The sequence below is a fragment of the Streptomyces sp. NBC_01244 genome (genome assembly GCF_035987325.1).
GTDB lineage: Bacteria > Actinomycetota > Actinomycetes > Streptomycetales > Streptomycetaceae > Streptomyces.
The window spans coordinates 8,682,100-8,738,729 of the sequence record NZ_CP108488.1 but is presented as its reverse complement, the minus strand read 5'-3'; the positions used below and the strand labels follow the sequence as shown (position 1 = coordinate 8,738,729).

Annotated in this window: 51 protein-coding genes (2 of these 51 only partly in view); 24 read left to right on the top strand and 27 right to left on the bottom strand. The window is 72.5% G+C overall.

Going from position 1 to position 56,630, the window contains the following annotated elements; translation table 11 throughout:
* The 3 genes from OG247_RS38870 to pdxR all read right to left on the bottom strand — a co-directional run.
* Window positions 1-621: the 5' portion of a SigE family RNA polymerase sigma factor gene (locus OG247_RS38870; protein WP_442813691.1), read on the bottom strand. The gene continues 21 nt to the left of window position 1, outside the view; the window shows 621 of its 642 coding nt (coding positions 1-621); the start codon lies at window positions 619-621; the stop codon falls past the left edge of the window.
* Window positions 622-650: 29 nt separating this feature from the next.
* Complete coding sequence (locus OG247_RS38865; protein ID WP_327256665.1) at window positions 651-1,106, bottom strand: LPXTG cell wall anchor domain-containing protein; 456 nt, start codon at window positions 1,104-1,106, stop codon at window positions 651-653.
* Between the two features lie 124 nt (window positions 1,107-1,230).
* Window positions 1,231-2,802 (bottom strand): MocR-like pyridoxine biosynthesis transcription factor PdxR, encoded by a 1,572-nt coding sequence (gene pdxR / locus OG247_RS38860; protein WP_327256664.1) that lies wholly within the window; start codon window positions 2,800-2,802, stop codon window positions 1,231-1,233.
* Window positions 2,803-2,831: 29 nt separating this feature from the next.
* Here pdxR and OG247_RS38855 point away from each other — a divergent pair, with 29 nt between their 5' ends.
* Window positions 2,832-3,845, top strand: coding sequence for a DMT family transporter (locus OG247_RS38855; RefSeq protein WP_327256663.1), 1,014 nt, complete (start codon window positions 2,832-2,834; stop codon window positions 3,843-3,845).
* A gap of 32 nt (window positions 3,846-3,877) precedes the next feature.
* The gene (locus OG247_RS38850; protein WP_327256662.1) at window positions 3,878-4,825 is read left to right on the top strand and encodes a helix-turn-helix domain-containing protein; all 948 of its coding nucleotides are present in this window, start codon (window positions 3,878-3,880) and stop codon (window positions 4,823-4,825) included.
* On the opposite strand, the gene OG247_RS38845 is transcribed toward OG247_RS38850, so the two are convergent.
* The 3 genes from OG247_RS38845 to OG247_RS38835 all read right to left on the bottom strand — a co-directional run bounded on the left by OG247_RS38845 (window position 4,803) and on the right by OG247_RS38835 (window position 10,347).
* The gene (locus OG247_RS38845) at window positions 4,803-8,240 is read right to left on the bottom strand and encodes an endo-alpha-N-acetylgalactosaminidase family protein (protein WP_327256661.1); all 3,438 of its coding nucleotides are present in this window, start codon (window positions 8,238-8,240) and stop codon (window positions 4,803-4,805) included. The genes OG247_RS38850 and OG247_RS38845 overlap by 23 nt on opposite strands.
* 249 nt (window positions 8,241-8,489) lie before the next feature.
* Entirely contained in the window at window positions 8,490-9,815 is a 1,326-nt protein-coding gene (locus tag OG247_RS38840; RefSeq protein WP_327256660.1) for an MFS transporter, read from the bottom strand.
* Window positions 9,816-9,972: 157 nt separating this feature from the next.
* Entirely contained in the window at window positions 9,973-10,347 is a 375-nt protein-coding gene (locus tag OG247_RS38835) for a YbjQ family protein (RefSeq protein WP_243332358.1), read from the bottom strand.
* Between the two features lie 237 nt (window positions 10,348-10,584).
* Between OG247_RS38835 and OG247_RS38830 the strand changes: the two genes are divergently transcribed.
* Window positions 10,585-11,079, top strand: coding sequence for a hypothetical protein (locus OG247_RS38830; RefSeq protein ID WP_327256659.1), 495 nt, complete (start codon window positions 10,585-10,587; stop codon window positions 11,077-11,079).
* Window positions 11,080-11,110: 31 nt separating this feature from the next.
* On the opposite strand, the gene OG247_RS38825 is transcribed toward OG247_RS38830, so the two are convergent.
* From OG247_RS38825 to OG247_RS38805, 5 genes are all read right to left on the bottom strand, one after another.
* The gene (locus tag OG247_RS38825; RefSeq protein ID WP_327256658.1) at window positions 11,111-11,476 is read right to left on the bottom strand and encodes an NTP pyrophosphohydrolase; all 366 of its coding nucleotides are present in this window, start codon (window positions 11,474-11,476) and stop codon (window positions 11,111-11,113) included.
* A 60-nt stretch (window positions 11,477-11,536) separates the two neighbouring features.
* Window positions 11,537-12,505 (bottom strand): phosphatase domain-containing protein, encoded by a 969-nt coding sequence (locus OG247_RS38820; RefSeq protein ID WP_327256657.1) that lies wholly within the window; start codon window positions 12,503-12,505, stop codon window positions 11,537-11,539.
* A gap of 4 nt (window positions 12,506-12,509) precedes the next feature.
* Window positions 12,510-13,721, bottom strand: coding sequence for an RNA ligase (locus OG247_RS38815; RefSeq protein WP_327256656.1), 1,212 nt, complete (start codon window positions 13,719-13,721; stop codon window positions 12,510-12,512).
* A 72-nt stretch (window positions 13,722-13,793) separates the two neighbouring features.
* Entirely contained in the window at window positions 13,794-14,498 is a 705-nt protein-coding gene (locus OG247_RS38810) for an epimerase (protein ID WP_327256655.1), read from the bottom strand.
* A gap of 215 nt (window positions 14,499-14,713) precedes the next feature.
* The gene (locus OG247_RS38805) at window positions 14,714-15,148 is read right to left on the bottom strand and encodes a VOC family protein (protein ID WP_327256654.1); all 435 of its coding nucleotides are present in this window, start codon (window positions 15,146-15,148) and stop codon (window positions 14,714-14,716) included.
* Between the two features lie 254 nt (window positions 15,149-15,402).
* Here OG247_RS38805 and OG247_RS38800 point away from each other — a divergent pair, with 254 nt between their 5' ends.
* The gene (locus OG247_RS38800; RefSeq protein WP_327256653.1) at window positions 15,403-16,113 is read left to right on the top strand and encodes a YoaK family protein; all 711 of its coding nucleotides are present in this window, start codon (window positions 15,403-15,405) and stop codon (window positions 16,111-16,113) included.
* 215 nt (window positions 16,114-16,328) lie between these two features.
* Here the strand turns inward: OG247_RS38800 and OG247_RS38795 are convergent, their stop codons facing one another.
* The gene (locus OG247_RS38795) at window positions 16,329-17,273 is read right to left on the bottom strand and encodes a tellurite resistance/C4-dicarboxylate transporter family protein (RefSeq protein WP_327256652.1); all 945 of its coding nucleotides are present in this window, start codon (window positions 17,271-17,273) and stop codon (window positions 16,329-16,331) included.
* Between the two features lie 309 nt (window positions 17,274-17,582).
* Between OG247_RS38795 and OG247_RS38790 the strand changes: the two genes are divergently transcribed.
* From OG247_RS38790 to OG247_RS38745, 10 genes are all read left to right on the top strand, one after another.
* Entirely contained in the window at window positions 17,583-18,548 is a 966-nt protein-coding gene (locus OG247_RS38790; RefSeq protein WP_442813525.1) for an urea transporter, read from the top strand.
* 120 nt (window positions 18,549-18,668) lie between these two features.
* Entirely contained in the window at window positions 18,669-18,974 is a 306-nt protein-coding gene (locus tag OG247_RS38785) for an urease subunit gamma (protein WP_243332378.1), read from the top strand.
* 3 nt (window positions 18,975-18,977) lie between these two features.
* Window positions 18,978-19,862, top strand: a complete 885-nt coding sequence (locus OG247_RS38780) for a sirohydrochlorin chelatase (RefSeq protein ID WP_327256651.1) — start codon at window positions 18,978-18,980, stop codon at window positions 19,860-19,862.
* A 23-nt stretch (window positions 19,863-19,885) separates the two neighbouring features.
* Window positions 19,886-20,443: an urease subunit beta gene (locus OG247_RS38775; RefSeq protein WP_327256650.1), complete on the top strand. Its 558-nt coding sequence runs from the start codon at window positions 19,886-19,888 to the stop codon at window positions 20,441-20,443.
* 2 nt (window positions 20,444-20,445) lie between these two features.
* Entirely contained in the window at window positions 20,446-22,170 is a 1,725-nt protein-coding gene (ureC, locus tag OG247_RS38770; RefSeq protein WP_327256648.1) for an urease subunit alpha, read from the top strand.
* Window positions 22,167-22,898: an urease accessory protein UreF gene (locus OG247_RS38765; RefSeq protein ID WP_327256647.1), complete on the top strand. Its 732-nt coding sequence runs from the start codon at window positions 22,167-22,169 to the stop codon at window positions 22,896-22,898. The genes ureC and OG247_RS38765 overlap by 4 nt, the downstream gene beginning before the upstream one ends.
* Before the next feature lie 58 nt (window positions 22,899-22,956).
* Window positions 22,957-23,580: an urease accessory protein UreG gene (gene ureG, locus OG247_RS38760; protein ID WP_327256646.1), complete on the top strand. Its 624-nt coding sequence runs from the start codon at window positions 22,957-22,959 to the stop codon at window positions 23,578-23,580.
* Complete coding sequence (locus tag OG247_RS38755; RefSeq protein ID WP_327256645.1) at window positions 23,577-24,632, top strand: urease accessory protein UreD; 1,056 nt, start codon at window positions 23,577-23,579, stop codon at window positions 24,630-24,632. Before ureG ends, OG247_RS38755 begins: the two co-directional genes overlap by 4 nt.
* Before the next feature lie 47 nt (window positions 24,633-24,679).
* On the top strand, window positions 24,680-26,053 hold the full coding sequence (locus tag OG247_RS38750) for an ammonium transporter (protein ID WP_327256644.1): 1,374 nt from the start codon (window positions 24,680-24,682) through the stop codon (window positions 26,051-26,053).
* Window positions 26,050-27,492: an ammonium transporter gene (locus OG247_RS38745; RefSeq protein WP_327256643.1), complete on the top strand. Its 1,443-nt coding sequence runs from the start codon at window positions 26,050-26,052 to the stop codon at window positions 27,490-27,492. The genes OG247_RS38750 and OG247_RS38745 overlap by 4 nt, the downstream gene beginning before the upstream one ends.
* A gap of 113 nt (window positions 27,493-27,605) precedes the next feature.
* Here the strand turns inward: OG247_RS38745 and OG247_RS38740 are convergent, their stop codons facing one another.
* From OG247_RS38740 to OG247_RS38725, 4 genes are all read right to left on the bottom strand, one after another.
* Window positions 27,606-28,133, bottom strand: a complete 528-nt coding sequence (locus OG247_RS38740) for a universal stress protein (RefSeq protein WP_327256642.1) — start codon at window positions 28,131-28,133, stop codon at window positions 27,606-27,608.
* Window positions 28,134-28,289: 156 nt separating this feature from the next.
* The gene (locus OG247_RS38735; protein ID WP_327256641.1) at window positions 28,290-28,904 is read right to left on the bottom strand and encodes an RraA family protein; all 615 of its coding nucleotides are present in this window, start codon (window positions 28,902-28,904) and stop codon (window positions 28,290-28,292) included.
* Between the two features lie 99 nt (window positions 28,905-29,003).
* On the bottom strand, window positions 29,004-29,834 hold the full coding sequence (locus OG247_RS38730) for a cupredoxin domain-containing protein (RefSeq protein WP_327256640.1): 831 nt from the start codon (window positions 29,832-29,834) through the stop codon (window positions 29,004-29,006).
* A 168-nt stretch (window positions 29,835-30,002) separates the two neighbouring features.
* Window positions 30,003-30,506, bottom strand: a complete 504-nt coding sequence (locus OG247_RS38725; RefSeq protein WP_327256639.1) for a hypothetical protein — start codon at window positions 30,504-30,506, stop codon at window positions 30,003-30,005.
* A 253-nt stretch (window positions 30,507-30,759) separates the two neighbouring features.
* Here OG247_RS38725 and OG247_RS38720 point away from each other — a divergent pair, with 253 nt between their 5' ends.
* Complete coding sequence (locus OG247_RS38720) at window positions 30,760-31,206, top strand: hypothetical protein (RefSeq protein WP_327256638.1); 447 nt, start codon at window positions 30,760-30,762, stop codon at window positions 31,204-31,206.
* On the opposite strand, the gene OG247_RS38715 is transcribed toward OG247_RS38720, so the two are convergent.
* The 3 genes from OG247_RS38715 to katG all read right to left on the bottom strand — a co-directional run bounded on the left by OG247_RS38715 (window position 31,185) and on the right by katG (window position 36,034).
* Window positions 31,185-33,155 (bottom strand): potassium channel family protein, encoded by a 1,971-nt coding sequence (locus OG247_RS38715; protein WP_327257783.1) that lies wholly within the window; start codon window positions 33,153-33,155, stop codon window positions 31,185-31,187. The genes OG247_RS38720 and OG247_RS38715 overlap by 22 nt on opposite strands.
* A 103-nt stretch (window positions 33,156-33,258) precedes the next feature.
* Window positions 33,259-33,609, bottom strand: a complete 351-nt coding sequence (locus OG247_RS38710; RefSeq protein ID WP_327256637.1) for a hypothetical protein — start codon at window positions 33,607-33,609, stop codon at window positions 33,259-33,261.
* 193 nt (window positions 33,610-33,802) lie between these two features.
* The gene (gene katG, locus OG247_RS38705; RefSeq protein WP_327256636.1) at window positions 33,803-36,034 is read right to left on the bottom strand and encodes a catalase/peroxidase HPI; all 2,232 of its coding nucleotides are present in this window, start codon (window positions 36,032-36,034) and stop codon (window positions 33,803-33,805) included.
* A 332-nt stretch (window positions 36,035-36,366) separates the two neighbouring features.
* On the opposite strand from katG, the gene OG247_RS38700 reads away from it, so the two are divergent.
* Window positions 36,367-36,777: a Fur family transcriptional regulator gene (locus tag OG247_RS38700; protein ID WP_327256635.1), complete on the top strand. Its 411-nt coding sequence runs from the start codon at window positions 36,367-36,369 to the stop codon at window positions 36,775-36,777.
* Window positions 36,778-36,929: 152 nt separating this feature from the next.
* On the opposite strand, the gene OG247_RS38695 is transcribed toward OG247_RS38700, so the two are convergent.
* Window positions 36,930-37,385 carry a MarR family winged helix-turn-helix transcriptional regulator gene (locus OG247_RS38695; RefSeq protein WP_327256634.1) on the bottom strand — a complete coding sequence of 152 codons (456 nt, stop codon included), beginning with the start codon at window positions 37,383-37,385 and terminating at the stop codon, window positions 36,930-36,932.
* Window positions 37,386-37,478: 93 nt separating this feature from the next.
* Between OG247_RS38695 and OG247_RS38690 the strand changes: the two genes are divergently transcribed.
* Window positions 37,479-37,811 (top strand): rhodanese-like domain-containing protein, encoded by a 333-nt coding sequence (locus OG247_RS38690; RefSeq protein WP_327256633.1) that lies wholly within the window; start codon window positions 37,479-37,481, stop codon window positions 37,809-37,811.
* A 280-nt stretch (window positions 37,812-38,091) separates the two neighbouring features.
* Here OG247_RS38690 and OG247_RS38685 read toward each other — a convergent pair whose 3' ends face one another.
* The 3 genes from OG247_RS38685 to OG247_RS38675 form a co-directional block, all read right to left on the bottom strand.
* Window positions 38,092-38,988 (bottom strand): geranyl diphosphate 2-C-methyltransferase, encoded by an 897-nt coding sequence (locus OG247_RS38685; protein ID WP_327256632.1) that lies wholly within the window; start codon window positions 38,986-38,988, stop codon window positions 38,092-38,094.
* Between the two features lie 15 nt (window positions 38,989-39,003).
* Window positions 39,004-40,350: a family 2 encapsulin nanocompartment cargo protein terpene cyclase gene (locus tag OG247_RS38680; RefSeq protein WP_327256631.1), complete on the bottom strand. Its 1,347-nt coding sequence runs from the start codon at window positions 40,348-40,350 to the stop codon at window positions 39,004-39,006.
* Between the two features lie 100 nt (window positions 40,351-40,450).
* Window positions 40,451-41,863 (bottom strand): family 2B encapsulin nanocompartment shell protein, encoded by a 1,413-nt coding sequence (locus OG247_RS38675; protein ID WP_327256630.1) that lies wholly within the window; start codon window positions 41,861-41,863, stop codon window positions 40,451-40,453.
* A 339-nt stretch (window positions 41,864-42,202) separates the two neighbouring features.
* On the opposite strand from OG247_RS38675, the gene OG247_RS38670 reads away from it, so the two are divergent.
* The 5 genes from OG247_RS38670 (at window position 42,203) to xdhC (ending at window position 48,987) form a co-directional block, all read left to right on the top strand.
* On the top strand, window positions 42,203-42,421 hold the full coding sequence (locus tag OG247_RS38670) for a hypothetical protein (protein ID WP_327256629.1): 219 nt from the start codon (window positions 42,203-42,205) through the stop codon (window positions 42,419-42,421).
* Window positions 42,422-42,424: 3 nt separating this feature from the next.
* The gene (locus OG247_RS38665; RefSeq protein ID WP_327256628.1) at window positions 42,425-43,738 is read left to right on the top strand and encodes a cytochrome P450; all 1,314 of its coding nucleotides are present in this window, start codon (window positions 42,425-42,427) and stop codon (window positions 43,736-43,738) included.
* Window positions 43,739-44,187: 449 nt separating this feature from the next.
* Entirely contained in the window at window positions 44,188-45,663 is a 1,476-nt protein-coding gene (locus OG247_RS38660) for a xanthine dehydrogenase small subunit (RefSeq protein ID WP_327256627.1), read from the top strand.
* Window positions 45,660-48,059, top strand: coding sequence for a xanthine dehydrogenase molybdopterin binding subunit (gene xdhB, locus OG247_RS38655; RefSeq protein WP_327256626.1), 2,400 nt, complete (start codon window positions 45,660-45,662; stop codon window positions 48,057-48,059). Before OG247_RS38660 ends, xdhB begins: the two co-directional genes overlap by 4 nt.
* Before the next feature lies 1 nt (window position 48,060).
* On the top strand, window positions 48,061-48,987 hold the full coding sequence (gene xdhC, locus OG247_RS38650; protein WP_327257782.1) for a xanthine dehydrogenase accessory protein XdhC: 927 nt from the start codon (window positions 48,061-48,063) through the stop codon (window positions 48,985-48,987).
* Here xdhC and OG247_RS38645 read toward each other — a convergent pair.
* From OG247_RS38645 to OG247_RS38630, 4 genes are all read right to left on the bottom strand, one after another.
* The gene (locus OG247_RS38645) at window positions 48,956-50,149 is read right to left on the bottom strand and encodes an MFS transporter (RefSeq protein WP_327256625.1); all 1,194 of its coding nucleotides are present in this window, start codon (window positions 50,147-50,149) and stop codon (window positions 48,956-48,958) included. The genes xdhC and OG247_RS38645 overlap by 32 nt on opposite strands.
* Before the next feature lie 57 nt (window positions 50,150-50,206).
* Window positions 50,207-50,731 carry a hypothetical protein gene (locus OG247_RS38640; RefSeq protein WP_442813524.1) on the bottom strand — a complete coding sequence of 175 codons (525 nt, stop codon included), beginning with the start codon at window positions 50,729-50,731 and terminating at the stop codon, window positions 50,207-50,209.
* A gap of 112 nt (window positions 50,732-50,843) precedes the next feature.
* Window positions 50,844-52,037 carry a serine hydrolase domain-containing protein gene (locus tag OG247_RS38635; protein WP_327256624.1) on the bottom strand — a complete coding sequence of 398 codons (1,194 nt, stop codon included), beginning with the start codon at window positions 52,035-52,037 and terminating at the stop codon, window positions 50,844-50,846.
* Window positions 52,038-52,291: 254 nt separating this feature from the next.
* Window positions 52,292-54,121 carry a glycoside hydrolase family 35 protein gene (locus tag OG247_RS38630; RefSeq protein WP_327256623.1) on the bottom strand — a complete coding sequence of 610 codons (1,830 nt, stop codon included), beginning with the start codon at window positions 54,119-54,121 and terminating at the stop codon, window positions 52,292-52,294.
* A gap of 148 nt (window positions 54,122-54,269) precedes the next feature.
* Here OG247_RS38630 and OG247_RS38625 point away from each other — a divergent pair, with 148 nt between their 5' ends.
* Window positions 54,270-55,400: a LacI family DNA-binding transcriptional regulator gene (locus tag OG247_RS38625; protein ID WP_327256622.1), complete on the top strand. Its 1,131-nt coding sequence runs from the start codon at window positions 54,270-54,272 to the stop codon at window positions 55,398-55,400.
* A gap of 136 nt (window positions 55,401-55,536) precedes the next feature.
* On the top strand, window positions 55,537-56,630 hold the 5' portion of the coding sequence (locus tag OG247_RS38620; protein WP_327256621.1) for a polysaccharide lyase 8 family protein. The gene runs 1,327 nt beyond the window's last position; only the first 1,094 of its 2,421 coding nucleotides appear in the window; the start codon lies at window positions 55,537-55,539; its stop codon lies off the right edge, out of view.

Sequence of the window (56,630 nt, the reverse complement as noted above, 5' to 3'; positions counted from 1 at the left end):
CCGTTCCAGCGCGGCCAGCCCACGGCTCGCGTTCGACTTGACCGCCCCCCGGCTGATCCCCAGCGTCTCGGCTATCTCGGCCTCGCTGAGGTCGGCCCAGTAGCGCAGCACCAGCACCTGCCGCCGCCTCGGGGTCAGCCGCCCCAACGCGGCGAGGACCTCGCGGTGCGCCTCGTCGAGGACCACGGACGCTTCGGCGGAGGGTACGTCGGCGGGCGCCTGCGGGGTCCACGCGCGGGCGGTCCGGCGGCGGCGCAGCACGGACCGGGCCGTGTTGACGACGGCGGTGCGCAGGTAGCCCAGCGCGTTGTCCACCTCGGTGATCCGCTCGCCGTGGCGCCGGTACAGGGCGGTGAAGGCGTCTTGCACCACGTCTTCGGCGGTGCCGAGATCGTCCACCAGCAGCACCGCCAGCCGGACCATCTTCAGCCGGTGGGCGTGGTAGAGCTCGGTCACGGTGGGAGGCGGGCCGCCTCCCTCGGAGGGATGGCCGTACGTGTACCCGTGCCGGTACGGCTCCGACGGCGCGGGCGGGGCCGGCGCGGAGGAGCGCTCGCGGCGCAGCAGGAACGACCACAAGCCCCGCCGCGGCCGGTCGAAACCGGTCGCGGTGGGGCCCATGGACGGTACGAGGTGGAGCACGGGGGTCCTCAGCCGTTGGCGCGGCGCCGCACGGCGTACAGGGTCGCGGCCCCGGCGGTGATCAGCACGGCGGCCCCGGCGCCGAGCGCGGCGTTGGTGGCGGAGGAGCCAGTATGCGCGAGCTCGGGACCGCCGGGCGAGGCGGGGGCGGCGCTCGGGGCGGCGCTCGGGACCGCGGTCGGGGCGGCGCTGGGGGTCGCGGTCGGGGGCCGGCTGGGGGACGCGCTCGGCTTCGTGCCCGGAGGCAGGCTCGCCGAGGGCGCGGGGGCCGAGGGGACCACGCTCGGCGCGGTGCTCGGCGTGGCCGTCGACGGTGCGGGCGCGGGCGCGGCCACGGTGGGCGAGGCGGACGCCCCTTGCGCGGCGGAGGCCGGCCCGGCCAGCGCGACGGCCACCCCGGCGGCGGCGACGGCGAGACCCGCCGCCCTGCGGACGGACAGCGGGGCGCGCTTCAGGTTCTTCACGGTGGTTCTCCACGGTCGGCTGCGGGGGCGCGGGATCACGCCCTTCACCCCCGCACGACGCGCGAGTGCCCGGGAGGTTGCCGCCGTTCCGGAAAAACTTTTCGCGGCCCCTGGCGCCGCCCGCTCAGACCCGGCGCGACCCCCGCCGGCCCCGTGCCTCCCGCAGCCGCCGCAGGGCCGTACCGATGACGGCCACCCCCTCCTCGATCTCCCCCACCGTGCCCGACGCGTAGCCGAGCACCAGGCCCGCCGGGCCCGGGGTCATCCGGTGCCAGGACAGCGGGTGCGCCTTGACCCCGAGCTCCAGGGCCGCGGCGGCGAGGGCCGTGTCGTCGAAGGCTGGTGCCCCGGCGGCATCGCCGTCGAAGGTGACCATCAGGTGCAGCCCGGCCGCGGCCCCGTGCACGCGCGCGCCGGGCAGTTCGGCGGCGATCGCGCGGAGCATCGCGTCCCGGCGGGCCCGGTGGCGACGGCGTACGAAGCGCAGGTGACGCTCCAGTTCCCCCGAGGCCATCAGCCGGGCCAGCACCAGCTGGGCGAGGACGGGATTGCCGAGGTCGGCGTAGCGCTTGGCCTCGATCACGGCGTCCAGCCGGCGGGGCGGGACCAGCAGCCAGCCCAGTCGCAGGGCGGGGGCGAGGAGCTTGGAGACGCTGCCGGTGTAGCAGACGGCCTCCGGGAGCAGGGCCCGCAGGGCGGGGACGGGGGCGCGGTCGTAGCGGTGTTCGGCGTCGTAGTCGTCCTCGATGACGACTCCCCCGGCGGCCGCCCAGCCGAGGAGTTCGCGGCGCCGTTCTCCGTCGAGGACGACCCCGGTCGGGAACTGGTGCGCCGGGGTCAGCACCACCGCCTGGGCCGGGCCGGCCGCCAGGGCGGCGGTGTCGATGCCGCCCGCGTCCACCGGTACGGGCAGGATGCGCATGCCACCGTGTTCCAGTTGCCGGCGCGTCCCGAGCGAGCCGGGGTCCTCGACCCCCACCTGCCGTACGCCTTCCGCGCGCAGCACCTGTGCCAGCAGTCCGAGCGCCTGCGCCACGCCCGCCACCACGACCACCTCGCCGGGGTCCGCCCGGATCCCGCGGTTCAGGGCGAGCCAGCCGACGATGGCCTCGCGCAGCGCGGGAGTGCCCTGCGGGTTCCCGTAGCCGAAGTCGGCAGGGGTCAGCTCGGCGAGGACCCGGCGTTCCGCCTGGAGCCAGGCCGTGCGCGGGAACGCGGCCAGGTCCGGCGCCCCGGGCGAGAGGTCGATCCGGCCCGGGGCCGCGCGCAGCGCGTCGACGAGGGCGCCCCGCGCCCTCGTGCCGAACGGGCCGGCCGGGTCCGGGAGCGCGGAGCGCGCGGGCCCGGACGGGGGCTGCCCTCCGGTCACCGGTGCGGCCACCACGACCGTCCCCGCGCGGCCGCGGCCGGCCACCTGGCCGGTCTCCGCCAGCCGCTGGTACGCCTCGGTGACCAGCCCCCGCGAGACCCGCAGTTCGGCGGCGAGGACGCGGCTGGCCGGGAGGCGGCTGCCGACGGCGAGCGTGCCGTCGGCGATGGCCGTACGGAGCCGGTCGGCGAGCCAGTCGGTGCGGCCGCCGGCCGGGGCCCGGCCGATGTCCAACTGGAGGAAGTCCGACCCCGTCGCTTCGGACCGCGCCGCTTCGGCACGTGCCGTTACGGACCCCTGGATATCGCTCTCTTTGGACCTGTCCACCGGTCCATTGTGGCGCCAGGCTCGACGATATGAACACCTCACCCCCTTCGCACCCTTCGCACCCCTCACCCCCTTCGTCCCGGCAGCTGCGGGACCTCGCCCCCGGTGTCGCCGGCATGGCACTCGTCGGCAGCAGCGTCACCGTCTCCCGCTCCCTCGTGGACGCCCCGCTCTTCGGGGTGCAGGCCGTTCGCTACACGATGGCCGCGCTGCTCCTGTTCGGCCTGGCCCGCCTCGCCCGGGTGCGGATCACCGTGCCGCGCGGCCGGGAGTGGCTGTGGCTGGCCGGGGTCGCCGCGACCGGGCTGGTGCTGTTCAACGTGGCCGTCGTACGGGGCGTCGCGCACGCCGAGCCGGCCGTGATCGCCGTCGCCGTGGCCTGCGTCCCCGTCCTGTTCGGGGTGGTCGGCCCGCTGATGGAGGGCCGCACGCCCAGCCGCCGGGTACTGCTGGCCGCGCCGGTGGTGGTCGCCGGCGCCGTCCTGGTGGAGGGAACGGGCCGGACGGACGCGGCCGGTGTCGGATGGGCGGCGCTGGCGCTGGGCTGCGAGGCCGGCTTCACGCTGCTCGCGGTGCCGGTGCTGCGGCGCCACGGAGCGTGGGGGGTGTCGCTGCACGCGGTGTGGATGGGCGCGGTGATGCTGGCGGTGCTCACCGTCTGCGTCGAGGGGCCTTCGGAGCTCGTGACCGTGAGCCCGCGCCAGTGGGCGGCCACGGGCTACCTCGCCGTCATGGTGACAGCCGTGGCCTTCCTGCTCTGGTACCGCACGGTGGCCGCGGTGGGTTCCGGCCGGGCCGGGCTGCTGACCGGGGTGGCCCCGCTCGCGGCGGCGGGCGCGGGCGCCGCCACCGGCGGCGGAGTGCCCGGGCCTGCGGTGTGGCTGGGCCTGGCCGTGGTGGTCGCCGGGCTGGCGGTCGGACTCCGGGCGGAGCGGGCCCCGGGCGGGCCGACGGCCACAATGCCCGCGCCGGCCGCGCGAGCCACCCCGGCCGCGCCGGCCGCGCGAAAGCCTCGTAACGCCCATGAGCCCGCCGCCCCTTGAGCAGGCCCCGCGTTGTGGATCACAATCCGCAGATGGCAACGCCTCCGTACAGCAGCTGGATGCGGTACTTCTCGCCGACCGCCAACCACCGCCGGCTCGGGCTCGTGTGTCTCGGGGTGGGGGTGCAGCAGGGCGTGCTGCCGGTGGTCGGGCCGCGCGTGCTCGACCACCACGTCGCGGTGGTGGTCTGCGCCGGCCGGGGCTGGTTCAGCCACGGCGGGCGGGCCCCGCAGCCGGTGACGGCCCCGGCGCTGCTGTGGCTCGTGCCCGGGGTGGAGCACCACTACGGCCCCGATCCGCAGACGGGCTGGGACGAGTGCTTCGTGGATTTCGCCGGCCACAGCGTGGAGGCGTACACCGACCTCGGCTACGTCACCCCCGACCGCCCGCTGGTACCGCTCAGCGGCACGGCCGGGGTGCGGCACGTGGTCGACGGGATCGTACGGGCGGCCCGGCTGGGCGGCCCCCTGCTGGAGGTGGAGGCCGCCGCGGCCGTGCACGGGCTGCTCGTCGCGCTGCGCTACGCCCGGGCCGGGGTGTCGCGGCACGGGGACACCGTGATGGACACCCTCGCCCGGGACGCGCTGCTGCCGATATCGGTGGCCGAGCACGCCGCCCGGCTCGGGATGACCCTCCCCGAACTGCGCGGGGCCGTGCGGGGCAGTACCGGGGAGGGGGTCAAGGAGTACCTCCTCGGTATCCGCCTGAGCCGGGCGAAGGAGCTGCTGGCCCGCACCGACCTGCCGGTCGCCGGGGTCGCCCGGCGGGTCGGCTACGAGGACGCCGCCTACTTCAGCAGGCTGTTCAGCCGCCGGGTGGGCGTGGCGCCCGTCCGGTTCCGCCGACAGCAGGCGGTGCAGCAGCAGTCGGCGCGGTGGCACCCGCTGCCCCAGGAGCCTTCGCCCCCGGAGCTGCCGGAGCCGCCGCCGTCGTCGGCCCCGACACCGCACGAAGGCGTCACGGCAGGTAGCCGATGTTGAGTTCCGCGACCGCCGTCCACGGGTTGCCCGAAACCTCCCTCGTGGCCTTGAGCTTGACGTAGCGCGCTGTGCGCGCCGTGAAGGCGACGTCCTGCTGCGCGGTGGTGTTGGCGAAGGATCCCGAAGCGGCCGCCGTCCCCCAGGTGACCCCGTCCGTGGACGTGAGGACCTGGTAGTCGGCGATGCGCCCGTTGCTCTGCGTCTGCCGGGGCAGGTAGTGGAGGGCGGAGACGTTGTAGGAGGCGCCGAGGTCGAGGGTGATCTCGTGCGGCATCGGGGCGGTCGCCTGGTACCACTGGGTGTGCCAGATGGTGGCGCTGTCCCCGTCGAGCACGTTGGCCGCGGCGCCGTTCTCCCCGGCGGTCTCCTGGCTGTCGACGGCCTTGACGCTCATCTGCGTCTGCGGGACGAGGAGTTCGCCGCCGCTCCCGGTGCCCAGGTCGTCGACGGCGAGGTCGTCGAGGATGAAGTCGGCCTCGTTGTGGGAGCCTTCGCCGGTGACCTTCCGTACGCCGATCCAGGCGTCGGTCCCCGCGGTGAAGGTCTTGGTGAAGGTGGTGGCCGTCCGGGCCTGGTTCAGCGCGGTTGCCGTCTCGGTGCTGCCGGAGCCGGTGACGAACTGGTAGTCCCCGCTGAAGCCGTTCTCGTAGCTGAAGGTGACCTTGTACGAGCGGCCGGGCGCCAGCCGCAGCGTCTGCGGGAGGGTGCGGTAGACCAGGCCCTGCCGCTCCTCGTGCGATTTCAGCGAGTTCTGCCCGCTGATCACGTCGTCGACCAGCTTTCCGCTCCATCCGGCCTGGGTGTACGGGGCGTTGCGCTGGGCGATGTGCGTGCGCGGGTCGGTGGCCGAGCCGCCGGCGCCGCCGAAGGCGAAGGGGCCCCAGCCCGCGTCGACGTTCTCGAAGTCCTCGGTGAACCAGTGGCCGTTCAGCGGGGTGCGGGCGGAACGGACGACCCGTACGTCGTCCAGGTGGACGATGCCGGATCCGGCGACCGCGGACAGCTTGAGGGTGGCCGTGGACTGGCCGGACGGCACGTCGAAGAGCACCTTCATGCGCTGCATCTTGGTGCCGTTCTTCTCGCTGCCGCCGAGGTTGTTGGTCAGCGTCGAGGAGTCGGCGTAGACGGAGACGGCCGTGCCTCCGGCGGGGGTCACGGTGAGGGTGGCGGCGCGTCCGGCCGGGGTGGAGACCCAGACGGAGGCGGCGTGGGTGCCGGGGGTGAGCCCGGTGAGCTGCTGGGAGACGGCGGGCGCGGTGCTCGCGGCCATCGTGAGCTCGTTCTGTCCCTGGGCGTTGCGGGTGACGGCGGCGCCGGTCCCGGTGACGGACCAGGCGTTCAGGTTGCCGGAGAAGAAGGAGGGGTCCTTGACGGGGGCGCCCTCGCCCCAGTTCGGGTCGGCCTGGGCGGGGGCGGCGCCGTTGGTGACGACGTAGGCGGTCCTGGCGGCGGCGTTGATGGTGACCTGCCCGCCGGTGACGGCCAGGTCGCCGACCGGCTGACGGCCGGTGTCGGTCAGTTTGTACAGCTTGGGCGAGGACCAGCCGGCCGGCAGGGTCCAGGTGGTGGAGGCGGCCTTGTCGTTCCAGTGGTAGAGCTTGCCGTCGCGCGGGAGCAGGTAGGCGGAGCCGTCGAGGACGGTCCGCCCGGCCGTGGTGATCTTGCGGGTGTTCCCGGAGGTGGTGACGGTGGTGCCGTTGGCGAGGGTGACGGCGCCCGCGGTCCACTTCACGATCGGGGATTCCTGGAGGTACTTGGTCGGCAGGTTCGTCCCGAAGGTGGTGGTGAGGAAGGAGGTGAAGTCCCGCTTGCCCTGCCAGCCCTCGTAGGCGGTGATCTCCGCGCCGCCGAGCAGCGGGTTGGCGGCGATCCAGTCGTCCTTGGTGTGGTTGGCGATGAAGCGGGCGATGTTCGAGTTGATGCCCTTGAGGTCGGTGCCGCCGTAGTTGACGTCGGTGGCCCAGTGGTGCCAGAGGGACTGTCCGGTCATGGAGGCGGGGAACTCGGTGGCGAGCTGGTAGCCGAGGCCGCCGATCTCGCGTTCGAGCTTGCGCGAGAGGTAGCCGTCGCCGTACCAGACGTCCACGTAGAGGAAGTCCAGGCCGGGGGCGGCCACCTTGAGGTCCTGGAGCCTCTTGAGGCGCTCGCCGGACTGGCCGTCCTTGCGGGTGTCCACGTAGTACGACTGGTCGAGCCAGTCCCAGCCGAGGCCGCCGGTCTGGTGCGCCGGGTCGAAGGTGGCCGAGACCGGGTACTCCTCGGTGGCGTTGATGTGGACACCGAAGTCGGCGTTGTAGGTGTGGCCGACGGTGGTGAGGGTGTTGAGGTCGGTGGCGCCGCCGAGCTTGGAGCCGATGTTCTTGTAGTCCATGTGGGCCGAGTCGTGGCCCTCGGAGGCGTACCCCTTGAGCAGGACGAACTGGCCGAGGCCGTCGGTGGCGAGGTTGACCCGCTTGGTCTCGTCGAGGGTCTCGGCGAACGGGTGGGTGGCCGCGGAGGCGAAGTTGAAGGGGATGCGCTGCACGACCCGGTCGGCGGTCTGCTGCCAGCCCGTGGGCGCGGTCCAGATGTCGCGGTAGGCGACCGCCGCGTCCTGCCAGTCCACGGTGGAGTCGGCGTTGCGGTCGGCCGTGATCGCGACGCGGACGTAGGGCAGGGGCTCGGTGTCGGTGTCGGCGGCGCCCGAGGCCCGGTAGAGCCAGGATCCGCTCCACAAGCCGGCCCGGCGGTAGGTGCCCTTGTCGGTGACCTGCTTGCTGATCCGGCCGTTCTCGTTGGCGGTGGCGCCCGAGGGGGCGTCGTAGTACGAGTTGGAGTCGATGGCCGCGGCCAGCTTGCCGGTGTTGGCCAGGCCGTACATCACGGTCGTGGCGGAGGCGTCGACCGGGGTGTTCGCCGTGATCGGGGTGAAGGTGTCCCCGGTGCCGGTGGTGGCGGTGTGCATCTTCGCGGTGGAGAGCGCGGCGCCCGCCTGGCTGCTGCGGACGCTGACCAGGTTGTGGTGGGGGATGGCGAAGCTGCGTACGCGCAGGGCGGTCGTGTCCTCGATCGCGGTGACCTTGAACTCCACCACCGACCCGGCCACCGAGAGACGGGACCTGATGGTCACTCCGGAGAAGGCCAGCGCGTAGTCCACGCCGGAGGCGGAGGGGGTGGCGGTGACGGTGGGGTTGTAGGTGGTTCCGTTGACGACGATCGCGCCGATGGTGTCCTCGTTGCCGTTCAGCACGTCCCCGGTGGCGGTGCGGGTGTAGCTGATGACGCGGGGGAAGGCGCTGTCCACGCTCACGGACAGCTCGGGCGAGGTGATCGTCACGGGACCGGCCGCCACGGCGGGGGTGGCGGGCACGGCCACGACCAAGGTGGCCACGAGACCGGCCACCGCGGCTGCGGCCGGCCAGAGGGGGGTTCGCATCGGACCTCCGGGAGTCGGCGCTTCCTGGGCACAAGACCGCACACCGTGGAGGCCGGCGGTCCGCTCACTGACCTGACAGCCTGCGGACCGCGGCCCGGCAGGCCCATGGACAAAGCCGAACCCCGTCCTGGACTTATGTGACGGGTGGGTCGGGTGGGCGCACGCGCCGCGACCGCACCCGGCCCGCCCCGGCCCGCCCCGGGCCGAAGGCCGCACCCACCCGGCCCGAAGGACACCCCTACACCCGCCCTACACCCGCTCGACCCCCTCCGCCCCTCGGGGAGTCGGGTACGAGGCCGCGGGCTCGCCGCTCCGGATCCACAGCAGGGCGCCCGCCAGGAGCATCGCGCCCCCCGTCAGCCAGGGCAGCGGGCCCCGCGGCAGCAGGGCGACCAGAAGGCCGGTGAGCGCCCCGGTCAGTTGCAGGGCGAGGGACTGGACCGACAGCGCCGTGGCCCGTCCCGCGCTCGGCACCCGGCGGTGCAGGAGGTCGTTCTGGCTCGGTCCCGCCGCGCCGAGGCCCAGGTACACCAGGCCGTAGCCGAGGATCGCGAGCGCCAGGGCGAAGGGGCCCGCGGCCACCGCGGTGGCGCCGAGCAGGAGCAGTCCGCTCGCGCTGGCGCCCAGGCCCACCAGGACCGCGCGTTCGCCGCTGCCCGCGAGCCGGGCGGTCAGGGGCGCGAGGTGGTTGCCGAGCCCGGAGCAGAGGAAGCCGGCGCAGGCGAGGACGGCGAAGAGCATCGCGCCCGACTCGGGCGCCCCCGTGAACGACGCGGCGCGGCCCGGTGTCAGCAGTTCGAGCGCGGCGAGGGCGCCGCCCGCGGCCGCCGCGCTCAGCAGCACCCGGCGGATCAGCGGGTCGCGGCCGCCCAGCCGTACGCCCTCGGCGATGGTGGCCGGGATGCCGTGGAGTACGGAGCGCAGGGTGCTCGGCGGGCGGGGCGGCTCGGGGAGCGCGGCGAGGACGTACAGCACGAAGGCCGTCACCACCACCGCGCCCAGCAGCGGTGGCGTGGAGAGCGGGAGCACCAGCCCGGAGGTCGCCCGGCTCAGCCCTGCGGCGAGTCCGTCGCCCCGGGCGAGCAGCCAGGGCAGCGCGCCCCCGAGCAGGGTGCCCGCCGCGAGCGCGGCGGAGACCGCGGTGCCGCCGCGGGCCAGTCCGGTGCGCAGTTCGGCGTCGGGGCCGGAGTGGGCTTGGACCGTGTCCACGTACCAGGCCTCGGCGGGCCCGCTGGACAGCGCGCGCCCCGCACCCATGAGGGCCATCCCGAGGGCGAGGACCCAGGGCGCGGTGCCGAGGCCCTGGAGGACGAAGGCCGTCAGGTTGAGCAGGCCGGCGGCGGCCAGCACGGCGCGGCGGCCGAGCACGTCGGAGAGTCCGCCGGTGGGCAGTTCCAGTACGGCGGCGGTGACGGAGTGCGCGACGAAGAACGCGGCGACGGCGGCCAGGGACATGCCGCGCTCGGTGAAGAGCAGGATCAGCGGGCTGACGGCCAGGCCCACGGGGAACCAGTACAGGACGCAGGCGGTCACGTAGCGGCGTCCCGCGGTGCGCGGGTCGAGGGGGCCGGTCACGGCGCGGCCCCGGCGACCGTCCCGGCATCGGGTATGCGTTTGAATTCTTCGCGGATCACCACGGGAGGCTAGAGCCTCCTCCTGGTGATCGCCAAGAGTGCTCGTGCGGAACTTCCCGGCGGGCCGGGCAAGATCCGGAGGGCGGCTTGGACGGCCTCTAGGTGCTCGCCGGAACCAGGATGACGGCCGTCCCGTACGCGCACACCTCGGTGCCGACGTCGGCCGCGTCGGTCACGTCGAAGCGCATCATCAGCACGGCGTTCGCGCCGCGCGCCTTCGCCTGTTCGATGAGGCGTTCCATGGCCTGGTTGCGGGTCTCCACCAGGGTTTTGGTGAGGCCCTTCAGCTCGCCGCCGATCATCGATTTCAGGCCCGCGCCGATCTGGCTGCCCAGATGGCGGGAGCGCACGGTGAGGCCGAAGACCTCGCCGATGACCTGCTCGACCCGGTAGCCGGGGACGTCGTTCGTCGTCACCACCATGACGCCGGTCTGCTGTGCGCCGGGGCCGCCGCCGTAATCCTCGATACCCATGGCATCCACTCTGGCGGCCCCGCGCGGTGCCCGCATCCGGAGCAGGGGGCCGGGGCTTCGGGGCACCCGGGTTGCACACCCGGGCGGACTCGGCGTATTGGGCATATCGGGCGAAGTCACGGTGCGTCAGCGGGACCTCCCGGCCTTCCGTCGCCATAGTCGTCCCTGGCAACCGCCTGGTTGCCGCCCGCGCCGCGTGCCGCGGCCGGGCGGACGTATTTTCGGAGGAGCCGGCTCATGCTGAAGCCCACCAGGACCATCCTCGCCCTCACCGCCGGAAGCCTGGTACTCGGCCTGGTCGGAGCGGGCACGGCCGTCGCGGACGACCGATCGGAGCCCCGTGGCCCGGTCCTGACGACGCCCGTCGACGAGCACGACGAGCACGACGAGAACGGCTTCGGCGGGGACGACGAGTACGGGAAGCGCAAGCACGCCCGGGGCGTCGTCATCTCGCGCGGCCCGCTGACCGTCCGCAGCAAGCCGACCACCCACTCCCACAAGGTGGGCCGGCTGCACCCGCACGAGAAGGTCGTCATCGAGTGCAAGACGCGCGGCGAGCGGGTCGACGGCAACAACATCTGGTACCTGCTCAAGGACCGTGACCAGGAGGACGTCATGGACGAGGACCGCAACGGCGCGATGACCCCGAAGGCCGCCAAGGACCGCGACGACAACTGGGTCGCCGCCCGCTACGTCAAGAACTTCGGCGAGGTCAAGTACTGCCGCTCGTAGCCGCCCCGCCGCCGTGATACGGCGGCCGGTCCTACGCTTGCGGGCGTACGGTCCGCGGTCCCACGCACCGCGCACCGTACGCCCGTAGCCGTGTCCGGAGTTCACGGTCGGCCGTGACCACGACCACGACGCGCCCGCCGCTCCCCGCGTACCCGGCCGCGAGCTCCACGATCCGGTCGTCGCCACTGCCCGGCGCCTCGTCCACCCGTACGCCGGGCACCGATGCGACGCCCCGCGCGGCGCCTTCGACGACGAGGACGATCTCCTCGCCCTCGTCGCGCAGCGCCAGCCGGTCGCGCAGCCGCTCGGCGGCGCCGCGCCGGTCCCGCCACCAGCCGTCCGGCACCGACCCGACGACGTTGGCACCGTCCACGATCAGTACGTTCGGCTCGTCCATCTCCCCAGTATGGCGAGCGGGCCGGTGGCCGTCGTACGAGAAGTCGCCGCGGCCGCCGTCCTAGAAGTCGCCGTAGTTGACCTGCCAGGTGGCCAGCCCCATGCGGCGCCAGATGGCCACCACGCGGTCGCGGTCGTCCAGCGAGACCCGGACCGCGTACCGGCCCCGCACGTGCGCGTTGAACAGCTCCGCCTTGACGATGTCGTCACGGCGCGTGTCGCCCGCTCCCCGCATCCACAGCTCGTCGTACGGGACTTCGTGCTCCCGCAGCCAGGACTCGGTCGGCTCCCGGTGCTCCTCGCCCCGCCCGGACAGCAGCACGATGGTGTCGCCGTCGGCCCGGCGGAAGGAGTCCAGCGCGTCGCGCACCGGCGCGTTCAGCGTGTCCAGGCCGCAGCGCGAGAAGTCGTACGGATTGCGGTCGCCGGTCATCGCGAGCGTGCCGTCGATATCGCACATCACCGCCGTGGGCAGTGCCGGGTCGGGGACGTACGGCGACACGTCCGGCTGGTCGTTGAACCAGTCCGCGGTGAGCCGCCAGCCGCCCTTCCTGGCCTTCGCGTGCTTGTCCGCGAGTATCCGGATGATCTCCTCGCCGACCTGCCGCTCGCGCGCGGCGTCGCGCCGCAGGCACTCCTCCACCGGCACGTCCGTGTAATCGTGCACCACGAAGGTGGCCCGTCCCGCGACGGCCGCCTTGAGCCGCTTGGGGATGTACGAGGTCAGGTGGGTGTTGTCGACGACCACGTCGAAGCCGCCCTCGACGGCCGCGCTGACGGCCGCGTCCTGGATGTCCAGCACGGTCTGCTCGTGCTTGTACGAACGCGCGCGCTCCGGGTCGGGCACGTCGAGCATGGCCCGCAGGTCGTCGAGGTTGACGCGGCGCATCCGACCGCCGGACTCCGCCTGGAGGGCGCGCGCGGCGGTGGTCTTCCCGGAGGCCGGCAGACCCGTCATGACGTGGACCACCGGCAGCGCGGGGGGCGCGGCCGGCGATGCGGGGGTCTCGGTTTCGGGTGCTTCGGACACGGGTTCAGTTCTCCTCGTCGTGCGTGAAGGGGTCGGACGCCTCGGGTCGCACCTGCCGCCAGGTGACGAGCTCGGTGGTCCTGCCCTCGAGGCGCTGGAACAGCGCGCCGCGGACCCCGCTGTCGCGGATCGTCGTCTTGGCGGCGCGCGCGAACGCGCCCCGGTCGCCGGCCAGGTGGGCCAGCGAGGCGTAGGCCTCGTCGATGGCGCGCTCACGGAGCGCGGCCTCGGCCTCCAGGCGTTCGATCACCGAGCGCACCCAGTGGTCGAACTCGTCGGGCACCTGCTCCAGCAGCGCGTCGAGCGGCTTGCCGCCCGAGGCCTCGATATCGGCGACGGTGCAGTGCAGGCCCTGGGCGAGCTGCTTGAGGGGCAGGCCGGCGAACCGCTGGATGCCGTGGCCGCGCCAGATGTCCCGCTCGGTCACCCCGGTGAGCACCTTGTGGAGGCGTACGTACTCGGCGATCTTGGCCTTGGCCCGGACGCCCGAGGCGAAGCGCAGGACGAAGCCCTCCGCGTCGGTGCCGGTCGCGGGAGCGCCGCCCGGCAGGGTGCTGGACCCGGTCAGCGCGAGCAGCTCGCCCAGCGGCATGGCGGGCCACACGGTGACCACGGAGCCGATGCCCTCCCAGTGCGCGGCGGCTTCCGCGAGCGGCACCTCGGCGCCGTCCGCTCCGTACGCGGCGAGCAGGACCAGGTCGCGGCGGTCCCCGTAGTCCACGACGATGCGGTTCTGCGGGTACAGGATCTCCGCGAGGTAAGTGGTGCCGGGGACCAGCCCGGAGGTGTCCCGTCCGTCGAGGCGGCGCTGCGCCCAGACGGCCTGGGTGCTGGTGAAGGAACCCTTGGACGCGGCCCGCCACTTGCCCGCGTAGTGGAAGAGCACCCCGAGACTGCCGTCGACCTTGTCGTACACCTCGAACGGCTCGTCGGGCAGGGCCGGCGCGTACGGCCGGCCGGCCTCGTGCTCGCCGACGTTGAAGAACTTGGGCAGCGGCAGCGCGACGACCTCGCCGCTGACGTCGTCGGCGACGAGTCCGCGGCAGACCGTGGTGACCTGGTTCCAGACCTGCTCGTACTGGGCGGTCCGGGTGTAGGTGTAGAGGGACAGCGGCAGCTCGGGGTGTGCCTTGCGGGCCACGTATCCGGCGTCGATGGCCTCGGTCAGCGCCTGCGCGGGCATCAGGTCGTGCAGAGTCAGGCGGTCCTGGCTCATGGGGTTCCTCCCGGTTCGAGATGCCTCATTCTCGGGGTCGGAGGGCCCCGGCCGAAACCGAATATCCGCCCGTTACCCCAGGTCCGACGCTCCGCGCGGGCCCTGGCCGCCCACCCTGTTGATGTCGCGCGGCCGCAGGATCCGCTGGGTGTCCTCGTTGCCGGGCCCGGCCGCGGCGACGGCGATCATGGCGCGGCCCAGCGCCCCGGTGGTGGTCACGAGGTGGGGTGCGAAGCGCCGCAGGAGCGGGAAGAGCGGTGCGGTGACGGTGTACCCGGCGCGGTAGAGCGGAGTCTTGGAGGGAATGCCGCGGTCCGGCTGCACGATCCCGGGGCGGAACATGTAGGCCTCGAAGGGGAGCTTGAGCAGGTCGTTCTCGGTCTTCCCCTTGACCCGGGCCCACATGGAGCGGCCGCTCTCGGTGCTGTCGGTGCCCTCGCCGGAGACGTAGGCGAAGGTCAGCCGCGGGTTGGCGGCGGCGAGGGGGCGGGCCGCGGCGAGCGTCAGGTCGTAGGTGATCCGCCGGTACTCCTCCTCCTTCATGCGGAAGGAGGAGATGCCCAGGCAGAAGAAGCACGCGTCGTACGAGGCCAGGTCCAGGCCGGACTCCGACAGGTCGGTCGGATCCGCCCGGACGAGCTCGCGCAGCTTGGGGTGGGTGACGGCGAGGGGGCTGCGGCCGACGGCGAGCACGCTTTCGACGGAATCGTCGCGCAGGCACTCGCGCAGCACGCCCCGGCCGATCATGCCGGTCGCACCGAAGAGGATGACGTTCACGGGTCCAGCCTAGGGCCTGTCGTCACACTCCCGTCGTCGCCCGAAGGGCGGCGTCGCGGCGTCTGGTGCGCGCTCTCGGCGTGCCGGGCGGAAGCCCGCGTACTGGACGTACTTGGCTTTCGCCCGGTGCGGCGAGAGCGCGTGCCAGGCGTCGCGAGGCAGACGGGAGTGTGACGACAGGCCCTGGAGCGGGGTGGGAGCGGCCGGCGGGAGACTCAGTGGGAGACGCACAGCTCGTTGCCCTCGGGGTCGGCGAGGGTGGTCCAGGCGAAGGGGCCCTGGCTGCCCTCGTGCAGGTGGCGGGCGCCCTTGGCGAGGAGCCGCTCGACCAGCGCGCGCGGGTCGTCCTGCCCGGTGCGAACGTCGAGGTGGACCCGGTTCTTGACGGTCTTGGGCTCCTCGATGAACTGGAAGAGGATGCGGGGCGCCCGCTCCAGGCCCTCGGGGTGGCGGATCCCCTGGCCCGCCTTCCAGACGAGGACACCCCGGTGGGTGGTGGTGTCCTCCTCCGTCGCCCGTCCGACGGCGATCATCTCGCGGATGAACTCCTCGTCACTGGGCTCGACTTCCCAGCCGAGGGCCTCGGCCCACCAGTCGGCGAGGGCGTGCGGTGCCGCGGAGTCCACGGTCACCTGAAACGTGTAGGCCATGCGGCGACCCTACCCGCGGCGCCCCCTGGATCCGCGGCGGGGAGCGCCGCCGGGTCGCTCCTCCTCGCACGCTCCCGGCATCGCTAGCATTCCGGGGACGAAGCTCCCTTCCACTCCACCCCCTCCTCTCCACCGCCCTTCCTCTCCGCCTTCTTCAGGGGCTCGGCCCGCTCCGTTCCCAACGGCCCGCTCCGCTCCCGACGGCCCACTCCCGCCCGTCGCGGACCGGCCCACGCGATGACCAGAGGTACCCCATGACCTCCACCCCACCCCGGCGGCGGCGCGGGGTCCTGCGCCCGCTGGCCGCGCGGCTGTTCCCGCCGGAGCCGGCCGGCGCGGAATCTCCCCACGGGGTGCTGCCGCCCCTGTTGATCGTCCTCACCTTCGTCAGCGGTGTGGTCGACGCGGTGAGCTACCTGGGCCTCGGTCACGTCTTCGTGGCCAATATGACGGGCAACGTGGTCTTCCTCGGCTTCGCGATCGCCGGGGACCGCTCCCTGTCGGCCCCGGACTCCCTGCTGGCCGTCGGCGCCTTCCTGGCCGGGGCGGCCGCCGCCGGGCGGCTGCGGCGGACCACGGCGGCGGCCAAGATGTTCGCTCCGCTGGTGGCGGTGCAGACCGTCTTGGTGGGCGGGGCGCTCGCCCTGACCGTGCTCGGCGCCGGGCCGCCGGGCGTCATCGCCCTGCTCGCCCTCGGCATGGGCCTGCAGAACGCCGTCGTGCACCGGCTCGCCGTCCCCGATCTGACCACCACCGTCGTCACCAGGGCCCTGACCGGTCTGGCGGCCGATCCCTGGGGGCCGGGGCCGCTGCGCCGCCTCGTGACGGTCGCGGCCCTGCTGCTCGGGGCCCTCGCCGGAGGTTTCCTGACGCTTCGTCATGGTGCGCTGTGGGCCCTGGTCTTGGCTGTGGCTCTGCTGGCCTGCGTCACCCTCTCCCCGCGGTGGGACGGCACCGGGCGGTAGGCGCAGGAGCGGGGTCCGCCTCCGGTGCGCATCGGCTCGCATTCAGGGCCCGCCGCCATGGCCGTACGCCCTTCCCCGCCGCGCGCAACGGTATTCCGGTGGGGGCGCCATGAGGGCGGCCTTTCGGCAGCGGAAATTCGACTCCGCCCTTTCGGCGGAGGTGTTTCCGCTACGGTCTTCCGTTCGCCGCATTCCTCCCCCGGCGGGAACACGGCTCATTTGCGCGGACGGGGCCCGCGCTCCACGAGGAGGGCCGCAAAGGTGAACACCCAGGCCCCGACCGCCACCCAGAGCAGCACGGTGCCGAGGGGCCGCAGCCACGCCACCCCGGTCGGGGCGGCCGCCGAGAGGCAGGCGGTCGCCGTCATGCCGAGCGGGAAGACGCTCGACCAGCGCCGGATGTCGTAGCGGGGGCGCGGCCGGACCCCCTCGGCGGCGAGCAGCACGGCGTACCAGGCCAGGGAGAGGCCGAGGGTCGCCAGGGTGACGGTACGCAGTCCCGCGTGCACCCACCCCGTCCACAACGGTGACGCCGTGAGCCCGGATCCGGCGAGGGCGGTGATGGAGAGCGCCCCGCCGGCCACCCAGTGGTCGCCCGCGCCCGAGACGACCTGGCGGAAGTCGAAGCGTACGAGGGCCTCGGCGTAGAGCAGCAAGCCCAGGCAGAAGGCGGCCAGCGCGGCCCGGCCGAGCCAGTCGTGGCCGGTGGGGGCGGCCAGGACGCCCGCCAGGACGGCGAGCCCCTGGGTGGCCACGCAGACGAGGAACGCCGCGCCGGGCATGCGGTAGCCCCAGTGCCGCAGTACGGCGACCATCAGCCCCGGCCAGAGCGCGGCGGCCAGCGCCAGTAGCCCGAGGGCCACGGGCTGCCATCCGAGGAGGGAGAGCCGGGTGCCCAGCACGGTCGCGGCGGCCACGGCGGTGAGGGCCGCCGGGGTGTCGGCCTCGGCGCGGAACCGGCGCCGGTCACCCAGGAGCCGGGCGGCGAACTCGGCGGCGAGCAGCAGCCACAGCGCGGCGGAGACGGCCAGCGCGGCGATCGACAGCGTGTCGCGGCCGATCAGGTGCAGGCCTGCCGAGATGATCCCGGCCGCCATGACGGCGGCGCCGGCGGCCGGGGACAGCTCGGCCCACCACCGGGCACCCACAAGGAATCGCACCCCGCCAAGGGACACCACCGCGGCGGTTCCGGCCGCTGCGGCGCGCCATCGGGCGGGGCCATTGACCCTTCCGGGCTCGGCGAACACCCTCTTCCCCCCTCATTCTAGATTCGATATTCCGATCCTATTTCTGCCCACAGGACCGGGAACGACGAACACATTTATGACAACCCGGCCGCATTCCCCCGCTTCCCCCGACACGCCCATCTCCAGGCGGAATTACCCCGGTTCACCGGTACTGTCGTCGTCAACGCACCGCCGATTCACGGGCCCTTCAGGGCCCTCTCTTTTTGCACATGGGAGAATGAAATGCAGGCCTTGGCAACGGAGCCCGCACGCCAGGCTCCCGCTCAACCCGCGAGCTTCATTCAGGAAGTCCTGCGTGGCGTCGCCCAGGTCGATTTCATGCCGAGCGCGATCACCGGGATCTTCTTCCTCGCCGCCCTGGCCGCCGCCGGCTGGCAGTACGCCCTCTACGGCCTCCTCGGCGCGGTCGTCGGCACCGCCACCGCCTACGCGTTCGGCATCGACCGAGAGATCGTCTCGGCCGGGCTGCGCGGCTTCAACGGCACCCTCGTCTCGCTCGGCTTCGCCGTCTTCCTCGGGTGGGACCACCTGTCCACGCTGCTGCTCGCGATCGGCGGCAGCATCACCGTGGTGGTCGTCACCTCGGCGCTGGCGACGATCCTCGGCACCTGGAACATCCCCACGTTCACCGCGCCGTTCTGCATCATCGCGAGCGTGATGACCATCGCGGCGCCCAGCTTCTCCCGGGTGTGGCACACCGGCCCCGATCTGGCGGCGCTGCCCGCGGCCGCCGGCGGGACCACCGCCCTCGACTGGGGACAGCTGTGGCGTGCCTTCTTCGCCAACGTCGGCCAGATCTTCTTCATGCCGCAGTGGTTCGTCGGCCTGATCTTCCTCGCCGGCATCTTCGTGGCCAGCCGGGTCGCCGGGGTCATGGCCTGCGTCGGCAGCGTCACGGCCATCTTCGTTGCCTGGGCGATGGGTTCACCGTCCGATGGCGTCTCGCAGGGGCTCATGGGCTACAGCAGCGTGCTCGTCGCGATGGCCCTGTGCGGAGTGTTCATCGTCCGGTCCCGCTGGAGCTTCGCGTTCGCCGTCCTGGGAGCCGCGGCGGCGACCGGGCTCACGGCCGCGATGACCGCCTTCTTCGACCCGTTCGGCGGCCACACCTTCACCTGGCCGTTCGTCCTGACCACGGTCGTCTTCGTCGCCGCGGTACCCCAGATCCCCCGGCTGCAACGGACCTGACACCACCCCGGCCGAAGCCCCCGCGGCAACAGCCGTGACAACGGCTTCGGCGACAGCTCTGGCAACAGCTCTGGCAACAGCAGCACGTGAACCACCTTGAGAGCCGAAAGTGAGTGACCGATGAATCTCGCTCCCCGTGAGATGGACAAGCTCTGGATCTACGTCGTGGCCGACCTGGCCCGCAAGCGGCGGGACCGGGGCGTCAAGCTCAACTACAGCGAGGCCTGCGCCCTGATCAGCGAGGGCATCCTCGAAGGCGCCCGCGACGGCAGGACCGTCGCCGAGTGCATGGAGCTCGGCAAGCAGATCGTCTCCGCCGCCGATGTCATGAAGGGCGTGCGGGAGATGCTTCCGCTGCTCCAGGTCGAGGCCGCCTTCGTGGACGGCACCAAGCTCGTCTCCTGCCACGACCCCGTCGGCGCCTGAGCGGTGACGGCCATCGCACCCGAACGGCCCGAACGGCCCGGCCGGGCACCGGAATCGGCGGCCACGGTCATCCTGGCCGGCGGTCACGAGGGTGGCACCGCGGCAGGCGCCGTGCACCCGGGCCGGCCGCTGGCCGAAGCCGTGCGGGCGGCGCTCACCGCCTCGCCCGAGCCGGTGTGCGTGGTCCCGATGACGCTGGGGCGCGACCCCGGGCTGATCGCCGACTGCGCCCGCGCCCTGCGCTGGCTGGGCCGGGAGGAGGGGGTCGGGCGGCTCGTGCTGGCGCCGCCCTTCGCCACGGTGGACCACTTGACCGCGTGGCTCCGTACCGCCGCCCTCAAGGCGGTGCGCGAGGCGCCCGACACCTCCGCCGTCCTGGTCACCGCGCCCGCCGCGGGACCCTTCGAGGACGCGGACCTGTTCCGGGTGGCCCGGCTGGTGCGCCAGTACGGGCAGCACCGCTGGGTCGAGGTCGCCTTCGACGGGGGTGACCCGGACCTCGCGGAGGGTGCGGAGCGCTGCCGCCGCCTCGGCGCCGGCCACATCGCCCTGGTCCGGGCCGCGTTCGCCCCGCCGGCCGAGCTTCCGGCCGGGGTCCTGGACACCGGTCCGCTGCTGTCCGGTGCGGCGATCGCCCAGGTCGTACGGGCCCGCGCGCAGGAGGCGCTGCACCGGCTGGCCCACGGGCAGGACGGCGTGGCCGAGGGGCTGGACGCCGAGCACGGGCACGGGTACGCGCACTCCCACGGCCCGGGCGGCGACCACGACCACTCGGACACGGACGCGGACACCCACCACACACACGCGCACGGCCACGCACACGGCGAGAGCCACCGCCGCGCGGACGGCCGGGGTCACGGCCACCCGCACGGCCATTCCCCCCACTGATCCGAAGGAAGGGAAGTACCACCATGTCAGGTGGCGCCACATACCTTTACGGCGAAGGCACCGTAGAGATCAACGCCGGCCGCCGCAAGGCCAAGGTCACCGTCTCCAACACCGGTGACCGTGCGGTCCAGGTCGGCTCGCACTACCACTTCTTCGAGGTCAACCGAGCCCTCGACTTCGACCGCAACGCCGCCTACGGCATGCACCTCGACCTCCCCGCCGGCACCGGTGTCCGCTTCGAGCCGGGCGACACCCGCGAGGTGGAACTCACCGCGTACAGCGGCCACGGCCGGCTGATCGGTTTCAGCTCCCTCGTGAACGGCGGGCTCGGCTCCACCGACACCCGCGTCCGGGCCATGAACCGGGCCGTCGAGCTCGGATTCCTGGGAGCCCGGGCGGAGTCGGCGCAGCAGGCCGCGGCCGCGCAGGCCGCCGCGCAGGCCGTGGAGGCCCCCTCGAAGCGGGCCTCGAAGCAGGCCGCAAAGCCCGCCTCCAAGCCGGCGGCCAAGCCAGCCGCCAAGGCTCCCGCCAAGACCGCGGCCGCCAAGAAGGCCAAGACCTCCAAGAAGGGCGACAAGTAGCGATGGCTGTCCTGAGCCGCAAGCAGTACACCGACCTGTTCGGGCCGACCGTCGGCGACCGCTTCCACCTGGCGGACACCAACCTGGTCGTCGAGGTCGAGAAGGACCACAACGAGGGCCACTACGGCGACGAGGCCGTCTACGGCGGCGGCAAGGGCATCCGCGACGGCATGGCGCAGGACCCGCAGGCCACGAGCCTGCAGGGGGCCCTGGACCTGGTCATCACCAACGTGGTGGTCATGGACGCGATCCTGGGTGTGGTCAAGGGCGACCTCGGCATCAAGGACGGTTTCATCGCGGGTCTCGGCAAGGCCGGCAACCCGCACACCCAGTCCGGGGTCCACCCCAAGCTGGTCATCGGGCCCGGCACCGAGGTCATCTCCGGCGAGCACATGATCGCCACGGCCGGCGGCATCGACAGCCACATCCACTTCATCTCCCCGCAGCAGGCCGAGCACGGCCTGTCCAACGGCATCACCACCCTCATCGGCGGCGGCACCGGCCCCTCCGACGGGACCAACGGCACCACGTGCACCCCGGGTCCGTGGAACATCGGCCGCATGTACCAGGCGTCCGAGGACCTGCCGGTCAACGTGGGTCTGCTGGGCAAGGGCAACGGCTCGCTGCCGGAGGCCCTCATTGAGCAGGTCGAGGCGGGCGTCTGCGGCCTGAAGGTGCACGAGGACTGGGGCACCACCCCGGCCGCGCTGAGCCGCGCCCTGGACGTGGCCGACACCTACGACGTGCAGGTCGCGGTGCACACCGACACCCTGAACGAGTCCGGCTTCTTCGAGGACACCCGCTCCGCCATCGACGGGCGCACCATCCACACCTTCCACACCGAGGGCGCGGGCGGCGGCCACGCCCCCGACATCATGCGGGTGGCCGGCGAGCCCAACGTCCTGCCGTCCTCCACCAACCCGACGCTGCCGTACACGGTGAACTCGGTCGACGAGCTGCTCGACATGGTGATGGTCTGTCACCACCTGTCGCACGACATCCCGGAGGACGTCTCCTTCGCGGACTCGCGCGTGCGCGCCGAGACGATCGCCGCCGAGACGGTGCTGCACGACGAGGGGGTCATCTCGATCTTCTCCTCCGACTCCCAGGCCATGGGCCGCATCGGCGAGTCCTGGACCCGCGCCTTCCAGACCGCGCACCACTGCAAGGACCAGCGCGGCAAGCTCGACGGCGACACCGAGCGCAACGACAACTTCCGCGCCCTGCGCTACCTCGCCAAGATCACGATCAACCCGGCGATCGCCACGGGCACCGCCGAGCACATCGGCTCCCTGGAGACGGGCAAGCTCGCCGACGTCGTGCTGTGGCCGATCGGCTCGTTCGCCGCCAAGCCGAAGATGGTCATCAAGGGCGGGCTGATCAACTGGGCGCTGATGGGTGACCCCAACGCCTCGCTGCCGACCCCGCAACCGGTCTACTACCGGCCGATGTTCGGCGCGTACGGCAAGGCCAAGCAGGCCACCCGGGTGTCCTTCATGTCGCAGGCCGCGATCGATCTCGGCGTACCGCAGAAGCTGGGCCTCGACAGCAAGGTCCTGCCGGTCAGGCACTGCCGCACCGTCGGCAAGCAGCACATGGTCCGCAACGACGCCCTCCCGGTCATCGCCGTCGACCCGGAGACCTACAAGGTCACCCTCGACGGGGTGCCCGCCACCATCGAGCCGGCCCGCGAACTGCCCCTGAACCACCTGTTCTACCTGGCATGAGCACTGCCGCCAACTCCGCCGTGGCCAGCCCCGCGGCCGTGACGCCGGTACGGGCCCTGCTGGTCAGCCTCCAGCTCACCGACTCGGCCTTCCCCAGCGGCTTCTACACCCTCTCCCACGGCCTGGAGGGGTACGCCCAGGCCAAGGCCGTGACCCCCGAGGGCGTGCCGGTCCTGCTGGCCGATCTGCTGCGGCATTCGGTGGGGCCTTCCGACGCCACCGCGCTGGCGCTGGCCCACGGGGCCGCAGTGGCCGGCGACTGGGAGGCCCTGGCCGAGACCGACCGGCGGTTGAACGCGGCCAAGCTGAACGAGGGGCTGCGCCGCGCCGCCACCCGCACCGGCCGCCAGCTGCTGGACCTCGCCCGCGAGTGCGTCGGCGGCGAGCCGCTGGAGCGGTACGCGGAGCTCGTGGCCGCCAAGCGGGCGCCGGGCTCGCAGGCCGTGGCCGCCGGGGTCGCCTACGCGGCCGCCGGGGTCCCGGCCGAACAGGCCGTCGTGAGCGACCTGTTCGCCTACTCGGCGAGCTTCACCGGGGCCGCGCTGCGGCTGCGGCTCACCGACCACCGCAAGGCGCAGGTGGTGCTGCGCGGGATCGCACCCGTCATCGAGGAGGTGGCGGGGGCGGCCCTGTGCCGTGAACTCGCCGATCTCGGCGGATGCGTTCCGATGGCCGATGTGATGTCGGGCCGTCATGAGCGGGCCGAGGCACGGCTGTTCGCGACCTAGCGTCCCCCAACTCCGCTCCTTTCCCCAAGCCGTCTTTTACCCAAGGTGTGTGACTTTGATGACCGAGGACAACGTCCTGCGCGTCGGCGTCGGCGGCCCCGTCGGCTCCGGCAAGACGGCGCTGATCGAGGCCCTGGTGCCGGTGCTCATCGCGCGCGGCCACCGGCCCGCCGTGATCACGAACGACATCTACACCCAGGAGGACGCCCGCCAGGTCCGCCGCACCCTGGCCGGGGTGCTCGACCCCGAGCGCGTCGTGGGCGTGGAGACCGGCGCCTGCCCGCACACCGCCGTGCGCGACGACCCGACGATGAACCTGGCCGCGGGCGCCGAAATGCTGGAGCGGTTCCCCGATGTCGACACCCTGCTCTACGAGTCGGGCGGCGACAACCTCACCCTCACCTTCAGCCCCGTCCTGGTCGACCTCTTCCTCTTCGTCCTGGACACCGCCGAGGGCGAGAAGATGCCCCGCAAGCGCGGCCCGGGCATCACCGAGTCCGACATGCTCGTGATCAACAAGATCGACATCGCCCAGTACGTCCGCTGCGACATCAACGTCATGGAGTCCGACGCGCACCGCGTGCGCGAGGGGCGCCCCGTGGTCCTGACCAACTGCCTGACCGGGCAGGGCCTGGAGGACGTGGCCAACTTCATCGAGTCCTTCCGCCGGGTGCCGGCGTGAGCGCAGTGGCGCACCCGCCCCGCACTCCGCCCCGCACCCTCCTGCCGCCCGCACGCCTGGAGGCCGCGCACTACGAACCGCCGCGCGTCCCCCTGGAGGTCCTGCGGCACTCCTCGGTGCCCGACACCCTCGGTGTCGGGCGCCCCGGCAAGGTCGGCCTGCTGGAGCTGGGCTTCGAGCGGGTCGGCGACCGGACCGAGCTGGTGCGGCACTACCAGAAGTCCCCGCTCCAGATCATGCGGCCGCTCTACTTCGACCCGCACCGCCCCGACCTGCCCATCACCTTCCTGATGTCCACGGGCGGCGGGGTCGTCCAGGCCGACCGGCTGCGCACCGACCTGTCCTTCGGCCCCGGCACCTCGGGGCACGTGACCACCCAGGCGGCCACCAAGGTCTACCGGATGGAGCACGACTACGCCGTCCTGCAGACCTTCCTGACCGCCGGCCCGGACGCGTACGTGGAGTACCTGCCGGACCCGGTCATCCCGTACGTCGACTCCCGCTTCTACCAGCGCACGGTGGTCACCGCCGACCCCACGGCCACCGTGCTGGCGAGCGAGACCGTCCTGTCCGGCCGGCTCGCGCACGGGGAGCGCAACGCCTATCAGGTCTTCGCCTCCGATTTCGAACTGCGCCGACCGAGCGGCGAGTTGGTGGCACTGGACACCGTACGGCTGGAACCGGGCGGGGCCGAGGGGGTCCGAGGCCGCTCCGTCGACGGCCGCTCCGTCGACGACCGCTCCGTCGACGACCGCTCCGTCGACGACCGCTCCATCGACGGGCCCGCCGTGCTGGCCGGTCATTCCGTGATGGCCTGCTTCTTCGCGGTCAGCCCGCTCGCCCCCGCCCGCGAGCTCGCCGACCTGCTCCACGAGACCCTGGCCGGACGCGGACTCCCGTACGGGGTCAGCGTGCTGCCGCAGGAGTGCGGGGCCTGGGTGCGGGTGCTCGGCGAGCACACCGAGGCCGTGACCCTGGCGCTCGGGGCCGTCTGGGACGCGGTGCGGCGCAGGCTGATCGGCGTACCCTCCCCGGACCTGCGCAAGACCTGAACTCCCCCACCCCTCCCGCCTGTTCACGACCAGAGAGAGCTCCACACATGCCCAGTGGCTACGACACGGGTAATACCGCCTGGATGATGGCGAGCACCGCCATGGTGCTGCTGATGACCCCCGGCCTCGCCTTCTTCTACGGGGGCATGGTCAAGACCAAGCACGTGCTGGTGATGCTCAAGATGAGCTTCGCCTGCCTGTCGCTGGTGACCATCCTGTGGGTCGCCGTCGGTTACTCCCTCGCCTTCGGCAAGGACTCCGGCGGCGGCATGATCGGCAATCTCGACCACGCCTTCTTCCGCGGCATCGGGATGGACTCCCTGCACGGCTCCATCCCGACCGTGATCTTCGCCTGTTTCCAGATGTCCTTCGCGATCATCACGGTGGCGCTGATCAGCGGCTCGATCGCGGGCCGCGCCACCATGAAGGGGTGGCTGGTCTTCGTCGTCGCCTGGACGATGCTGGTCTACGTGCCCACCGCGCACTGGGTGTTCGCCCCCGACGGCTGGATCAACAAGTCCCTGGGCGCTCTCGACTACGCCGGCGGTCTGCCGGTCGAGCTCAGCTCGGGGGCCTCGGGCCTCGCGGTGGCCATCGTGCTGCGCAAGCGCAAGGACTTCGAGCGCGAGACGATCCGCCCGCACAACCTGCCCCTGGTCATCATCGGTCTGGCGCTGCTGTGGTTCGGCTGGTTCGGCTTCAACGCGGGCTCCGCGCTCCAGGTCGAGGGCAGCGCCCCGACCACCTTCTTCAACACCCAACTCGCCGCCGCGGGCGCGATGATCGGCTGGCCGATCATCGAGAAGTGGCGTCTGGGCCACGTGGAGATGCTGGGCGTGGCCTCGGCGGCGGTCGCCGGCATGGTGGCCATCACCCCCGCCTGCGGCGAGGTCTCCCCGCTCGGAGCGCTGATCATCGGCTTCACCGCCGGTGTGGTCTGCTGCTTCGCCATCAACATGAAGTTCAAGATCGGCGTCGACGACACGCTCGACGTGGTCGGCGTGCACGGCTGGGGCGGCATCGTTGGCGTCCTCTCCATCGGCTTCTTCGCCACGGCCGCGATGAGCGGCAAGAAGGGCCTCTTCTACGGGGGCGGCCTCGACCAGCTCTGGCGTCAGGCCGTCGCCGTCCTGGCCGTCGGCTCCTTCGCCTTCGCCATGACCTGGCTCATCGCCAAGGTGATCGACAAGGCCGTCGGTTTCCGCGCCTCCGAGGAGTACGAGAACGTACCCGGCCGGGAGGAGGAGGTCGCCTACGACAACGAGACCCTGGACGAGATCCGCGACCGCATCGGCGGAGCCGCGGCCCCGGCCCGCGAGCCCGCCACGGTGGGCGCCTCCAAGGACGGGGCGGAGCAGCAGGACGCCGCGCTGCTCGCCGAAATCGTATCCGTGCTGGACCGACGAGAGCGTGACAAGTGACCGCGCACACGATTGCCGCCGCCGTAGCGGCGGTCTCCGCCGCACCCGCCGCCGCACCCGCCGTCGCCGACTCCGGCAACGCGTCCTGGCTGATGATGGCCACGGCCCTGGTGCTGCTGATGGCTCCCGGAGTGGCCTTCTTCTACGGCGGTATGGTCCGCACCGGCCAGATCGTCGCCATGCTGAAGATGATCTTCTTCTGCATGGTGATCGTCACCGTGCTCTGGTTCGCGATCGGCTACTCCCTGGCCTTCGGCCCCGATGCCGGCGGGCTCGGCGTCATCGGCACGCTCGACCACGCCTTCCTGCGCGGGATCGATGCCCGGTCGCTGACCGGCTCCGTGCCCACGGTCACCTTCGTGGTCTTCCACCTGTCCTTCGCGGTCGTCACCGTGGCCCTGATCGCCGGCTCCATCGCGGGCCGCGCGAAGATGGGCGGCTGGATCGCCTTCGTCATCGCCTGGACCCTGCTGGTCTACATCCCCATGGCCCACTGGGTGTTCGACCCGGCCGGCTGGGTCGCCAAGCAGCTCGGCGCCGTCGACTTCTCCGGCGGCACCGTCGTGGAGATCGGATCGGGGGCCGCCGGACTCGCCCTGGCCATCGTCGCGGGCAAGCGCGCGGACTTCGACCGCCAGGGCATCCGGCCGCACAACCTGCCGCTCGTGGTCATCGGGCTGTCGCTCATGTGGTTCGGCTGGTTCGGCTTCAACACCGGTTCCTCCCTGGAGACCCCGGGCGGCGCGGCGATGGCCTTCCTCAACAGCCAGCTCGCGGCGGGTGCGGCGATGGCCGGCTGGGCGGTGACCAGCTGGTGGCGCACCCGGCAGGTCGGCCTGCTCGACATGTGCATGGGCGCCGTCACGGGCCTGGTGGCCATGACCCCGCTGGCCGGCGGGGTGAGCCCGGTATGGGCCACCGTCATCGGCTTCCTCGCCGGGCTGAGCTGCGCGTTCGCGATCAGCTGGAAGTACCGGCTGGGCGTGGACGACACCCTGGACGTCGTCGGCATCCACGGCTGGGGCGGCATCGTCGGCATGGTCATGGCCGGCCTCTGCGCGACCGGGACCCTGACGGGCCACAAGGGCCTCTTCTACGGCGGCTCCTGGGACCTGCTGAGCAAGCAGCTCACCGCCACGGTGGTGCTCGGCCTGTACTCCTTCGTGATGACCGCACTGATCGGCAAGGCCATCGAGGTCACCATCGGGCTGCGCCAGCCCGGCGGAATGGTGGAGAAGGAGCAGGCCTACGCCGACGCCCTCTCCGACAACCTGGAGCAGCTGACGACCGACGATTCCCGGGCCAAGGGGGCCGAGGAGGAGCCGGAGAGCGCCTCCGCCCTGGTCGCCCGGCTGCGCGAGGTCCTGCTGACGAGTGCGCAGAGCGGCGGCGACCGGCAGAGCGGGGGCGACCGGACGGGCGGCGACGACCGCGGCTGAGCACGGCTGAGTACGGCTGACCACGGCCGCACCAGGTGATCCGGCCCCCGTCGCGTGACGCGGCCGGGGCCGGATCACGCGACCGGATCACGTGGCCGGATCACGTGGCCGGGTCACGCCGCCCGTCTGACCAGGTCTCCCGCGTCCAGGGTCCGACGCCACACGATGCGGCGGCGTACGGCGTTCAGGTCGGCCCGCAGCGGGCCGGGCGGCACGGCCAGCACCGGACAGGGGGCGTGCGCCAGGCAGTACCGGGACACCGAGGGCCGCAGGGCTCGCAGCAGGGGGCCGCGCGGTCCCGTACCCACCACCAGCAGGTCGCCGGGGTCCCGGGCCTCGCCCACCAGGGCAGCGCCCGGGGTGCCCATGACCACCAGCCCGGCCAGGGTCACGCCCGGCGGGGCACCCCCGAAGGCGGTGTCGAGGACCTCCCGCAACCGCTCGACCGCCGCGTCCCGCGAGGCGGTGAGCAGCGCGGTCCCTCCCCCGCCGCGCCGGGCGCCCAGGCCGCCGAGCGGCGGCTGCCAGGCCAGTACGACCCGCAGTTCCGCCTCCCGCGCCCGGGCCTCGGCGTGCGCCGCGTGCAATGCCGTCAGGCTCCCGAGGGATCCGTACGCCCCCACCACCACTCGTCCCCGCAACGTGGCCGTCCTCCCCGTCCGCTGCCGCTCCGTCGCCTCAAGGAAACGACGGCGACGGGGCGTTCGCCCCTCCCCCGGCGGACTTCTGACAGAGCCCTGACGTGGAACGCGGAAGCCCTGACGGGTCCCTGACGCGGGGGCCCGGCGCACGTGCGGTCAGCCGGTGAAGCCGAGGCCGCCCAACGCCTTCTCGACGCGGGCGCGGTGCTGCTCCTCCCAGGCATCCAGGGACTGCCCGGCCTCCTTGGCCAGCCTGTCCAGGGCGGCGCTCAGGATCTCCTCCTGCCGGGCGGCCGGGGTGACCACGATGCCCTCCTCGTCGGCGACCACGATGTCACCGGGGTGCACGCTCACGCCGCCGACCCGGACCGGGCCACCGAGCGAGCCGAGCTTCTTCTTGGCGCCCGGGATGGGGACGACTCCGCGGGCGAAGACCGGGAAGCCCGCTTCGCGCACCTCCCCGAGGTCGCGCAGCAGCCCGTCCAGCACGAACGCGGCGATGCCGCGCCGCTGGGCGACCGCGCACACGTTGCCGCCGGCGAGCGCGTGGTCCAGGTCGCCCGATTCCACGACGATGACCGAGCCGGGCTCGGCGCGGTAGATGGCCGCGTGCAGCATCAGGTTGTCCCCGGGCTCGCACCGCACCGTGTACGCGGGTCCCGCGACGCGCGGGGCGTCCCACAGCGGGCGGATGCCGATGTCCATGACCTGCTCGCGCCCGAGGAGGTCGGCGAGGGTGGTGGGCGGGACGCCCGTGAAACCGTTTGGCATGTCAGTCCTTTTCTCAGCTCCGGTCGTCCCGGGCCCGCCGGGCACCGAGATCGTAGAGCACGGATCACGGATCACGGATCACGGATCACGGATCACGGATCACGGTGCGTGGTGCGCCGTGTAGCCGGCGGCGGCGATCGCCGCGATGACGGCGGCCGGGTCGACGGCCCGGTCGGCGTCGACGACGGTGCGGCCGGCGCGGACGCCCGTGGCGCTGGCGACCACCCCCGCCAACTCCTCCACCTCGTCGTCGATCAGCAGCCCGCAACCGGTGCAGTGCATGCCGGTCACGGTGAACTCCATGCGCTCCCTCACGAGGTGCCCTCCTGGCTCTCGAAGGTGATCCCGGCCGCCGTACATGCCCATGCCGCAGCTGTACTCGAGGGTCCCCGGCTTCCGCGCACCCAGGTCGATGCCGGTGGTCCCGGTCGTGGGGAGGATCTCCTGGACGCCGAGGTCGGGGATGACGAAGGCGCGGACGCAGCCGCCCGTCCCCTGCGTGGCGACGACCAGGGTGGTGGGGACGCCCGCCTTCGCGATGACGGCGGCCGGTGCGTACGCGTTCGTACGGGCCCGGATGGTCACGGTCTGCGTGCCGTCAGGGTTGAGCACCACCGTCCGGGCCGCCTCGGGGGCGGCGACCGCCGCGGGGTCTCCGGTGGGCCACCAGCCGCCGAGCCGCAGCCCGCTGCCGAGGGTCCACACCGCGACGAGCAGCACCACGACGGCGGTCGCCAGAGTCAGCCGCCCCTGCCACAGCCCGGCGGCGGAGCGCAGGAAGAAGCCGAGGGCGGCGAAGAGCGGTCCGGTCCCGAGGACGAAGCCGGCCATGACGGCCGCTCCCGCGAGGGGGCCGCCCGAGGTGACGGCGAGGAGCTCGACGCTCAGGGTCACCCCGCAGGGGATCAGCACGGTCAGGAAGCCGAGCACGGCCGGGATGGTGACGGCCGTGGGCGAACAGACCGGTGGAGACACCGGTGACGAACAACGCGGTGGATGAAGCCGTGGGGAACGGACACCCTGTACGTCGCGGTGGATCAGGACACGGCGAAGCACCCCGGCCGTCCGGCGAGCGGGCGGGTACCGGTGCGGGACCGGTCAGGTCCGGCTGACGCAGAGGGAGTCGAGATCGGGTGCTCTCGGGCGGGAGCGTTCCGGGGGCGGCACGGGCCGCGGGTGGCCGTCGGCCACGGACCGCGTCCCCCATATGGCGCAGCCGGCGAGATCTCCGGCCGGACCGGCCTGCACGGTGGGCGCGTACGCCGACGCCAGCGGGCAGTCCTGCCCGGAGGCCGAGCAGTCTCCGTCGGTGCCCGCGCCAGCGCCGCTCTCCGGGGCCGTGGCCATCGCGGGCGTCCCGGCGGTCACCGGCGCCTCGCCCATCCCTGCCGTCGCGGCCATACCGGCCATCTCGGCCCCGGCCATACCGGCCATACCGGCCATGGCAGGCGACCCGTTCGGCGGCGCCCCGGCCATCCGCGTGCCCGCCGCGTCCCCCGCGGACGCGGGATGCGTGAACAGCCCGCCACAGACGAGCAGCAGCACCGCCACGACGCCCGCGGCGAGGGCCGAGGCGCGGTGACGGGCGCGGATGGGCTGCATGTCCGTGATGCTACGACAGCCCCCGGACCGCCCCCCGAACCGGGGCGGAGCAGTCCTGTCCGAGACCCTCCGTGCCTCCCGCTCCGCCGTTACTGTGTCGCCATGGAGACCTCCACCACCGCACGGGTGAAGTCCACCGGTGTCCACGGCGACCGGGCCTGAGGCCCCCGCAGTGGACGCGCCACGCCACGGCGCCTGGCTTCGCACCGGAATCAGCCGGAACGGCGGCCCGCTCCGGGAAACGGAGCACGTCGTGTGGCTCCAGACCGACACCCTGTACGCGGACAGCCGCGGGTTCGCCGGAACCACCTCGTACGACGGCCGGCAGATCACCTTCCACCACCACGTCGGCGCCCCCGGCCACGACGTGGGAGTCCTGCGCCCCGACGGCATCCGCCTGATCGAAACGGGGAGCAACCTCGACGGCAGCACCTTCCTGGAGGTGTGGTCCCCGCTGCCGTACGCGCAGGGCCCCACCGGCTGCTGGTTCGCCGCGGGCTCCCAGACCGTGCGCGTCGGCAGCCACGTCGTGCACGTCGACGCCGCCGGGCACGGCACGCACCACGTCCTCCTGCGCACCGACCCGGTCCCGTCCGGACCGCGGGCGGCGACGGATCAGGCGGATCAGGCGGATCAGACGGATGTCACCGAGCAGGCGGATCTCACCGAGCAGGCGGATCAGACCGGTCGGCCGGACTGACCCGCCGCGGTGTCCCCGGCCCCGGCCGTACGGGCCTGCCCGCGGCCGAGCAGTTCCGCCAGCCCGCGCCGGGTGGCGGCCATGACCACGCGGTCCTCCGGCCGCAGGACGTAGCCGGGGCGCAGGTCCCACACCAGGGCGGGCCGCCTGGCCGCGTCGTAGCCCGGTTCCGTGGCGAGGCCGGGGCGGCGGTTCGCCGGGGCGGCGGTGTCCAGGGCGACGACCCGCCACGCACCGGGCCGGAACGATTCCGCGATGGTGCGCCCCTCGAGCTGGGGATGGCCGGCCACCTCCAGCACCGCGAACACCAGCACCCTGCGCTCCACCGGGATCGCGCCGAGCACCTGGCGGCCCATCATCGCCCCGGCGAACGCGGGCGCGGCCAGGTGGGAAACGCTGCGGCTCCGGGTGAGGGCCGCCGGGTGCGCCTCGCGCAGGGTGCGGTAGACGGCGGTGGCGAACTCGTTGTCGTACAGCCGCATCACCACCCGTACGTCGGGTTTCACCGAGCGGGCGTAGAGCGCGGCCTCCAGATTGGTGGTGTCCGAGCTGGTCACCGCCAGCAGGGCGGCGGCGCGGTGGATCCGGGCGGCCTCCAGGACCCCTTCGTCGGTGACGTCTCCGACCACGACGGGCACGTGCAGGCGGCGTGCGAGGGCGATTCCGCGGGCCCCGGGATCGGACTCCACGCACACCACGGGGATCCCCAGCTCCCGCAGCCGCGCGAGCACCCGGGCGCCGACCTTGCCGAGGCCGAGCAGCACGACGTGGCCGGAGAGTCCGCGCGGCGGTCTGCGCAGGGCCGTGGCGGTACGGAAGGCGCCCAGCGCCTCGAGCGCCGCCGCGACCAGGACGGGCAGCAGGAGCAGCCCGACGAAGCCGGCCAGGATCTGCAGGAGTTGCCGCTCGGTGGGCTGGTCGAGCGCGGGGTCGTTGATCGCGAAGACGTCGAGCAGGGTCAGGTAGACGGCGTGCAGCGGGGTGTCCCCCGTGACCAGGGAGGAGGCCACGGCCAGGGCGCCGACGGCGGCCGTGATCCCGGCCAGCGACCAGCGGAGCCTGCGGGAGAACAGTGAACCCACCGGCAGGGAGACCTGGTTCAGCCGTCGCCCTTCCTGTGCGGCCGTGGCGTGGGAGACCGCTTCCAGTGCGACGATCCCGCGCCCGGTCGCGGCCGCCACCGACCGGTCGTCCGGGAGGAGTTGCGGACCCCGGTCGCCGCCGAGCTCCGATCCGTCGGCGCCGGCCGGGTCCACGGCGGTGGCGGAGAGCAGGGCCAGCGTGCACAGGCCCGGTTCGGCGACCTCGCCGGGGCCCGGAGGTGTGCGCTCCACCGCGCGCAGGAGCAGCCCGTCTGCCTGGATCACCTTGCTGGTGCCGGCGACCGCTGAGGCGACGAGGGCGGGGGCGGCCGTATCGGCGTCGGAGAGCACCGTCGTGGCGGTGTCGAGCCCCCGCCGGTCGATGCCGGGTTCCGCGACGAGCGCCGCCTGGTCGAGCAACTCCTCGAGGTGCTGGCCGAGTTTGCGGTTGTAGAGGCGGATGACGAGCCGCAGCCTGGGGTTCAGCCGACGGGCCACCAGGGCGGCCCGTACGTTCGTCTCGTCGTCCTCGTAGACGAGTGCCAGTGCGGCCGCCCCGGTCACTCCGGCGGCGGCCAGCGCCTCCTCGTCGGGGGCGGGAGCCTCCAGCACCCGCAGTTCCGGTACGGGCGCCTCCCCCGCGGCGGCCGTACGGTCCCCGGCGGCCGTACGGATCCGCGCGGCCGGGAACCGCCCGAGCAGCGCGCGCCCGGCCCCGACCCGGGCCCGGGTCCGGCTCTGTCCGGGACCTGCTCCGGGCCGTACCTCGCGGACGGCGGGCACGACCAGCGTCACCCGCTCCTCGTACACGTCGCGGAGCTCCGCTGCCAGCCGGTGGGCGAGCCCGTCGTCCCCGCAGACGACCATCAGGTCTGCGGATTCGGTCTGTTGGTGAGGATGCGCGGAAGGAGGGGACACCGTCCCAGCATGCCGTGCCGGCCGGTCCGGTCCGGCGGCGGGCGCCCGTGCGTCAGTGGATGACGCTGAAGCTGCGCCAGGGCAGGGCCTGAGGAGCCGTGACGTTCGAGAGGGTCGTGGCCACGTAGGTGCCGTCGCCGCGGTCGAGCTTGCGGCAGTCTTCCGTCTGGTAGAGGACGACGTCCACGAGGGTGTTGTTCTCCACGTGGGTCGCCCCCTTGGGCAGGCCGATCTTCTGACAGCCCTTGACCGAGGTGTTGATGTAGCTCACCTCGAGCGGCGAGTCGTGGCCGCGGAGTTCGAGCATCCCGACGGTGCTCCGGCCCAGGCCCGAGCAGGCGGTGGCCGTCAGCAGCAGCGCTGCCGTTCCCGCGATGATGCTGATACGCCTGCTGTGGGACATGGCGCGGTCCTCGTCTGTGCGGTGATGGCGGTCCTACGCACAGACTGCCCCGGCACGGCGCGCGCGGCCCCCGCTGCTCCGCCGTCCGGGTGAACGCGGCCCCGTGGCGACGCGCCGGGGACCCGGAGCCCACGGGCCCCGCCGGGGGCCCGGGCCGGCCGCCGTTCGCGGCGGGCCGGCCCGGGCGCCGGGATCAGACGAGGTCGAACCGGTCCAGGTTCATCACCTTGTCCCAGGCGGCGACGAAGTCCTTGACGAACTTCTCCTTCGCGTCGTCGCTCGCGTAGACCTCCGCGAGCGCGCGCAGCTCGGAGTTCGACCCGAAGACCAGGTCGACCCGGCTGCCGGTCCACTTGACCTTGCCCGTGGCGTCGTCGCGGGCCTCGAAGGCGTTCGCGTCCTCGGAGGTCGGCTTCCAGGTCGTCCCCAGGTCGAGCAGGTTGACGAAGAAGTCGTTGGTGAGGGACCCGGGGGTGTGGGTGAGGACACCGAGCGGCGACTGCTGGTGGTTCGCCCCGAGCACCCGCAGGCCGCCCACCAGGACGGTCGTCTCGGGGGCGCTGAGGTTCAGCAGGTTCGCCTTGTCGAGCAGCAGGTACTCGGCCGGCAGGCGGTTGCCCTTGCCGAGGTAGTTGCGGAACCCGTCGGCGGCCGGCTCCAGCGCGGCGAACGACTCCACGTCGGTCTGCTCCTGCGAGGCGTCCACGCGTCCGGGCGCGAACGGCACCCGGATCTCGACGCCGGCGTCCTTGGCGGCCTGCTCTACGCCCGCACCGCCCGCGAGGACGATCAGGTCGGCCAGGGAGACCTCCTTGCCCCCGGTCTGCGCCGAGTTGAAGGACCCCCGGATTCCCTCCAGGGTGCGCAGTACGCCTCCCAGCTCGTCGGGGTTGTTCACCTCCCAGCCGCTCTGCGGCTGGAGGCGGATGCGGGCGCCGTTGGCGCCGCCGCGCTTGTCGCTGCCGCGGAAGGACGAGGCCGCGGCCCAGGCGGTGGAGACGAGCTGGGACACCGTCAGGTCCGAGGCGAGGACCTCGGCCTTGAGGGCGGCGACATCCGCGTCGTCGACGAGGGAGTGGGTCACCGCGGGGAGCGGGTCCTGCCACAGCAGCGTCTCGGAGGGGACCTCGGGTCCGAGGTAGCGCACGACCGGGCCCATGTCGCGGTGGGTCAGCTTGTACCAGGCCCGCGCGAAGGCGTCCGCGAACTCGGCCGGGTTCTCGTGGAAGCGCCGCGAGATCTGCTCGTAGGCCGGGTCGATGCGCAGCGAAAGGTCGGTCGTGAGCATCGTCGGGGCGTGGGTCTTCGACGGGTCGTGCGCGTCGGGCACGGTGCCCGCCCCGGCGCCGGCCTTCGGCCGCCACTGGTGGGCACCGGCGGGACTCTTGAACAGCTCCCACTCGTAGCCGAAGAGGATGTCGAAGAAGGTGTTGTCCCAGGCGATCGGGGTGTTCGTCCAGATCCCCTCGAGACCGCTGGTGATGGCGTCGCCGCCCTTGCCGGTACCGAAGGAGTTGGCCCAGCCCAGGCCCTGCGCCTCGATCGGGGCGGCCTCGGGGTCGTCGCCGACGCTCTCCGCCGGGCCCGCGCCGTGGGTCTTGCCGAAGGTGTGCCCGCCCGCGATCAGGGCGACGGTCTCCTCGTCGTTCATCGCCATGCGGCGGAACGTCTCGCGGATGTCGCGCGCCGCGGCGAGCGGGTCCGGGGTGCCGTTCGGGCCCTCCGGGTTGACGTAGATGAGGCCCATCTGGACGGCGCCGAGGGGGTTCTCCAGCTCGCGGTCGCCGGTGTAGCGCTCGTCGTCGAGCCAGGTGGTCTCGGGACCCCAGTAGACGTCCTCGTCCGGCTCCCAGACGTCGGCGCGGCCGCCGCCGAAGCCGAAGGTCTCGAAGCCCATCGACTCCAGGGCCACGTTGCCCGTGAGGATCATGAGGTCGGCCCAGGAGAGGCTCTGGCCGTACTTCTTCTTGACCGGCCACAGCAGGCGGCGGGCCTTGTCGAGGTTGCCGTTGTCCGGCCAGCTGTTGAGGGGGGCGAAGCGCTGCTGGCCCGCTCCGGCGCCGCCGCGGCCGTCACTGATGCGGTAGGTGCCGGCACTGTGCCACGCCATGCGGATCATGAACGGGCCGTAGTGGCCGAAGTCGGCGGGCCACCAGTCCTTCGAGGTGGTCAGCACCTCCGCGATGTCCCGCTTGACCGCCGGAAGGTCGAGCGTGTTGAACGCCGCGGCGTAGTCGAACTCCTCGCCGAGGGGGTTGGCCACGGCGGGGTTCTTGGCGAGGATCTTCAGGTTGAGCCGATCCGGCCACCACTGGCGGTTTCCGCCGCCCTGGGTCGGGTGCGGGGCCCGCTCGTGCGCGACGGGGCAGCCACCGCCACCCTCGGCCTTCGCATCCGTGACAATTGCATCGTGGTTCTCAGACATGGGAATCCTTCCGGACCGGACCAGGCGGTCACGGTGATCAGGAACTGCATGCGATGGAACATTTTTGGGGCACGGGACCTGGCAGCGGGCCCCGGTTTCACGGTCGTCCTGACGCCGGGGCGCTCACCGTCGCGGACGGTCTCAAGTTCGGTCTCGCGCTGCGCCGGACCGTTCCTGTCCCTTGGCTATCAACACAACCGATCCTACGATGGACGCAATCCAAGTCAAGAACGACACCAAGCCCACATCCTGTCGGATCCCGGACGTCCGCGGGTAGATTCCCGGTACCCCGCCGAACCTGCCCCCGCCGAACCTGAAAGTGGTGAGCCGGTATGAGTGACCTGCTGGAGCGGCTGCGCGAGCGCGGCTGGCGGATGACCTCCCAGCGGCGCGTGGTCGCGGAGGTGCTCGACGGCGACCACGTGCACCTCACCGCCGACGAGGTGCACGCCCGCGCGGTGGAGCGGTTGCCGGAGATCTCCCGGGCCACCGTCTACAACGCCCTGGGTGAGCTGGTCTCCCTCGGCGAGGTCCTGGAGGTCACCACCGACGGCCGCGCCAAACGGTACGACCCCAACGCACACCACCCGCACCAGCACCTGGTGTGTTCCGGCTGCGGAACGATCCGCGACGTCCACCCCACCGGCGACCCGCTGGCCGGCCTCCCGGCCGAGCAGCGGTTCGGCTTCACGGTGTCCGGGGTCGAGGTCACCTATCGGGGACTCTGTTCCTCCTGCGCGTGAGAAGACGGGCCGGGCCCGCCGCACGGCGCGGCGGGCCCGGCCCGAAAGACGCCCGCACGGGTGTGCGCGCACGGTACGCGAGGTGGACGCCGGTCCGGCAGGACGTCAGCCCGGCTGGACGCCGGCCCGGCAGGACGCCGGCCCGCCGGACGTCAGCCCAGTTGGACGTCGGTGTCGGGCTGGGCCACCCTGAACAGCGCCCGGGCGATCACCGCGGCCTCCTCGTCGGTGAGGTGCGCGGAGAAGTGCTTTTGGATGCTGCGCATGTAGACCGGGGCCGTCGCCCGATGGGCCTCGGCCCCCTCCGGCGTGATGACGGCCCACGAGGCGCGTTTGTCGTGGGGGTCGGGCAGCTTGGCCACGAGCCCGGCGCGCACCATCTCGTCGATCAGGCGGCTGACCCGGGTGCGGCTGAGGACCACCCGGTTGGCCACTTCCTGCATCCGTAGCCCGCCCTCGCCCGCCGCCTTGAGTTCGAGCAGTACGTCGTACCACGTCAAGGGGATCCGGCCGTCGCGCTGCACGTCGCTCTCGATGGCGCGCACGGCGGTGTTGTGCGCGAGGAGCAGCGCCCGCCACGCCTCGAGTCGATCGTCCTGTCCGTTCACGCCGCGATCCTACTCCATTGTGTGCGCCCGCACACACTTGTTAAGGTGCGTGCGTACGCACTTATTAATCCTTGATCTTCGGAGGCTGGCTACATGGCGGTTCGGAACCTCTCCCGCGACGAGGTCAGGCAGAAGCTCGACGGCGGCCGGGCCGCGGTCGTCGAGGCTTTGCCGGAGCAGTACTACAGGGAGGCGCACCTGCCGGGGGCGCTGCTCCTCCCGGTCGACGACGTCGACGAGCTGGCCCCCGGCCTGCTGCCCGACAAGGACGCCGAGGTCATCGTCTACTGCACCGGTACGACCTGCTCCAACTCGGGGATCGCGGCCCGGCGGCTCGCGGAGCTCGGCTACTCGAAGGTCTTCACGTACGAGGGCGGCAAGGAGGACTGGGTGGGCGGCGGCCTCCCGACCGAGTCCGGCGTCTGAGCGGCGCCCGGGAAGACGTCACCGTGGTGGCCCAGCTCTCACACGGCACCCGGCCCGAACGGGGGGGCCGGCTCGGCGCGCTCGAACCGGAGGCCGGCCCGCGGCTGTGGCGGGGCCGCCCCTGCCGGACCCGTCCGGTCACCGCCCTGCCCCTGGACACGGGCTGGCGCGGGCCGCCGTGACGGCGGAACTCCTCGCGCACGCCGCCCGGTTGCCGCCCTGAGGCCCAACCGGTGGTGCCGGGCCCGCCGATTGGCGGGGCCCGGCACCGGAGCGGTCGTCAGACGCGGTCGGCCGCGATCAGCAGGTACTGGAAGGAGCCGTCCTTGTAGGACTCGATGAACGCCTCCTCGATGCCGGTGACCAGCGAGGACGTGGCCCGCAGCTCCCAGTAGGGCAGGGTCGCCGGGGTCAGGTCGATGACGGCCTGCGGCACGAGGCGGTTGTCGGCCATGGCCCGCAGGTACTCCCGGCGGGAGTGGATGTTGCACTCGAAGTGCGCGTTGATCTGGGAGACCCACTTCGAGGGCTGGCCGTACCGCGGGTTCCAGCAGCCGGTGATGGTCACGTACCGGCCGCCGACCTTCAGGACCCGGGAGTGCTCGGCGAAGAGGTCTTCCAGGTCGACGTACATGCTGGACTCGTTGTTCCAGGACGCCGTGGCCTGACCGGTCTCGAAGGGCGTGCCGAGCATGTTGCAGACGCGGGCCCTGACGTGGTCGTCGATGCCGAGTTCGCGGGCGCGCTGGTTGGCGAAGTCGGCCTGCTTGGCGGACAGCGTGACGCCCTCGACCGTGCAGCCGAAGCGCTGGTGGGCCATCACCATCGAGCCGCCGCGGCCACAGCCGGCGTCCACGAGGGTGTCCTCGCGGCCGATGGGGCCGAGGTGGTCCAGGAGCAGTTCGGCCTGTGCCGACTCCAGTCGGTGGAGCTCGGCGACCAGCCTCTTCTCGTACGCGCTGTCGCCGGTGTCGCCCAGGGCGGCGTGGTCGACGTCACCGATGCCGTAGTGGTGGTGGTAGAGGCCGTCCACATCGCCGAGGCGCAGGTTCACGGGCCTGGCCTCGTTGTTCCAGTAGCGGGCGATGTCCCCCTGGTAGGGGGTGGACGGCCCGGGAATGATCACGGAGGCGGGGGTGGTGCCGTGGGTGCCGGTGGTCAGATCGATGCTGGTCACGAATGAAGTCCGTCCTTACCAGAAGTCGGGCAGGCTGTAGCGATAGGTATTGGTCTGGTGCCAGTAGTGGTTGCCGTCGACCCAGACGGCGACTCCCCGCAGGAAGCGCAGCACGCTCGGGACGGGGCAGGCCGCGGCCAGGGCGGCGGCCTCCTCCTCGAAGGTGTGCATGAGGTCGTTGTGGACCTCGACCGCCTTCAGGTAGCCCTCTTGGTCGGAGGTCCCCTCCCGGTCGGCGATGACCACGGGAAGGTTCATGTGCCGTCCCGGGGCGGCGAGCTCCTTGGTGTAGGAGTACAGGTCGTTGACGATGGTGGTGGCGTTCCCGGCGAGTGCGATGACCCGTTGCATGGGCGCCTGGGCGTGCAGGTCGGCCGGGAGTTCGTACCCGCCGACGGTGTCGGTGATGGTGGGGCAGGGGCGGAAGTTGTTGAACTGCCGCATGGCCAGGTACTCCCACACCTCGGGGACGTACTCCGTCTGGCTCCAGGCCGCCTCGGCGAGGTACCCCAGGTGCAGCCGGGCCATGTCGTGCCGGTAGCGGTCCGCCTGCGAGGGGCCGGCCTGCGCGAGGAAGTACTCCATGGCGGAGCTGTAGGCGCGCCGGGGCGCGTCGGATTGGAGCGACCGCACCCACTGCGGCTCGTACTCCTTCGTCGTGTGGAGGGGGTCGATGGCGGTGTGCGCCAGCAGGAGGCGTCCGCCGAGGCCGATCGGCGAGCCGCCGTGGTCCTCGCAGTAGACGTCGTCGACCGCGTTCTCGGCGACCATCAGCCGGGTGGCGACCATCAGGTGCTCGATGGTGGGGGCGTCCGGGTGGCAGGCCACCATGTAGCGCCCGACCTGGAAGCCGTCGAACTGCTTCTCCCAGTCCTCGGGGAACAGGTCGACCTCGTCCACCGCCCAGGCCTTGATGCGCCGGCTGACCTCCTCCACCCGCACCGGGTCCGGCTCCGGCACGGGGTGGTAGTAGAGGCCCGGGATCGGATTTCCGGCCGCCGGAGCCCCGGGCTCGGGAGCACCGGGCTCGGGAGCACCGGGCTCCGAGGCCGCCGCGGGCGCGGGGTGCGCTTCCCGGCGGGCCGGGTGCAGTCCCGCCGTACCCAGGCCGCTGGGTCCGCTCAGGAGCCGTCGCAGGGCGGGGCTCGGGGTGGGCGGGGCGGGTGTGGTCTGCAGGGTGGGTGGGGTCTGCGGGGTGGGTGGGGCAGCCGATGGCGACGGGAAGGGCAGGCCCGGCCCTGCGGGCAGGCCCGGCAGGCCGCCGGACGCGTGGGCCTGGGCGCTGCCGAGGACGTGGGCCCCGAATCGGGCCGCGGCGCCGGGCAGGCCCGACTGCAGAGGGGAAGGCCCGGGCTCGGGCATCCGTGACTCCTTGGTGAGGTGGGTGGTCCGTCCCGGATCCCGGGCGTGCTCGGCCGGCCCGGGAAGGTCCGGGCATCGCCGGACGGGGCCGCCGGGCCGGTCAGTCGCTCCGGCGGGCGATCTGCACGTTCTCCAGGACGCCGAGCGCGTCGGGCACCAGGATCGCGGCGGAGTAGTAGGTGGTGACCAGGTAGGAAATGATCGACTTCTCGTCGATGCCCATGAAGCGGACCGACAGGCCCGGCTCGTACTCCTCCGGCAGACCGGTCTGGCGCAGCCCGATGACGCCCTGGTTGTCCTCGCCGGTACGCATGGCGAGGATCGAACTGGTGTTTTCCTTGCTGATGGGGATCTTGTTGCAGGGCAGAATCGGGACCCCGCGCCAGGCCGGGACCTGCTGCCCGCCCACGTCCACGTGGTCCGGGTAGAGCCCGCGGGCGTTCATCTCGCGGCCGATCGCCGCGATCGTGCGCGGGTGGGCCAGGAACAACTTGGTGCCGCGGCGACGGCAGAGCAGCTCGTCCATGTCGTCCGGGGTGGGCGGGCCGGAGTGGGTCTGGATCCGCTGCTTGAAGGCGGCGTTGTGGAGCAGGCCGAACTCCCGGTTGTTCACCAGCTCGTGTTCCTGGCGCTCGCGCAACGCCTCGATGGTGAGCCTGAGTTGCTCCTCGGTCTGGTTCATCGGCCCGTTGTAGAGGTCGGCGACCCTCGTGTGGACCCGCAGGACGGTCTGGGCGATGGAGAGTTCGTACTCGCGCGGCTTGGATTCGTAGTCGACGAAGGTGCCGGGCAGTTCGGCCTCGCCGGTGTGGCCGGCCGACATCGCGATCTCGGCCTCGCCGTGCTTGTTCTGCCGCTGCAGGGGCAGCGAGCTGAACCGCTGGATGTGCTCCTGGAGGTGCGGCGCCCCGGCCACGATGCCGGCGAAGTCGGCGCGGGAGAGCGTGAGCAGGGTGCCGGGGGTCTCCGCGGTGGCGGTGTAGTCCCACCGGGCGTCGGAGTCCAGCAGGGCGTTCTCGCCGAACCGGTCGCCGTCGGCGAGCACCGCTACGGAGATCTCGTCGCCGTACTTGCCCGCGGAGGTCTGGCTGATCCGGCCGTGGGCGATCAAGTGGATCTGCTCGGCGGGAGCCCCCCGCTCGACCAGCACCTCACCGGCGCGGAAATCGCGCTGGACGCAGCGGCCGGCGATCGCCGCCAGCACTTCCTCGTCGTCGAAGCCGCGCAGCAGGGCCAGCTCGCCGAGCTCGCGCGGGATCACCTGGACGCGGGCACCGTCCTGGACGAACTCGATGCTCCCGTCGCCGACGGTGTAGCTCAGCCGGCGGTTCACCCGGTAGGCGCCGCCCTTGGTCTCCACCCAGGGGAGCATCCTCAGCAGCCAGCGGGAGGTGATCTCCTGCATCTGCGGGGCGGACTTGGTCGTGGTGGCAAGGTTGCGGGCGGCCGACGTGCCCAGGCTGGACTGCTTGGGCGGATCCAGCTGTGCTTCCGGGCTGGTGTCAACGGTCATCGGTCGAGCTCTCCTTCATCAGCGGGGAAAGGAAGGCGAACGTCTGGGCGTCCGTCCAGATCCCGGGGAACCGTAACGGCGGAGATCCCCGCCCCACTGTGAAAAATCGTTGCCGTTGCTTCGTTCCGGTGATCTTGTCCCGCCCGAGGTTTGTTTGGCGGACCGACGATATTCAGCCGGGTCCGCGCGGCCCCGAAAGCCGGGCAGTGTGCCACAGACCGGCCGGGCGGTCACGTCACGTGATTCCGGGGCGTGCCCCCGGGATCCGCGGGATGGCGCAATGAGGGCAACGAACAGGGCGGACCCGCCGCCCGACACCCCGAAACAAGGAGGACAGCCATGGCTGCCCTGATTCCCCTGCGCAAGTCGCTCCTGATCGCCGTCTCCGCCGTCGCCGCGCTCCTCGGCACCGGATCCGCCTACGCCGCATCGGGCTCCGCCCACCTGGCCAACGACCCATCCGGAGCGAAGGTGCAACGCAGCAGTCCGGTGAAGAGCACACTCGGTGGCCAGGACACATCCACCGCGTACGGCTACTACTACGTACAGGGACGCTAGCCCGTGCTGTCGACCCGCATGCCGCCCGGCCCTTCCGGGGCCGGGCGGCACGGCAACAGGCGTGCGTTCGAGCGGGACCGCCTCGGCTTCCTGCTCGACCAGCAGGAGTACGGCGACCTGGTCCGCTTCGACGACGACCTGTACCTCGTGAACTCACCCGTCCTCGCGGAGCAGGTGCTCAAGCACACCAACACCACCTACACCATCGCCCGCGACCTGCTGGGCGAAACGATCGACGGAAGCCGCGCCTCCGAGGACCTGGCCCTGTGGATGCGGGCCCGCTCCCTCGCCGGACGCGGCCTGAACCGGACCGCCGCGCGGGCCGCCGGTGACAGCCTCGCGGCCACCGTCACCCGGCACGCGGACACCTGGCACGCACGCGGCAGGATCGAGGCGATCCCGGCACTGGAGGACCTCACCGCCCACCTCATCGCGGAATTCTGCCTCGGGCCCGAGACGGGCGCGGTCCCCGGTCTCCTGGCCCGTCTACAGGACGCGCTGCTGCCTCCCGCCCTGCCCCTGCCCGCGCGCTGGCACGCGCCGCGCCGGCGCCGCCTGCTCCGCGCCTCCCGCGACCTCGCCGAAGAGGTCTCCTCGCTGATGCTGCGGCGCCGCACCACACGGCGGGACGACTCCCCGCCCGCGGTCGCCGACCTCCTCGACGCCGCGTGTGAGGAAGGCGCCCTCACCCGCGAGGGCGCGACGAGCGTGATCGTCGCCAACCTGTTCGCCGCCCACGAGACCACCGCCGCCGCGCTCTCCTGGCTGCTTCTCCTCCTCGACCGGCATCCGCACCTGCGCCGTCGGGTGCGGGACGAGGCCGACCGGGAACTCGCCGGGCGGCCCCCCACCGCGGCCGATGTGCCCCGGCTGGCCGTCGCCGGGGCCGTCGTGAAGGAGACCCTGAGGCTCTATCCCCCGCTCTGGCTGGTCCAGCGGACCGTGGAGGAACCCACCGAGCTCGCCGGCTACCCGCTCCGCCGCGGCCAGCGGGTCGGCGTCAGCCCCTTCGTCCTACACCGCGACCCGCAGCACTACGACCGGCCCGCCGCCTTCGACCCGGACCGCTGGATCGAGCGCCCCGACAGCCCCCTGCCCAAGTACGCGTTCATGCCCTTCGGCGGCGGGCCGCGCAACTGCCTCGGTACGCACTTCGCCACCACCGCCATGACCATCGCCGCCGCGACCCTCGCCCGCGACTACCGGATCGGCCAGTCCCCCGGCACCACGGCCACCTTCGACACCCGCACCATCCTCCAGCCGCACGGCCTCACCCTCGACGTCGCCGGCCGCCCCCGTGTCTGCGGCCCCCGGTGACCGACGCGGCCCGGTCCGTCGGGAAAACCTGCGGGTCGGCGACTGGTTTCGCGTACGAATGCGCGCCCCGTACCGTCGCCGGACTTCGTGGAATCGACCGAGATGTGCTTGACCGATCAATCTCCGGCACGTAACTTCGACCGCACCAACTCGAGAGCCACTGGAAGGAGGCGAAGCCGGATGTCGACCATCTCCGTACCGCTTCGCCTCGCACACCAGATCGCCTGGGCTCCGGGTCGGGTCGCACACGGCTGCTGAACGGCCCTCTTTCCCGGCGTGCCCGCTCGCGGCCCCGGACGTTTTCCACCACTCTGTCAGCACTTACGGCGCCTCCTCGCGTGCCGATTCGCCGCGCTCCGGGTTGTCGAGCCGCGGCCACTGAACGAGAAAGCTCCTGCCATGGCAACAAGGACTGTCCGATCGACCGCGCCCCGGAACGGGGACGTGCCGTGGTAGCGGCGCGGATCACGGTCAACGGGAAAGAAACACCGATCTCTCCGGCCGCAGCCCACACCACGGTGTTGGACTTCCTGCGCGACCGCGGCCTCACCGGCACCAAAGAGGGCTGCGCCGAGGGCGAATGCGGCGCCTGTTCGGTGCTCGTGGCCCGGCCGGGGGTGAACAAGCCCACCGACTGGGTGGCGGTCAACGCCTGCCTGGTCCCGGCCCTGGCCCTCGACGGGCAGGAGGTCGTCACCTCCGAAGGCCTCGCCACCGTCGACGCGGCCGGCGTACCCACCGCGCTGCACCCCGTGCAGGAGGAGATGGCCGTCCGCGGTGGCTCCCAATGCGGTTACTGCACACCGGGGTTCATCTGCAGCATGGCCTCCGAGTACTACCGGCCCGACCGCTGCGCACACACGGACCCGGCCGCGGACCCGGCCGACGACACCGACTCCGAGCACGGCCCGAACGGTTTCGACCTGCACGCGCTGAGCGGAAACCTGTGCCGCTGCACCGGCTACCGCCCGATCCGCGATGCCGCGTTCGCCGTCGGTTCGCCCACCGAGGACGACGTCCTGGCGCAGCGCCGCGAGCAGTCCCCGCCGGAGCCGGCCGCCACCGAATACGCCCAGGACGGCGCCGAGTTCCTGCGGCCCGGCACCCTCGCGGAGACGGTGCGGCTGCTGCGCGAGCGGCCCGGGGCGGTCGTGGTCGCCGGCAGCACCGACTGGGGCGTGGAGGTGAACATCCGCTCCCGCCGGGCCGATTGCGTGGTCGCGGTCGACCGGCTGCCCGAACTGCGGGAGCTGCGCGTCGAATCCGGTCACATCGAGATCGGTGCGGCGCAGACGCTCACCGAGATCGAACGCCGGCTCGACGGCAGCGTCCCGCTCCTGGCAGATCTCTTCCCGCAGTTCGCGTCCCGGCTCATCCGCAACAGCGCGACCCTCGGCGGCAACCTGGGTACCGGCTCGCCCATCGGTGACAGCCCGCCGGTGCTGCTCGCGCTGGAGGCCTCGCTGCTGCTGGCCGGCACCGACGGCGAGCGCGAGGTACCGCTGGCCGACTACTTCACCGGCTACCGGCAGAGCGTGCGCCGTCCCGGCGAGCTGATCCGCGCGGTGCGCATCCCGCTGCCGCTGTCGCCGGTCACGGCCTTCCACAAGATCGCCAAGCGGCGCTTCGACGACATCTCCAGCGTCGCGGTCGCCTTCGCCCTCGACATCGAGGACGGGACCGTCCGCAAGGCGCGGATCGGCCTGGGCGGCGTGGCCGCCACCCCGATCCGCGCGCTCACCACCGAAGCGGCCCTGGAGGGCAGGGCCTGGACGGCGGAGACCGTCGAGGCCGCCGCCCGGATCCTTCGGGCCGAGGGCACCCCGATGGACGATCATCGCGCGAGCGCCCTCTACCGCTCCGCGATGCTCGGTCAGAGCCTGCTCAAGCTGTACGCGCAAACCACCGAGGCGGTGTCGTCATGAGCCAGTTGTCCCAGCGTCCCGAAAAGCCCGTCGTCGGGGTTTCGATGCCGCACGAGAGCGCGAACCTGCACGTCACCGGTGCGGCGCTCTACACCGACGACCTGGTCCACCGCACCAAGGACGTCCTGCACGCCTACCCGGTCCAGGTCATGAAGGCCCACGGCAGGATCACGGCGCTGCGCACCGAGCCGGCGCTCGCCGTGCCCGGTGTGGTCCGCGTACTGACCGGGGCCGACGTGCCCGGCGTCAACGACGCCGGAATGAAGCACGACGAACCCCTCTTCCCCGACACGGTCATGTTCCACGGCCACGCGGTCGCCTGGGTCCTGGGCGAGAGCGTGGAGGCGGCCCGGCTCGGTGCGGCGGCCGTCGAGGTGGAGCTCGACGAGGAACCCTCCGTGATCACCCTGCGGGAGGCGATCGAGACCGGGAGCTTCCACGGCGCCCGGCCCCTGATGGTGACCGGCGACGTGGACGCCGGCTTCGAGGACTCCGCGCACGTGTTCACCGGCGAGTTCCAGTTCTCCGACCAGGAGCACTTCTATCTGGAAACGCACGCGGCGCTCGCTCTCCTCGACGAGAACGGGCAGATGTTCGTCCAGAGCAGCACCCAACACCCCTCGGAGACCCAGGAGATCGTCGCCCACGTACTCGGCCTGCACAGCCACGAGGTGACCGTGCAGTGCCTGCGGATGGGTGGCGGCTTCGGCGGCAAGGAGATGCAGCCGCACGGGTTCGCGGCCGTCGCCGCGCTCGGCGCCAAGCTCACCGGCCGGCCGGTCCGGGTACGGCTCAACCGCACCCAGGACCTGACCATGTCCGGCAAGCGCCACGGGTTCCACGCCACGTGGAAGATCGGCTTCGACGCCGAGGGCCGCATCCAGGCCCTGGACGCCACCTTGACCGCCGACGGCGGCTGGAGCCTGGACCTGTCCGAGCCCGTGGTGGCCCGCGCGCTGTGCCACATCGACAACACCTACTGGCTTCCCAACGCGCGCATCGCCGGCCGCATCGCCAAGACCAACAAGGTCTCCAACACTGCCTTCCGCGGTTTCGGCGGACCCCAGGGCATGCTGGTGATCGAGGACATCATGGGCCGGTGCGCGCCGCTGCTCGGCCTGGATCCGATGGAGCTGCGCGAGCGCAACTTCTACCGGCAGGGCCAGTCGACCCCGTACGGGCAGCCCGTCCCCCACCCCGAGCGGATCTCCGTCATCTGGCAGCAGGTCCAGGAGGACGCCACCCTGGCCGAGCGGAAGCGCGAGATCGCGGCCTTCAACGCCGCGCACCCGAACACCAAGCGGGCGCTCGCGATGACCGGGATCAAGTTCGGCATCTCCTTCAACCTCACCGCCTTCAACCAGGCCGGTGCGCTGGTGCTGGTCTACAAGGACGGCTCCGTCCTGATCAACCACGGCGGCACCGAGATGGGGCAGGGCCTGCACACCAAGATGCTGCAGGTGGCCGCCACCACGCTGGGCATCCCGCTGCACAAGGTGCGGCTGGCGCCGACGCGTACCGACAAGGTGCCCAACACTTCGGCGACCGCCGCCAGTGCGGGAGCCGACCTGAACGGCGCGGCGGTGAAGAACGCCTGCGAGCAGATCCGCGAGCGGCTGCTCCAGGTGGCTGGCACGCAGCTGGGTACGAACGCCTCGGACGTGCGCATCGTCGAGGGCGTCGTGCGCGCCCTGGGCGTCGACAAGGAGCTGGCCTGGGACGACCTGGTGCGCACCGCGTACTTCCAGCGGGTCCAGCTCTCGGCGGCGGGTTTCTACCGGACCGAGGGACTGCACTGGGACGCGAAGGCGTTCCACGGCTCGCCGTTCAAGTACTTCTCCTACGGGGCGGCCGCGACCGAGGTGGAAGTGGACGGCTTCACGGGCGCGTACCGGATCCGGCGGGTGGACATCGTCCACGATGTCGGCGACAGCCTCTCCCCGATGATCGACATCGGCCAGGTCGAGGGCGGTTTCGTCCAGGGCGCGGGCTGGCTGACGCTGGAGGACATGCGCTGGGACTCCGGCGACGGCCCGAACCGCGGCCGCCTGCTGACCCAGGCCGCGAGCACGTACAAGCTGCCGAGCTTCTCGGAGATGCCCGAGGAGTTCAACGTCAGGCTGCTGGAGAACGCCACCGAGGAAGGTGCGGTCTACGGGTCCAAGGCGGTCGGTGAGCCCCCGCTGATGCTGGCCTTCTCCGTACGGGAGGCCCTGCGGCAGGCGGCCGCGGAGTTCGGGCCCGCCGGGATCAGCGTGGAGCTGGCCTCGCCGGCCACGCCCGAGGCGGTGTACTGGGCGATCGAAGGAGCCCGCCGGGGCGGTGCGTTCCGCGACGGGCGGACGCCCGACGGCAGCGGGGTCCTCGCCGACGCAAGCGCTTTGAGCAATGTCTGACATGAGCTGGGTCGCCGCGGTCGCGCGGTTGCGGGCACGCCGGGAACCCGGTGTGCTCGTGACCGTCGCGGCCGTGCGCGGCCACGCGCCCCGGCGGGCCGGTGCCAAGCTGGTCGTGGGACGGACCGGGACCTGGGGTTCGATCGGCGGCGGCAACATCGAGGCCGTCGCCATCGACCGGGCGCGCGAACTGAGCGGCGCGGCCGATCCGGAGCCGGAGCTGATGGAGTTCGCCCTGAACGACAAGGTCACCAGCCGGCACGGCGTGCAGTGCTGCGGCGGAGCCGTCACCGTGCTGCTCGAACCGCTGCCGGTGGTCCAGGCGGTGGCCGTCTTCGGCGTCGGGCACGTCGGGCTGGAACTTGCGCGCATCCTGGCCCGCCAGGACCTCGACCTGCACCTCGTCGACAGCCGCGCCGACATGCTCACCGGCGAACGGCTCGGTGTGCTCGGCGACGCGGTGGCGCAGGTCCACGTGCACCACACCCCGCTGCTGCCGGAGACGGTGCTCGGGGAGCTGCCGCCCGGCACCCACGTCCTGATCATGACGCACGACCACGCCGAGGACGCCGCGCTGTGCGACGCCGCCCTGCGCACCGACGGTCTCGGCTCGATCGGTCTGATCGGCTCGTCCGCGAAGTGGGCGCGGTTCCGGCAGCGCCTGGCGGCCGAGGGCGGTCACGACGCCGGCACCATCGACCGGATCACCACCCCGATCGGGCTGACCGAGATCACGGGCAAGGAGCCGGCCACGATCGCGGTGAGCGTCGCGGCGGACCTGCTCCGCACCTTCGAGCAGGACCGTCATTGGGCGGTCCCGGTCCCGGTCCCCGCCCCGGTCCCGGTCCCCGCCCCGGACTCGGTCCCGGTCCCGGACACGATGGCCGAGGTGGCGCTCAGTGCGCGGCGGCCCGCTCCGGGCGCCTGAGCAGGTAACCGGCCGCGGTCAGGACGAGCACCGCCATGCACCCGATGAACACCAGTCCCGCACCCTCCAGCCCGAGGGGTCCTTCCAGGACGCCCACCCCGATCACGGGCAGCGAGATGCCGGTGTACGCCACCAGGAACAGCGTGGAGATCACCGCTGCCCGCTGGTCCGCGGGGGACGCCCCGGCCACCGCGGACAGTGCCCCGCGGAAGGCCAGCCCCTGCCCGAGTCCGCCGACGAGGGCGCTCAGCACCACCAGCGTCAGCAGGTCCCACCACAGCGCGCCCGCGAGCAGCGCCAGCCCGGCGAGGAGCGCGGCGCACCCGAGCGGCAGCGAGCGCTGCACGCCGACGCGGCCGACCACCGACTGCCCGGCGGTCGAGGCGAAGAAGGCCAGTGCGACCACCAGCCCGCTCAGGGCGCGGTTGTGCACGTCCAGGGACTGCGCGAGGAACGCCGGGCTGACGGAGGTGAACACCCCGAGCAGGGCGAATCCCACGAACGCGGCGATCGCGGCCGGCCCGAACACCGCCCGCACCTGCGGGGGCAGAGCGGGCCGCTGCGGTCGTACCGTGCTCAGCGGCCGTCGCTCACGGACCGTCTCCGGGAGCCGCAGCAGGACCACCGCCGCGCCGGCCACGAGCACGAGGTGCACCACGAACGGCAGGTACAGCGGCCAGGAGGCGTACTGCGAGAGGACTCCGGCGAGCAGCGGACCGCAGCCCAGTCCGCCCATGTTGGCGGCCGTCGCCACGAGCGTGGCCCGCGAGGCTCCGCCGGGCGGTGCCAGCTCCATCACGTACGCCGTGGCGGCCCCGGTGAACAGGCCGGCGGACAGACCCGACAGCAGCCGTCCCGCGTACAGCCAGGGCATCCCGTCGGCGCACAGGAAACAGACGGCGCTCACCGCGGCGAACCCGAGCCCCGCCAGCAGCACCGGCCGCCGGCCCACGGCGTCCGAGGCGTTGCCCGCGAGCAGCAGGACGCCGATGACCCCGAAGGCGTACACGGCGTACACCACGGTCACCATCAGCGCGGAGAAGCCGAATTTCTCCTGGTAGAGCCCGTAGAGGGGGGTCGGCAGCGTGGTACCGGCCATGCAGACGGCGAAGACGGCCCCGCTCAGCAGACACCGGCGCCACCCTTGTCGATCAAGGTCCATGCCGCCGACCGTAACCCGGGAGCACGTGATCCGCGTCGAATCGGCGTCGAATCCGCGTCAGTACACCAGCTTGTAGGTGACGTCCTTGGGGACCGGGTCCGGTGCGGTGTCGGTGTAGAGGAGCCGGATCGTGGTGAAGCGCCGGAGATCGGGGTGCTCGGGCCAGGCCTGCGGGTTGCTCAGGGTCACCCTGACCGGGTAGGCGTGGAAGCGGCCGGCGGCGCAGTACGGGCGGCAGTCGTTCACCATGTCGGTGCCGGTGGCCGTGGCGCTGCCCGGCCCCCAGCTGTCCCAGCGGAGCCCGACGAGCCGGTTGTTCCCGTCGCCGCAGGCCAGGAGGTACTCCTGGGGGCGCATCTGTGCCTGCGAGAAGCAGTCGACGACCACGACCGGATCCTCACCGACCGGCGCCCGGGCCGCGGAGGCGGAGCCGCCGGTGTGCGAGGAGGGGGCCGCGGAGGCCGGGAGCACGGCGGCCGTCATCGCCGCCACCGCGCACAGCAGGGTGGCGGTCCGCGCCTTGCGCCGGGACGCGTTGCGCCGGGATGCGTGTCCGGGGCGGCCACCTGCGGAAACGTTCACGGAAGACCTTCCTCGCCACTCTGTGCGCCGCCGGCACCACCGGGGTATTCCCAGCTTCCCCCATGGGGGTGCAGCCCGCACCCGCGGGGACCGTGCGGGTGCGGGCGCCGGGTCACTTGCGCAGCAGGGCGCAGACGAAGTCCTCCTGGACCTCCCGGACCTGCTCGAGCAGGTCGGGGTTGTTGCTCAGGGACGTCTGCGTGGTGATGGAGAAGGTCAGCGAGCGCCGGCCGTCCGCCGTGGCCGCCGCGAACTGCGTGTAGCCGGGCGTGTTGCCGGTGTGCCCGTACACCGTTCCGCAGCGCGTTGTGTAGCGGAAGATCGCCAGGCCCGCCTCGGTGCGGCCGGGGCCGGGGGGCTGGGACAGGGCTCCGGGGATGAAGGTGAACTGCTGTCGCCGGGTGCGCTCCGAGATCAGGGTGCCGCCCGCGTAGCCGCGGATGAAGGCGGTCAGGTCCTTCGGCGTCGAGACGATGCCTCCGGACGCCCAGGCCCCCGAGGCGCCCACGGCCTCGCTGACGTCGACGGGCCCCTCCTGCGGATCGATCTGGTAGCCGTGGAGGTAGGGCTCGGGCAGCCGGTATCCCTGGGGCAGGCTGGTGGCCCGCATGCCGAGGGGTTCGTAGACGAGCTCGCGCAGCAGCGTCTCGTACCGGCGTCCGGTGGCGGCCTCGGCCATGAGGGCGACGGCGATGTTGTCGGAGTTGGAGTACGCGTAGCGGCTGCCCGGCCGGAACGCGAGGTCCTCGTCGGCTACGAACTCCAGCAGGCGGCGGGAGTCGAAGTGGTGACGGGGGTCCTCGGAGACGATGTCGATGAACCCCTGGGAGTTGGAGTAGTCGGGCAACCCACTGGTGTGATTCAGAAGTTGACGGAGCGTCACTTCGTGCCACGCGGCCGGCTGTCCGGGCAGCACCTCTCCGATCGTGTCGTCGAGGTGCAGCCGGCCGCGGTCGACGAGCCCGAGGGCCACCGCTCCGCTGAAGGCCTTGGCGACGCTGGCGATCCGCATGTGGTCCGTGACCCGCGGCGGCCGGCCGCTCTCCACGTCGGCGACACCCGCCCGGTAGACCTTCGTGCGGTCGCCGTCGCGCAGGACGGCGATGACCCCGGGAGGCCCGTCGGGCCGCTCCACCAGCTCCCGCAGCTCTTGGTGGAGGGCGGCTCCGGGCGGCGGATTGCGGTCGGCTCCGGCCTGTGCGGGCTGCACGGAGACGGCGAGCAGGGCGCCGCACGCGGCGGTGGCGGCGGCCAGGCGCAGCGACGGGCGGATCCGGCCGGAGTGGCCGTGCGGGCGTCGGGACACGGAGGTACCTCCCGGGGAAGACGGACGCGGTGGCCCACGATGACAGGGGCCCCACCGGCACCGGCGGCGACACGGCCACACACCGGCGGGCCTTGGTCCATCCGGCCCTGACGGTCCCGCGCGGGGCCCCGCAGCGGCGGGGCTGCGGGGCCTGCCAGGCTGCGGGGCGGCGGAGGGCGCCTGCTGTCGGGACCGCGGCAGCCTGCGCGCCGCCTCCCCGTCGCCCCGCCTCCGCGAGCGCCCCGGGCGCCTGCCTACCAGACGGGAATGGGCGCGGGCGCCTCCGTGCCGAGGTCCGGTGCGTCGCGGAGTTCGACGGTGTTCCCGGACCGGTGGAGTTCGAGGATCACCAGGGTGTTCTCGCCCGCGCGCCACAGGGGACCCGGTGCGTACAGCGTCTTCTGCGGACCGCGCTCCCAGAACCGGCCCAGGGCGAAGCCGTTCAGCCAGACCATGCCCTTGGTCCACCCGGGGAGGGCGATGAACGCGTCGGCGGCGGAGTCCAGTTCGACGGTGACCCGGTGGAAGGAGGGGCCGTCCGGGAGCGCGCCGTGGCCGAACTCGAGTCCGGACAGGTCGTCGAGGGGCAGCGGTCTGGTCTCCCAGCCGAACTGGTACTGGTTGTCCAGCCTGACCCCGTCGCGGATGCCCTTGCGATCGGCCAGCAGGGGCCCGTAGTTGATCCGCCCCTGGTTCTCCACCAGGATGTCGAGCACCGCACCCCCGTCGGGCACGGCGACGGGCAGGGCCGCGAGCGGCTCGTCCCGCTCCAGGAGCCCGATCTCCCTTCCGTCCAGGAAGACTTGGGCCCGGTCGGCCAGCCCGTCGATGCGCAGCGCCGCCTCGGGCAGGGGTCCCCGCAGGCGGGTCCGGTAGTGGATCAGGCCCAGGGACTGGCCCGCTTCCTCCATGGTCAGCGGCTCGACGTGGTGCAGGGGCTTGGCGAGTGCGTCCAGGGAGTCGGCCAGCGAGACGTGTCCGTCCACCGAGAGCAGCCGGGGAACCACGCGCGGGGGCAGAGGCGGGGGTTCGTGGGTGACGGGGCCGGTGTTCCGGGCGATGACCTCGCGGAAGAGGTGGAACTTCCGGGTGAGTTCGCCGGCCTCGCCGACGGGGGCGTCGTAGTCGTAGCTGGTCACGTCGGGCTGGTAGGAGGCGCCGTCGTGGTTCGCGCCGTTCCACCAGCCGAAGTTGGTGCCGCCGTGCCCCATGTAGATGTTCACCGAGGCGCCCGCGGCGAGCAGGCTGTCCAGGGTGGCGGCGGCGTCTTCCGCGTCGCGCGTGTGGTGCGGCTCGCCCCAGTGGTCGAACCAGCCGTGCCAGTACTCCACGCAGACCAGCGGCCCTTGCGGCTGGTACGTGCGCAGGGTCGCGAGCGAGCTCTCGGGGCGCGAACCGAAGGTCCCGGTGGTCAGGACGCCGGGGATGCGCCCGCCGAGCTGGAACCCGTGGTCGGCCCCGTCGGTGGTGAACAGCAGGCAGTCCAGGCCCCGTCGGACCAGGCCGTCGCGGAGGTGTTCCAGATAGCCGGTGTCGTTGCCGAAGCTGCCGTACTCGTTCTCGACGCCCACGGCCACCACCGGCCCGCCCCGGCTGCCGAGGAGGGGCACCAGTACGGGGGCCAGGGTGTCGAACCACGCGTCGACGGCGGCCAGGTACGCGGGGTCACGGCGGCGGATCCGGATGGTGCGGTCGGCCAGCAGCCATCCGGGCAGTCCGCCGAAGTCCCATTCGGCGCAGATGTAGGGGCCGGGCCGGACGATGACGTCGAGGCCCAGGTCACCGGCGGTCCGGATGAAGGCCGCCACGTCGTTCGGCCCGCCGAAGGTGAAGGCGCCGGGGCTGGGCTCGTGGACGTTCCAGGCCACATAGGTCTCGATGGTGTTCACGCCCATCGCGCGCAGGCGCAGCAGGCGGTCGGCCCAGAGGTCCGGATGCACCCGGAAGTAGTGGATGGCCGCGGAAACGATCCGGTGCGGGCGGCCGTTCCGCAGGAAGCCGGTCTCGTCCGTGGCCAGCGTCGTGATCGACGTCGCGACGGGCGTCGCGGTCGGCGCCGCAGTGGGCGGGTGGGGTGGCTTCACGTGTGCGCTCTCTTTCGGTGACTTCCGGTGGTGCTCGACTCGTGGGCCGACAGGGCTCCGGCAGGAGGAAAGCCCCGCATAGAAAGCGCTTTCTACAGGCCGTGGATCACGCTAGGCTGAACCAGCCCGAGGGGTCAAGGGAGATCGCATGCGGGAGACGGTCGACGAGCGGCACAAGAGGGTGCTGCGCCTCGTGCGGGAACACGGCAGCGTGCGGGTCTCCGACCTCGCCACCGAGCTCGGGATCTCCGTGGAAACCGCGAGACGTGACGTCGCGGCACTCGCCGACGCGGGGCTCGTACGGAGACTGCACGGTTCGGCTCTGTGGCCGACGGCGCGGCTGAGCCCCCGCGAGGCACGCCTGGCGCGCGAGGTGCCTGCGGTCGCACCCCGCGGGCTCGTGCTCGGGATGGTGGTCCCGGCGGCCGGCTACTTCTATCCGTCGGTCATTCGCGGCGCCCGGGACGCGGCCGCCGATGCCGGGGCCCGGCTGCTCGTCGCGACCACCGAGTACGACCGGGAGCAGGACAAGACGCGGATCGACGCCCTCATCGGGGCGGGCGCCACCGGCCTGCTGCTCACCCCCAGTTGGGGCGTGGACGGCCCGGACCCCGGCGACCTCCAGGAGCTCGCGGATCTGCCGGTCCCCGCCGTGCTGGTGGAGCGGCACGTTCCGGCGGGCTCGCCCGGAGCGGAGATCGACCGTGTCAGCTCGGCCCATGCGGACGGCGCCGCCGCAGGCGTCCGCCATCTGGCGGCCCTCGGACATCGCCGCGTGGCCCTGCTCTCCCGCGCCACGCACACCTCACCCGCCCTGCGGCAGGGGTACCGCGCCGCGGTCGGGTCCCTCGGCCTGCCCGAGGACGACCTCTCCCCGGCCGGAGCGCTGGAGCCGGGTGAAGCCGATCGCTTCGAGCGGCGCCTCGACCGGCTGCTCGGCCTCGCTGCCGCGGGCGAGGTGTGCGCCGCACTCGTACATCCCGACTCCGCCGCGATCTGCCTGCTCCAGCGGCTGACCGCGCGGGGCCTGCGCGTGCCGGAGGACTTCTCGATCGTCTGCTACGACGACGAGCTGGCGACGCTGGCGGACGTGCCCCTGACCTCGGTCGGACCCGTCAAGGGAGCGGTCGGCGAAGCGGCCCTGAACCTGCTGCTGCGCCGGCTGGAGCACCCCGGTGCCGAGAGTTCGCACGTCGCGCTGCTGCCGCGGCTGAAGGTGCGCAACTCGTGCGGCGCCCCCGCCCTCGCCCAGGGGCGTCAAACTCCCCCAGCCGGTTGACCCGAACGGCGGCTCGGTGACCGCTTCTTGACCGAATGAGAGCGGAGCATTGACTTCCGGTCACCGGAATCGAAGTCTGGCCAACCAGCGAGACCAACCGCCGCACCGGATTCCGCCGCACCAGATTGGGTCCTCCATGCCTGCTTCCCCCTGGCCCCGTCGTACCTTCCTGCACGCAGCGGGGGGCAGCGCCCTCGCGTTGGGCCTCACGGGTTGGGCCTCTCTCCCGGCCACGGCGGCCGAAGCGGCCGCCGGCGAGGAGGAGTTCGCCGCCCTGCGCGCGCAATGGCGGAACCTGATCCTTGGCACCGGATTCAGCCCGACGGCCGAACCCTTCAGAACACTGCTCGCCAACCTCGGCTCGACGGCCCGCGGTCACCTCTCCACGATGGCCCCCGCCGGCGGCTCCCTGTGGCCCGGCGTGATCTGGACCGACCCGGATCCCGACCTCGACGCGGAGTCGTACGCCTTCTCGGCCCGCATGAACGACAGCTACACCAGGCTGAACGTCATGGCCCAGGCCTTCTGCCAGCCCGGAACCGGGCTCACCGGTGACACCGCCCTGCTCGAAGCGGTCATCACCGGACTCGAACACGTCCATGACCAGGTGTACAACCCGGCCACCGTCCCGTACGGCAACTGGTGGAACTGGCAGATCGGCGCCCCGCAGGCCCTCATGGACACCTGCGTGCTGATCCACGACCACCTGACGGAGGACCAGAAGGCCCGCTTCTGCGCGGCCGTGGACCACTTCCTGCCCGATTCGGCCGTGGGCGCGTACACCGGAACCAGCACCGGCGCGAACCGTGTCGACCTGTGCCGCGGCATCATCCTGCGCGGGGTGGTCGGCGAGAACCCCGACAAGATCGCCCTGGCCGCCCGGGCCCTGACCCCCGTCTTCCCGTACGTCACCTCCGGCGACGGCTTCTACGCCGACGGCTCCTTCATCCAGCACACCTCCGTCCCCTACATAGGCGGCTACGGCTCGGTGCTGCACGACGGCGTGGGCCGGATCCTCGCACTGCTGCGCGGATCCCCCTGGCAACTGAACGATCCCCACACCCAGCTCTTCCTCGACACCGTGGAATCGGCCGTCGCACCCTTCATCTACAACGGCCTGATGATGGACAACGTCTCCTCCCGGGGCATCAGCCGCCAGGGCGGCAGCGACCACGTGCGCGCCCACGGCCTCCTCGCCACCCTCGTCCTCCTCGGCCAGGGCGCTTCCCC

Excerpts from the sequence above, each read along its gene's own strand:
- OG247_RS38855 (WP_327256663.1), top strand. The coding sequence starts at position 2,832 with ATGAACACCTCACCCCCTTCGCACCCTTCGCACCCCTCACCCCCTTCG.
- OG247_RS38850 (WP_327256662.1), top strand. The coding sequence starts at position 3,878 with ATGGCAACGCCTCCGTACAGCAGCTGGATGCGGTACTTCTCGCCGACC.
- OG247_RS38845 (WP_327256661.1), bottom strand. The coding sequence starts at position 8,240 with ATGCGAACCCCCCTCTGGCCGGCCGCAGCCGCGGTGGCCGGTCTCGTG.
- OG247_RS38835 (WP_243332358.1), bottom strand. The coding sequence starts at position 10,347 with ATGGGTATCGAGGATTACGGCGGCGGCCCCGGCGCACAGCAGACCGGC.
- OG247_RS38830 (WP_327256659.1), top strand. The coding sequence starts at position 10,585 with ATGCTGAAGCCCACCAGGACCATCCTCGCCCTCACCGCCGGAAGCCTG.
- OG247_RS38825 (WP_327256658.1), bottom strand. The coding sequence starts at position 11,476 with ATGGACGAGCCGAACGTACTGATCGTGGACGGTGCCAACGTCGTCGGG.
- OG247_RS38815 (WP_327256656.1), bottom strand. The coding sequence starts at position 13,721 with ATGAGCCAGGACCGCCTGACTCTGCACGACCTGATGCCCGCGCAGGCG.
- OG247_RS38805 (WP_327256654.1), bottom strand. The coding sequence starts at position 15,148 with ATGGCCTACACGTTTCAGGTGACCGTGGACTCCGCGGCACCGCACGCC.
- OG247_RS38800 (WP_327256653.1), top strand. The coding sequence starts at position 15,403 with ATGACCTCCACCCCACCCCGGCGGCGGCGCGGGGTCCTGCGCCCGCTG.
- OG247_RS38790 (WP_442813525.1), top strand. The coding sequence starts at position 17,583 with ATGCAGGCCTTGGCAACGGAGCCCGCACGCCAGGCTCCCGCTCAACCC.
- OG247_RS38785 (WP_243332378.1), top strand. The coding sequence starts at position 18,669 with ATGAATCTCGCTCCCCGTGAGATGGACAAGCTCTGGATCTACGTCGTG.
- OG247_RS38775 (WP_327256650.1), top strand. The coding sequence starts at position 19,886 with ATGTCAGGTGGCGCCACATACCTTTACGGCGAAGGCACCGTAGAGATC.
- ureC (WP_327256648.1), top strand. The coding sequence starts at position 20,446 with ATGGCTGTCCTGAGCCGCAAGCAGTACACCGACCTGTTCGGGCCGACC.
- OG247_RS38765 (WP_327256647.1), top strand. The coding sequence starts at position 22,167 with ATGAGCACTGCCGCCAACTCCGCCGTGGCCAGCCCCGCGGCCGTGACG.
- ureG (WP_327256646.1), top strand. The coding sequence starts at position 22,957 with ATGACCGAGGACAACGTCCTGCGCGTCGGCGTCGGCGGCCCCGTCGGC.
- OG247_RS38750 (WP_327256644.1), top strand. The coding sequence starts at position 24,680 with ATGCCCAGTGGCTACGACACGGGTAATACCGCCTGGATGATGGCGAGC.
- OG247_RS38735 (WP_327256641.1), bottom strand. The coding sequence starts at position 28,904 with ATGCCAAACGGTTTCACGGGCGTCCCGCCCACCACCCTCGCCGACCTC.
- OG247_RS38725 (WP_327256639.1), bottom strand. The coding sequence starts at position 30,506 with ATGCAGCCCATCCGCGCCCGTCACCGCGCCTCGGCCCTCGCCGCGGGC.
- OG247_RS38715 (WP_327257783.1), bottom strand. The coding sequence starts at position 33,155 with ATGGTCGTCTGCGGGGACGACGGGCTCGCCCACCGGCTGGCAGCGGAG.
- OG247_RS38710 (WP_327256637.1), bottom strand. The coding sequence starts at position 33,609 with ATGTCCCACAGCAGGCGTATCAGCATCATCGCGGGAACGGCAGCGCTG.
- katG (WP_327256636.1), bottom strand. The coding sequence starts at position 36,034 with ATGTCTGAGAACCACGATGCAATTGTCACGGATGCGAAGGCCGAGGGT.
- OG247_RS38700 (WP_327256635.1), top strand. The coding sequence starts at position 36,367 with ATGAGTGACCTGCTGGAGCGGCTGCGCGAGCGCGGCTGGCGGATGACC.
- OG247_RS38690 (WP_327256633.1), top strand. The coding sequence starts at position 37,479 with ATGGCGGTTCGGAACCTCTCCCGCGACGAGGTCAGGCAGAAGCTCGAC.
- OG247_RS38680 (WP_327256631.1), bottom strand. The coding sequence starts at position 40,350 with ATGCCCGAGCCCGGGCCTTCCCCTCTGCAGTCGGGCCTGCCCGGCGCC.
- OG247_RS38675 (WP_327256630.1), bottom strand. The coding sequence starts at position 41,863 with ATGACCGTTGACACCAGCCCGGAAGCACAGCTGGATCCGCCCAAGCAG.
- OG247_RS38670 (WP_327256629.1), top strand. The coding sequence starts at position 42,203 with ATGGCTGCCCTGATTCCCCTGCGCAAGTCGCTCCTGATCGCCGTCTCC.
- xdhB (WP_327256626.1), top strand. The coding sequence starts at position 45,660 with ATGAGCCAGTTGTCCCAGCGTCCCGAAAAGCCCGTCGTCGGGGTTTCG.
- xdhC (WP_327257782.1), top strand. The coding sequence starts at position 48,061 with ATGAGCTGGGTCGCCGCGGTCGCGCGGTTGCGGGCACGCCGGGAACCC.
- OG247_RS38645 (WP_327256625.1), bottom strand. The coding sequence starts at position 50,149 with ATGGACCTTGATCGACAAGGGTGGCGCCGGTGTCTGCTGAGCGGGGCC.
- OG247_RS38625 (WP_327256622.1), top strand. The coding sequence starts at position 54,270 with ATGCGGGAGACGGTCGACGAGCGGCACAAGAGGGTGCTGCGCCTCGTG.